Genomic DNA, 56566 nt, shown 5'->3' with positions numbered 1-56566 from the left:
AGGTCCGCTACGCGCGCATGCATGTGCAGAAGTACGCCGGCAAACCGATGCCGCCGATCAAGGTGATTTGCCCCGGCCGCACGTATCGCGTAGACAGCGACGCCACGCATTCGCCGATGTTCAACCAGGTGGAAGGCCTGTGGATTGGCGACAACGTGAGCTTTGCGGACCTGAAGGGCGTCTACACCGATTTCCTGCGCAAGTTCTTCGAGCGTGACGACATCCAGGTGCGCTTCCGTCCGTCGTACTTCCCGTTCACCGAGCCGTCGGCGGAAATCGACATGGCCTTCGGCAACGGCAAGTGGCTGGAGATTTCCGGCTCGGGCCAGGTGCACCCCAACGTGCTGCGCAACATGGGCCTCGATCCCGAGCGCTACATCGGCTTCGCGTTCGGCTCCGGCCTGGAGCGCCTGACGATGCTGCGCTACGGCATCAACGACCTGCGTCTGTTCTTCGAAGGCGACGTGCGCTTCCTGCGCCAGTTCGCCTGATCGCGACCAGACTGCCCATCTTCCCAGAAGACACAACAGAATACCTACCGGATCAGAAGCGCCATGCAATTCTCGGAATCCTGGCTTCGTACGTTCGCCAATCCTGACAAGATCTCCACCGACGTGCTGTCGCACCGCCTGACCATGGCCGGGCTGGAAGTGGAAGAGGTCGGCCCGGTTGCGCCGCCGTTCAACAAGATCGTGGTGGCACGCGTCATCGCCACCGAACGCCATCCCAACGCCGACCGCCTGAACGTATGTCAGGTGGACGCGGGCACGGGCGAGACGCTGCAGATCGTCTGTGGCGCGCCGAACGTTGCGCCGGGTATCCTGGTGCCGTGCGCGCTGGTGGGTGCCGTGTTGCCGCCCGCCGAAGACGGCGGCCAGCCGTTCGAAATCAAGGTGGGCAAGCTGCGCGGCGTGGACAGCTACGGCATGCTGTGCTCGGCTCGCGAGCTCAAGCTGTCCGAAGACCACGGCGGCCTGCTGATCCTGCCGGAAGACGCGCCGGTAGGGCAGGATATTCGCCAGTACCTGGACCTTGACGACCAGGTCTTCACGATCAAGCTCACGCCGAACAAGGCGGACTGTCTGTCGATCCACGGCGTCGCGCGTGAAGTCTCCGCGCTGACCGGCGCCGCGCTGACGCTGCCGGATATGTCGCCCGTGGCCGTGACGCTCCAGGAAAAGCTGCCGGTGAAGATTTCGGCACCGGACCTCTGCGGCCGTTTCTCGGGCCGGGTCATCCGCGGTGTGAACGCCCGCGCCGCCACGCCAGCCTGGATGGTGCAGCGCCTGGAGCGCTCGGGCCAGCGCAGCATCTCGGCGCTGGTGGACATTTCCAACTTCGTCATGCTGGAGCTGGGCCGTCCGTCCCACGTGTTCGATCTGGACAAGATCCACGGCGGGCTGGATGTGCGCTGGGGCCGCAAGGGCGAACAGCTCAAGCTGCTCAATGGCAATACAGTAGAGGTGGACGAGCAGGTTGGCGTGATCGCCGACGACAAGGAAATCGAGAGCCTGGCCGGCATCATGGGCGGTGACAGCACCGCCGTGTCGCTGGACACGACCAACATCTACCTGGAAGCCGCGTTCTGGTGGCCCAATGCCATCCAGGGCCGCGCCCGCCGCTATAACTTCTCGACCGATGCCGCGCACCGCTTCGAGCGCGGCGTGGACTACGCCACGACCGTCGAGCATATCGAGCGCATTACGGCGCTGATCCTCCAGATCTGCGGTGGCCAGGCTGGTCCCGTGGATGATCAGATCGTCAACCTGCCGCAACGGGCGCCGGTGAGCCTGCGCGTGGCGCGCGCCGAGCGCGTGCTGGGCATCGAGCTGTCATCGGTCGAGATCGCCGACGTGTTCCAGCGCCTGAACCTGCCGTTTACCCGTTCGGAGGGCGCGGAGGGCGAGGTGTTTGACGTCACGCCGCCGAGCTACCGTTTCGACATCGAGATCGAGGAAGACCTGATCGAAGAAGTTGCCCGGATCTACGGCTTCGAGCGGATTCCCGCGCGGCCCCCGATCGCCGAAAACGAAATGCGCCCGACCAACGAGGCGCGCCGCTCGACCCACGCGGTACGCCACGCGCTGGCTGCCCGCGACTACCAGGAGGTGATCAACTTCGCCTTCGTGGAAGAGCAGTGGGAGCGTGACTTCGCTGCGAACGACAACCCGATCCGCCTGCTGAACCCGATCGCCAGCCAGCTGGCCGTCATGCGTTCCACGCTGATCGGCGGCCTGGTGGAAAAGGTCCGCTACAACCTCAACCGCAAGGCTGCCCGCGTGCGCCTGTTTGAAGTGGGCCGCGTATTCCACCGTGATGCCAACGTGACCGACGGCGGCCTGACCGTGGCGGGCTACCATCAGCCGATGATGGCCGCCGGTATCGCCAACGGCCCGGCGTTCGAAGAGCAATGGGGTATCGATACGCGCCCGGTGGACTTCTTCGACGTCAAGGGAGACGTGGAAACGCTGTTTCATCCGCGTACCGCCCGCTTCGAGCCGGTGGGGCACCCCGCGCTGCACCCGGGCCGTGCTGCCCGCGTGATCGTCGACGGCAAGCCGGTAGGCGTGGTGGGCGAGCTGCATCCGCGCTGGCTGCAGGAATACGAGCTGACCCATGCGCCAGTCGTATTTGAACTCGAACTGGATCCGCTGCGCGAGGTCGGCTTGCCAACCTACGCGGAGATCTCCAAATTCCCGGCTGCCGTGCGCGATCTGGCGGTGGTGGTCAAGCAGTCCGTGCGCGTGCAGGACTTGATCGACGCCATGCGTGCCGCGCTGGACAAGGCAGGGCTTGGCCACTTCGTGCAAAGCCTGGTGTTGTTCGACGAGTTCCGTCCCAAGGCAGCTTCGGCTGCGATCGGGGCGGATGAGAAAAGCCTTGCGTTCCGTCTGACCTTGCAAGATACTGGGGCGACCCTCCAGGACGAGACAGTCGACGGTGCGGTACGCTGCATGATCGATGCGCTGGTGGCGGGATTTGATGCCCGCCTGCGCGGTTGAGCAGATCGCTGACATCTGGAGCGCCCGGGCACAGCTCCCGGGCGGATCGCCAGACAGACTCCCAAGAGCGATCAAGAATGAATGATCGAGACGCGAATTCCATGAATGCTGCAGACCTGGGCGAGGTGAGCGACCGGCACGCTGCCTCCCTCGACGATGCATCGCCGGAAGCCCGCGCGACCGAGGTGCCGACGCTGACCAAGGCCGAACTCGCAGAAATGCTGTTCGACCAGGTTGGCCTGAACAAGCGCGAATCGAAGGACATGGTCGAAGCATTTTTCGACGTGATTCGCGAAGCCCTGGAGCAGGGCGACAGCGTGAAGCTGTCCGGCTTTGGCAATTTCCAGTTGCGTGACAAGCCGCAACGGCCCGGGCGCAACCCCAAGACCGGTGAAATCATCCCCATTACCGCGCGCCGCGTGGTGACGTTCCACGCCAGCCAGAAACTCAAGGGCCTGGTCGAAGAGCGCGCAGGCCTGGCCGTACCTGGCTGATTGCCGATGCGATCCGGCGCGAGAAATTCGCGCCGTCGCTGCGCCCACACACCTGTTCCAGCTGACCCGTTTGGCGGATTGCCCGCGGCCCTTGCAGTCTGTATCCTGCAATGCCGCGTGCACGCCACGCCAACCGAGTCATGCCGTACGGCCTGACACCTGCCTTCCCATCGCATGACGGAAAAATCCAGCGAGCGCGTAGCGCTGCCGCCGATTCCCGCAAAACGCTACTTCACCATTGGTGAGGTCAGCGAGCTTTGCGCCGTCAAGCCGCACGTGCTGCGCTACTGGGAACAAGAGTTCACGCAACTGAAGCCGGTCAAGCGTCGCGGCAATCGTCGGTACTACCAGCACCACGAAGTCCTGCTGATCCGACGCATTCGCGAACTGCTGTACGAGCAGGGCTTCACGATCAACGGCGCGCGCAATCGACTCGACGAAGGACGCCACCACGCCATGGGTGCACTGCCCCAGGATGTGGCGGACGAACCGGTCGAAGCGATGACACAGGCGCCGGTTCTCTCGGTGGATCTGAACGCGCTGCGCAATGAAATTGTGGAAGTTCAACATCTGTTGGCGCAGTTGAAGGAGATCGCCCGGCACGGATAAATTGCCGGTGAATCACTAGCCATCGACGAAATGTCTCTGTTATAATCTTTTGCTTCGGGGCGTAGCGCAGCCTGGTAGCGTACCTGCATGGGGTGCAGGTGGTCGGAGGTTCAAATCCTCTCGCCCCGACCAAATAAAAGCCCGCGTAATCAATTGGTTACGCGGGCTTTGTCGTTTTCGGTCCCACTGGAATCCTCAGTTCACGCCGGACTTGTTGGGGTGGTCAGTTGCCGAGAATCTGTTTGGTCTGCTCCGATATTGCCGCTAGTCCCTTCTCCACGATCTCCCGCCAGTCTCCGGACGTTACGACTTGCTTGGATTCGCTGACGCGTGTCTTGATAGTCCGGGAGCCATGAAGTCCGCCGACATCGCCAGCTAGCTGGACCTCGGACTTTTGGTTGGTGGTGACGGACCAGAAGCCAGGTTGAATCCACGCCCAGAAATCAATGATCTCCGCATTCACCGAAGCGGCGCCGTCGAAATTCGGATCTCCCTTCATTACCACGATGTAGCCAGCTTGCTGGAAGCCCGTAGCCAAGGCACTCTCGACCAATCCAGACACCGTCTTTCCTTCGGGGAGGACCACGTCTCCAAGCGCTTTTCCAAACGTGTTCCGCTTGCGTCCGATCGCGCGTGCCTTGGACGCATCGCTCGTATCTTCATCAGGATCCAACGACGCCATGTCCGCACTGGGTGGCGCGACAGTAAAGGTGCGTTTGTCCAGGACCGGTTCGATGCGTACGTATTTGCCGGTTGAAGGGTTTGCAGCGTGCGGCGCCGTTAGATCGACTGTTCCGCGTCCAACCGCACATCCAGTCAGCACAGACGCAGCGATGCCGTAAGCAACGAGTCGCGTGAGAAACATGAGTGCGTCTCCTGTGAACTAAGCTGGCCGCCAGGCCAATTCCTTCACGATACCGCAGACGAAATGTAACTCCTTCACCATGACTCGGCCATCAAGCGATCTCACCAGACCATCGTGACGCTCTTGGAGCGCGGTGTCGGGTTCGGCGGCTACAAACTTGTTGTGCTCGATTCGAGGGCGCATGGATGGCTGCACCGTACCTTTGACGGACATTTAGTGACAGATGTGCTCTTTGCAACAGGTAGCTGGATGTCCGGCAGCTCACGAGGCTCGGTTCTGGGGCAGTTCGGCTCGACGGTGGTTTTCCTTCGCGGGGCTTGGCGATAGCAATAGTTCTCTGAACAAGGCGCTTATACCTGTCTCACTCGTTGACGCGGAACTGGTTCGAATCGTAATCGTGTTTTGTCCGCTCTTGAGCGGTAGCACTACCGCAATTCTGCTGAACTCATCAGCATTTGCCAGATGACCAGCATAGATTTCTCGATCATTTACGAGTATGTGCAACGGTTGTCCATTTGAAATGGGCGCGGCATCCAGTGTCAAAAGTCTCTGGTCGTCCCGATCCATGTCCACCTGCAAGCGCAGTTGTGGAGATCCCCATGCCACCGCATTCAATTGGCGTTCAGGGTATGGGCCCTCGAATGTTCTCAAGCCAGCAATTGGCATCCAACCATTAAAGTGGCGTAGCACTTCGTCGACGGGGCTATCAACCGATGTTTCTTGAAACTTGCCATCCGTCCGCATAGGTGGCAATTCGCCATCAAGCCAGTGAAGAAGTAGTTCCGTGTACTTACGCTTGCCCAGTTGATTGGCGTGATAGTTGGTATCGAAGAACAGATCGCGTTCCAACATCGCGTCGTATGGGTCGCCAATAAAAGGAACACCCCTGTCGCTGTACAGTCTCCGAACGGCTTCAATTCCCCTGCGAAATTTTGGGTCTTGGTAAACATCAAATTTCATTGTGGCTGGCGGAACAGCTATGATTTTGACGCCTTGAGTTTTGCACCACGCCACGAAATCGGCTAATAAGGACCAATTAATTTGTTTATCGGAAATGGTTGGGATTCGATGTTCGACTAGTGCGCCTGCGCGGCCGTTCCTCATGGTTTCATTGAGGAAAACCAGGTTGTTCGCGTGCGTGTCACCGAACGGCGAGTAAAAGAAATCGGTATAAACGTTGAAGGGATACGGGCTCCCGCGAGGTTGCCAGGATTCCTTCTTGGCAGTCAGCAGGCGTTTCAGCGAGACGTGACCAATTATTTCAACCTTTTCCCGGAGGCCTCGGCTGCGAAAATATTCGGGGTCCCGGGAGATGAGGTAATCGAGATACGCCTCACTGAGGCGTTCATCACTCGCGAAGTAAAGATACTCGAGTGCAAGTATTACTGTATCTCCGCGATGCAGTATTGGCCTTGCATGATCGAGCATGTACCCCAACGGCAGAATTGCGTGTGTACCAAGATTGACTGTTGATATTCCCAGTTTCCTGGAAATGAGTTCGGCATCGACGTTGAAATTCCCGCTGGATCCGGCAATGACTACAATCTTGTTGCCGCTCGCATTCCGGGCGGCAGCGAGCTTTTGAGTAACAAGTGCGCTGGTCCAATAGCTGTGAGTCGTGGGCAGCCCCAATTGGCTATAGAACAGAGCACACCATGCGGCCAACGCTATGAGGCACCCGCATAGCATGGCTGTCAGATAAGAACTGGCTTTGCGCATCAATCAATCAGAAGTTGAAGTACATGAACTCGGAGGGAGTGCCCGAGAACAGGCGCGATAGCGTGAACATGGCGACGATGCCGATGGCAAGACCTGCTTGTGGTGTCAGAGCGAATCCCCATCGCATCTTGACATTGCTTCTATCTAGTCCAAGAGCAGGCTCGTGTTCCCTGAAGACCTCGGAGGTGTTTGGGAGAAACCAGACCACGAGCAAGAGCGCGGCAAGAGTCGCAAGTGTCCCGACGGTGCCGAAGTCGATCTTTTGGGCGGACAGAGTAAAGCTAATGGCCTTCTGGAGCCAATTTAGATTCTGGATTTTTTCTATTTCAAGGGCGGCTTGTTTGAGTGCGCCACTGATTACCGCAAAATCAGCGGAAACTGGTGCGATAGAGAAGCCGTTTTTCCCAAGCATCGCGGACGCGATGGTTGTTGCGGAGTGCAATGTGTCTGCTCTAAAAAAAACCCAGGCAAACACGGTTGCTAGGAAGGTGAGCCCAACGGCCGACGCGGTAATTAGCGGCCGGATAAGCTTTGGTGGTTCGAGGTCGATTACGCCACGACATAGGGCGCGCCATGCATGGTTGCAGACGAGATAAGCCCCGTGAAGCCCACCCCAGACTATGAAATTAACGCTTGCTCCGTGCCATGCGCCTCCCAGCAGCATGGTCACCCAGAGGTTCAGGTAACGGCGAACGGGGCCTTTCCGATTGCCCCCAAGTGCTATGTACAGGTAGTCTCGCAGAAAGTTGGACAGGGTAATATGCCAGCGATGCCAGAATTCAATAATGCTGCGTGATTTATATGGCGAATTGAAGTTGATAGGGAGCTTCACGCCAAACAGCAGTGACAGGCCAATTGCCATGTCCGAATATCCGGAAAAATCGAAATATAATTGCAATGTATAGGATAGGGTGCTTATCCATGCATGGATGAAGTCTGGATTTGCTGCTCCCTCCACCCCGGTCGAGCCATAAACGTGAGAAACGCTCGAGCTAAGGCTGTCGGAAAGAATAATTTTCTTGAAGAGCCCAAAGATGAAGATGGTTATTCCGATCGCGAACTGCTCAGTGTTGAAGCGCAGTTTTTCATCCCGTAGGAATTGCGGCAAAAGCTCTTTATGGTGAACGATTGGCCCAGCAATCAGGTGTGTAAAGAAGGTGACAAACAGGCAGTAGTGCAGGAAATTGTACTCGTTTGCCTCGCCACGATACGAATCGACCAGGAAGGCGATTTGCGTAAACGTGAAAAATGAGATGGCAAGCGGGAGGACAATGTGCTGAAGATTGAAATCCGTGGCAAGGGCGGAATTCAGCGTGCCGATGAAGAAATCATAGTATTTGTAATACCCGAGCGCCGCCAGGTTGGTAATAATTCCAACCATCAATCCCGCTCGCCTGAATCTTCCCGGGCGACTGATTAGTCGTCCGGTTGCGTAATTAAACGCAATGGATATTGTGATTAGCCAGAGGTGTGCGGGGTTCCACCACCCGTAGAACGCCAGCGAACACAAGGTCAGCCAGGCGAGCGTGAGTTCCCTGTGTGAAAAATATAACAGTGCGTAATATCCAGCCAGGGTAATCGGAAGAAAGGCGAAAATGAATATCGCGGAATTGAAAAGCATTCTATGTTTTTTGGTGGCGCGGGTGCCGTTTTCGGCTGTCTGGCTGCCATTTATCGAGATGGCGTGGCTGCATATCAGGTGGCAAACGGAGCCCCTTGAATGCGTGCGGGCTGCAATCTACCATACCGGCGGTCGACAGTCCCTATCAGCACTTTACGAGTGTCTGTCGCTGTCTCGGAGCCTCAGTCACTCTGTCAACTAAATTGGATCTCCAGTTCGCTGGATAGCGCTGTATTCCCAATCGCGCTCAGACGTATTTGGGCCGAGGTTCGGCCCCGGCCTCTGATCAGCGTTGCTACTTGCCCGGCCAACGGGCGCCAATAGCCGATTCTCACATTCGCGTCAAATGCAGACCTCCCACGCTGCTTGATACAACCCTCGTCCGATGTCATTGGCATCCGTCAGGGCTCAATTTAGCCTCCCGCCTTCTCCATCGCCGCTTCATATTGCCCCAGGCAGGCCATGCCATTCAGCCGGGAGCGCTGCAGCAGCGCCCGTTGCGCTTGCGCCGTGTTGGCGGCCTCGCCGTGCCAGGCGTGCAGGGGAGGTTCCTGCAAGGCGCGGCCGTAGGAGAAGGACAGCCGCCAGGGCAGAGGGGCGAGCCGGTTCATGGCATCGAGGTTGGCGGTGGCCTCGGTCGGGGATTGGCCGCCGGACAGGAAGAATATGCCCGGCACAGCCGCCGGCACGGTGCGCTTGAGTATCTGCACGGTCTGCATGGCGACCTCGGCTGGTGCGGCGTGCCCGGCTTCCTTGCCGGGAAGCACCATGCTGGGTTTCAGCAGCATGTGTTCGAGCACCACTGCGTGCCGATGCAAAGCGTGAAAGACTTCGTGCAGCACGGCCTCGGTGACCTCGGCGCAACGTGCCATGGAGTGCGCGCCATCCATCAGCACCTCGGGCTCGACAATGGGTACTACGCCCGTCTCCTGGCAGATGGCGGCATAGCGAGCCAGCGCCTCGGCATTGGCCTGGATCGCAAGCCGTCCAGGCAGCGTGTCCGACACGTTGTACACCGCGCGCCACTTGGCAAAGCGCGCGCCCTGCTGGCGATAGCCGGCAAGCCGCCTGGCCAGCCCATCAAGACCCTCCGTGACCTCATCTCCCGGCGCGTGGGCGAGCGCGAGCTTGCCTTTGTCCACCTTGATGCCGGGCACGATGCCAAGGCGTGCAGCCAGTTCTGGCAACGGTGTGCCATCGTCGGCGCGCTGGCCCAGCGTTTCCTCGTAGAGAATCACGCCGCTGATGAATTCACCAAGACCCGGTGTGGACAGGAGCAGGTTGCGCCACACCCGGCGGTTTTCCTCACTCGATTCCACCCCGATGCGCTCGAACCGCTTGGCGATCGTCGGCCCGCTCTCATCCGCGGCCAGCAGGCCCTTGCCCGCTTGTACCAGGGCGTCCACGGTGGCTTGCAGTTCGCTTCCTGTGTCCATGATTGTTCCTCCGGCAAGGTGACATAGGAACAAGCATTGGCGCGCAAATGCAATCGCGCAAGTAAGCCGCGGGCACATGACCCGTGCTCATGGTGGTCGACCGAACGCTTCGCTTCGCTTGCACTTGCCTCGCTCGATCGTGGCGCAACGCTCCCCGGGGCAGATCGCGGACGCTGCGACCTGCTCGGAGTTATAGCGGACGGCCAAGCCGATACTTGTCCCAGAGGGCTTGCAGGAGGGATTTCGATGGCGGCGTGGAATCGATGCCCGCGACGTTTCCAAAGACGCGCAGAATTCGCTCGCTGAATGAAGCAAGATCTGTCGGCGCGTTCGGTGAGGCGAGCGCGATATCGACAATCGTATGCAGTTGCGCGCTGGATAGGTCTGCAATGGCAGACCACAGATCGTCAGGCGGGGAGTGGGACGGGATGGCTTGGCAGTACATCGCTCATAAGCAGCCTGAAGGCTGGCTGTCTTCACGGGTGGTCATGGTGACAACGCCGCCGGACGGCGCTATCGGCTCGCGGGGCCATAGCTACGCTGGTATGACGACGAGAACGTCGCCAGGGCAAGCAGTGCCGCTTCCGGGTCGTGCCCAGGCTTGATCGCAAAGCTGTTGAAGCCGCAACGCGCCAGGTAGTGCACGGTGTCGATCATCACATCGCCCACGGCGCGCAGTTCACCGGTCCAGCCTAACTGGTGCCGCAGAAGCTGCGCGATGGAATAGCCGCGGCCATCGGTGTACACCGGGAAGTCGATGGCAATCATCGCGATGCCAGTCGGATCGATGACCGTGGCACCGGGCGCGAGCAAGCACTGCGGCTCGGCATCCGGCGACAGGCAGATTGCAATCGGATGCCGCCGAACCCGGTACTGGTCGCGGCAGGCCACCCAGTTCTCCGGCGTTACCACGTAGCCGGGCGCATCGGGCGGGCACGCAGCGTCCGCGTCGCGTGCATCCCCGGTTGGCCAAAGCCAGCTATCCGCGATCAGGCACCCGTCACGGATCACATTGGGCCGGACTTGGCCCGCGGGATGGTCGTGCTCAGGCATTTTCCGTCTCCTGGCGCGACCGCCGCGCGCCGGTATTGGCGTCCGGGTACACGGCGCGTTGGAATGGCTCGATGCCGATGCGGCCGACCACGTCGACGAAGCGCTCGGCTTCGCTGTCGCGATGCGAGAGATAGGTTTCGATCAGGCGCTCGACCACATCCGGCACCTGTTCCTGGGCGAAGGAGGGCCCGATGATCCGACCGATGGCCGCTCCGCCTGCCGCTCCGCCATCCGGGCGGCCCTGGCCGTCGGCGCCGTTCTGCCGGCCGCCGATGGTGATCTGGTACCAGGCCTGCCCGGCCTTGTCGACGCCGAGGATGCCGATGTGGCCGACATGGTGATGCCCGCACGAGTTGATGCAGCCCGAGATGTTCAGGTCCAGTTCACCGATGTCGTGCACATGGTCGAGGTCGTCGAAGCGCTCCTGGATGGCCTGTGCGAGGGGAATCGAGACGGCATTGGCCAGCGAGCAGAAGTCGCCGCCGGGGCAGGCGATGATGTTGGTGATCATGCCCACGTTAGGCGTGGCCAGCCCGGCGGCGTCCAGTTCCCGCCACAAGGCGTGCAGGCCGCTGCGGCGGACATCAGCAAGGATCAGGTTCTGCTCGTGCGATACGCGCAGTTCGCCAAAGCCGTGACGCTCGGCGAGGTCGGCCATCGTCTCCATCTGTTCGGCCGTCATGTCGCCCGGCGCCTGGCCGGTGGCCTTGAGCGATGCCGTGACGGCGGCGTAGCCGGGCATCCGGTGTGGATGCACGTTGCTCTTCAGCCAGCGACGGAAGGCGGGGTCGGTCCTGGCCAGTTCGGCGGAGTCATCCGGCGCTTCCGCGGCAGCGGGGTCATAGGGCGGGATCGTGAAGCGCGCCGCGATGGAGGCGACGAAGGCTTCGCTGACGGTGTCCGGGCCGCCACGGATCCGTTGCCACTGCTCGTCCACCTGAGCGCGAAATACCTCCGGGGTCAGGTCTTTCACCAGGATCTTGATGCGCGCCTTGTACTTGTTGTCGCGACGGCCGTGCAGGTTGTAGACGCGCAGCGTCGCCTGCAGGTACGTCAGCAGGTCTTGCCACGGCACGAAGGGATGGATCAGCTTGCCCACCATCGGCGTGCGGCCCATGCCGCCACCGACCCAGACCTTGAAGCCGGTTTGCCCGTCCTGTTCCACGGCTTGCAGCCCGATGTCATGGACGCCGACCGCGGCCCGGTCCGTCACCGCGCCGCTGATGGCGATCTTGAACTTGCGCGGCAGGAACGCGAACTCGGGATGCAGCATCGACCATTGCCTGACGATCTCGCACCACACCAGCGGGTTCACCAGTTCATCGGGCGCGATGCCGGCAAAGTGGTCCGTGGTGGTATTGCGGATGCAGTTGCCGCTGGTCTGGATGGCGTGCATCTGCACCGTGGCCAGCTCCGCGAGGATGGCGGGAGCATCCTCCAGCCTTGGCCAGTTGAACTGCAGGTTCTGGCGCGTGCTGAAATGCCCGTAACCACGATCCCAGCGGCGCGCGATCTGCGCGAGCTTGCGCAACTGCCGGGACGCCAGCATACCGTAAGGAATCGCCACCCGCAGCATGGGCGCATGGCGCTGGATATACAGGCCGTTCTGCAGGCGCAGTACGCGAAACTCATCTTCAGAGAGCGCGCCGTCCAGAAAGCGGCGCGTCTGGTCCGCGAACTGCACGACGCGTTCGTCGATGAGGACCTGGTCGATGGCGTCATAGACGTACATGGTGGTAGCACTCCTTGCGCACGCGGCGCTAGTCTTTTGCCCGTGCCCGTTCGATGGACATGTCGGTCGGCATCATGTTGAGGTCGGCGTTGTGCATCACCCACAGGGATCCGGCCACGACGATGACGATCAGCAGGCCGGTGCAGGCAAAGATGGCGGTGTTGCCACGCTGGCCGGGGCCGGTGCCAAGATGCAGGAAGTACACCAGCTGCACCAGCAGTTGCGCGACGCAGAGGCCGACGACCAGCGCGATCGCGACGTGTGCCGACAGCGTTCCCGCCATCACGGTCGCGAAGGACGCGACGGTGAGCGCCACCGACAGCAGCAGGCCGATGGTGTAGCTGCGTACGCTGCCATGCGCGGCCGACTCGTTGGCGTGCACGGCGTGAAGATGGGATGGCTTCATGCGAACTCCCGCAGGTAGACAAAGGTGAAGACGCAGATCCAGACCAGGTCCAGGAAATGCCAGAACAGGCTCAGGCAGGCGAGGCGTCGGCGCACGATGTCGTCCAGCCCGAAATGCCGGATCTGGTGGATCATCACGGCGAGCCACAGCAGGCCCGACGTGACGTGGAGCCCGTGCGTGCCGACCAGTGTGAAGAAGGCCGACAGGTAGGCACTGACGCCAGGGCCCGCTCCTTCATGCAGCAGGTGGGCGAACTCGTAGACTTCCATGCCGATGAACAGCGCGCCAAGCCCGAACGTGACCAGCAGCCAGCGGATCATCCGCGGCGCGGCATCGGCGTCCTGCCGGAGCATGGCCAGGCCGAAGGTGTAGCTGCTGAGCAGCAGCACCATGGTCTCGGCGAACACGAACCGCAGCTCGAATAATTGTCGCCCGCCGGGGCCGCCCGCCGTGTTGCCGGACAGTACGCCGAAGGTGGCGAACAGCACCGCGAAGATCAGGCAGTCGCTCATCAGGTAGAGCCAGAATCCCAGCGGGGTGTGGGATCCGGCGTCGTGATGGTGGTGCGCGGCGTCGTGGGTCGTGTCGTGCGTGGAGTCGGCCCCGGCATGATGCAGGGCAGGGGAAAGCGTCGGATTCATGGTTTCAGGCAGCTTCCTGCAGTTGCGCGTAGCGCGCGCGTTCGATGCGTTCGACTTCGGCGGCGGGCACGTAGTAATCCACGTCGCGGTCATAGCTGCGCACGACGAAGGTCGCGATGGCGCCGATCAGCCCGGCAATGGCGACCAGCCACATGTGCCAGACCAGCGCGAAGCACAGCACCAGCCCGAACACGGAAATGAGGAAGCCTGCCGAGGTATTGCGCGGCATGTGGATGTCCTCGTAGTGAGCCGGCTGTCGCCATGCTCGTCCGGTTTCCTTGTCGTCCCAGTGCTGCTCGAGCGACGTGATGTGCGGCACATGGGCAAAGTTGTAGAACGGTGCGGGCGAGGCCGTCGACCACTCCAGGCTGCGGGCGTCCCACGGATCGCCAGTCAGATCCTGGTTCGTCTTGCGGTCGCGGATGCTGACCGCAAACTGCACCACCATGGCCAGGATGCCGGCCCCGATGACGAAGGCACCGACCAGCGCCACCACCAGGTACGGGTGCCAGTCGACATTGGCGTAATGATTCATCCGGCGCGTCATGCCCTTGAAGCCGAGCACGTAGAGCGGCATGAAGGCGAGGAAGAAGCCAACCAGCCAGCACCAGAACGACACCTTGCCCCAGAACTCGTTGAGCTTGAAGCCGAACACCTTGGGGAACCAGAAGCTGATGCCGGCCAGGCAGCCGAAGAGCACGCCGCCGATGATCACGTTATGGAAATGCGCGACCAGGAACAGGCTGTTGTGCAGGACGAAGTCGGCCCCCGGAATCGCCAGTAGCACGCCGGTCATGCCACCCACCGCGAACGTCACCATGAAGCCGATGGTCCACATGGTCGAGGTATGGAAGCGGATCCGGCCCCGGTACATCGTGAACAGCCAGTTGAACAGCTTCACGCCGGTGGGAACCGAGATGATCGAGGTCATGATGCCGAAGAAGGCATTGACGTTCGCCCCCGAGCCCATGGTGAAGAAGTGGTGCAGCCAGACGAAGAACGACAACACGCCAATCGAGGAGGTGGCGTACACCATCGACTTGTAGCCGAACAGCGGCTTGCGCGAGAACGTGGCGATGATCTCGGAGAAGGCGCCGAACGCCGGCAGGATCAGCACGTAGACCTCCGGATGCCCCCAGATCCAGATCAGGTTCACGTACATCATCGCGTTGCCGCCAAGCTCATTGGTGAAGAAGTGCATGCCGAGGTAGCGGTCGGCGGTGAGCAGGGCGAGCGTGGCGGTCAAGACCGGGAAGATCGCGACGATCAGGATGTTGGTGATCAGCGCGGTCCAGGTGAAGACCGGCATCTTCATCAGGTTCAGGCCCGGCGCGCGCATGCGCAGGATCGTCACGATGAAGTTGATGCCCGTCAGCGTGGTGCCGAGCCCGGATATCTGCAGTGACCAGATGTAGTAGTCGACGCCCGGTGTCGGGCTGTAACCCAGCTCGGACAGCGGCGGGTACGCGACCCAGCCGGTGGCCGCGAAGTCGCCGACGAACATCGACATCATGAGCAGCACCGCGCCCATCGCCGACATCCAGAAGCTCAGCGAATTGACGAACGGAAAGGCGACGTCGCGCGCGCCGATCTGCAGCGGCACGATCACGTTCATCAGCCCGAGCACCAGCGGGGTCGCCACGAAGAAGATCATGATCACGCCGTGCGCCGTGAAGATCTGGTCGTAGTGATGCGGCGGCAGGTAGCCCGCGGCATCGCCGTAGGCGAGCGCCTGCTGGGCGCGCATCATGATGGCGTCGGCAAAGCCGCGCAGCAGCATCACCAGCGCCAGGATGATGTACATCACGCCGACCTTCTTGTGGTCGACGGAGCAGATCCAGTCGTTCCACAGCGGCTTCCACTTGCCGAAGTAGGTAATGGCGCCCAGCATCGCCATGCCCAGCACGATCACGGCGGCCAGGGTCCCCATGATGATCGGCTCATGGAAGGGGATGGCGTCCAGGTTGAGTTTTCCAAGCATGTTATTGCTCCATGCGGCCCAGGGGCGCCGACGGGACGCGCTGGAAGGCCTGCAGAGATTCGAGGGTGTCTGCGCGGCAGATCTGGTCGTTGGCCATCATGTATTTGTCGGCGATCTGGTCGAACAGCTTCGGCGCGACCGAGCCGTAGAGCGTGACCGGGTCCTTGCTGCTGGGCTGTTCCAGCGCGCGGTAGGTTTTCAGGTCGAGCGCCTGGGACGAAGCACGAGCGGTGCGGATCCAGGCATCGAATTCCTCGCGCGAGGTGGCCAGCGTCTTGAAATGCATGTCCGAGAAGCCGGGACCGCTGTAGGCGGCCGACTGCCCGAGATAGACGCCCGGCGTGTCGGCGATCAGGTGCAGGCGCGTCTGCATCCCGGCCATGGTGTAGACCATGCTGCCCAGTTGCGGAATGAAGAACGAGTTCATCATCGATTCCGAGGTCAGCCTGAAGTTGATTGGCGTGCCGACAGGAATCGCGAGCTGGTTCAGCGATGCAACGCCGAACTCCGGATAGATGAACAACCATTTCCAGTTCAGCGCGACCACGTCGACCTCGATCGGCTTGACCTGCGACGCGAGCGGCCGATAGGGATCGAGCTTGTGCGTCGACTCCCAGATCAGCAGCGCCAGGCAGGCCACGATCACGCAGGGGATGCCCCAGACCACGACTTCGATCTTGGTGGAGTGCGACCACTTGGGGGCGTAGGTGGCGCGCGTATTGGTCTCGCGGTAGCGCCATGCGAACCACAGCGTCAGGACGATGACCGGGATGACGACCATCAGCATGATGAACAGGGCGACCAGGATCAGCCATTTCTCCTGTTCACCCACGCTGCCCTTTGGCGAGAGCAGCTCCAGGTTGCAGCCGCTCAGCAGCACGCTGCCGAGGGCGGCCACGAGCAGCGAGACGAGGCGCGGTGATTTTCCGGGGGACAAGCGGGGGAGCGGGCCATGTCGATTCTTGTCTGCCGGCCCGGCGGTTGGTTTGAGCATTTCGGACACCTTGGTTACGCATCACTGAGGTATCCGTCGATCCTTGCCGCCCGGCGCCTGCCACTGCCATTTGCCAGCTTCCACCTGCCGCGTTGGCGGGTTTGCCAAAGTGCGTCGGCCGGCATTCCGGCGTGAATCGTTGTATGGATTCCCGTGATGATGTCTGGCATGCTAATAGAAGACAAAACCCATACATCGAGGACTTTTTTCCCATGAAAGCCATGCAAGGCGGCGAGGTCAATGCGAAATGGGATTTGCAGATCACTCGTGGCGGTGCCCGCTATCTGCAGATTGTGGATTTCATCGAGCGGGCCATCGGCGAAGGGCGTCTCGTTGCCGGAGACCGCGTGCCGCCGCAGCGCAGTCTTGCCAGTGCGCTCGGCGTGGATCTCACGACCGTGACGCGCGCCTATACCGAGGCCAAGCGGCGTCAGCTGATCGAGGCCCGAGGCGCGCTCGGCACCTTTATCGCCGCGCCCCGGGCCGAGTTGGCCAGGGTGGTCGACATGAGCATGAACGTTCCGCCGCCGCCTGCGGGCCTGGACTTCCAGGACCTGCTGCGGCGCGGGTTGTCGCAGGTCTTGCTGCGCAGCGACCCGCACCTGCTGATGACCTACCAGCTAGGTGGCGGCAGCGCTTCCGACCGGGCTGCCGGCGCGCTCTGGCTGGAGCAGGTATTCGGGCACGTCGACACCTCGCGCCTTGTGGCCTGTCCGGGTGCGCAGGCGGCACTGGCTGCCGTGATCCTGATCCGGACCCGGCCCGGCGATGCCATCGTCACCGAGCCGCTGGCCTATCCCGGCATCCGCGCGGCGGCGGCCCGGCTCGGGCGGCGCGTCGTTGTCGCGGCGTGCGACGCGGACGGGATGCTGCCCGAGGCGCTCGAGGCCGCCAGCGCCGACGGCGCGACGCTGGCCTACCTGAATCCGACCGCGCAGAACCCGACCACGCATACCATGCCGGCGTCGCGCCGCGAGGAACTCGCGCGGGTTGCCGGGCAGCGCCATATCACTTTGCTGGAGGACGATCCTTACTGGCTGCTGACCCCATCGGCGCCGCCACCACTGGCTTGTTTCGCCCCGGCACGCACCTACTACGTATCGACGCTGTCAAAGACCCTCAGCCCCGGCCTTCGCACCGCCTATGTCGTGTTGCCCGAGGGCACGCGCGGCGACGATCTGCTTGCGGCGCTCCGCGCCTTTGCGCTGATGGCCGCGCCCATGACGGCGGCGCTGGCCACGCAATGGATTCAGGACGGCTCGGCGATGGCGCTGCTCGATGGCATCCGCACCGAGGCATTGGCGCGATGCGAGCTTGCCAACCGATGGCTGAGCGGGATCGGGCAGTTGCCGCCGAGCGCCATCCACGTATGGCACCGCCTGCCCGCGCACTGGACCACGCATCAGCTCACCCGGGCCGCGCTGGCGGAGGATCTGCGGGTCACGCCTTCCGATGCGTTCCATGACGGGCCCAATCCGCCGAACGCCATCCGCATCTCGCTCGGCGGCGTCGACGACCGCGCGCAGTTGTCGCTGGCACTGCGCAAGCTCGCGGCGCTGCTGGAGCGCAGGCCAACCCCGGATTCAGAACTGATTGTCTGAGGCTTGATGCTTCTGACCAATGGTTACAGTCACTCGCTCAGCCGCGCAGTATCCTCTCGTCACAAGATTCACCAATCAGGAGAAATCGTTGAAAGCCTTCCTTGCAATCGTCGCCGCATGCACCTTGCTAAGCGGCTGTGTTGTCGCCCCCTATCCCTACGACGAGCCGGCAGGCGGCCCGGGTTGCCCGCCCGGGCAGGCCAAGAAGGGCAACTGTCGTGTCGATCAATACGGCAACGAGTCTTTCTGCCCGCCGGGCAAGGCCAAGAAAGGGCAGTGCTAGATGGCGCCGCGCCAGGCCGTTGCCCGTCGCCATGTTCTGACCAGTCAGTGAGGACGGCCAGGTCGATTGGCGGGTGGCATCCCTGGCTTGCCATGGCGTCGATCAAAGGGCGATCTGCCGTGCTACGATGGCGCGACTCCATATCGAAGAGCCGCCATGTCGACAACCAATCCTGGCTTTGACGTGCAATCGCTGGCTGACATCTCGCAGGCGCCGCAGCCATCCGCGCGAGAGCGGACGATAAACGTCATCGGCGATACCGCCGATTCCATCGAAGCCGGTGTCGATATCCTGGAGCTGGCTTCAGGCGTAGCCGAGTTCTTCGGGATGCTCGGAGGCTGAACATGGCGAGGCAATATCGCTTTGACGATCTCCCCGACGCCGCGCGCGAAGGTTTCGAGGGCGCCTGTCTGCGGCACGGGTTCGTGCATGACGATTTCGAGGTCGACTGGGATGATCGGCCCGACAAGGCGGGCCGCAATCTGACCGTTACCCGCATCACCGGCGGCGATCTTCAGCACTACGCGCTGGACGGCAGCGACACCTGGCTACGCGATTTCGAACGTGATCTGCAGCAGGGCGTGTTCGGCGTTCCGCTCGCCGACTAACCGGCAGCGCTACATCGCCAGGCCGCCGCACCCCTCAACTGAGCTCCACAAACACCCGGCACAGCGCCTCCATGCCCCGCGCATCCTCCTCGTCAAACCTGCCGGGGACAGGGCTGTCCACATCCCATACGCCGATCAGCGATCCATTCGAGGCAAACAGCGGCACGACGATTTCCGAGCGCGACGCCGCGTCGCAGGCGATATGGCCCGGGAACGCATGCACGTCGGGCACCACCTGCGTCTCGCGCGTTTGCGCCGCCGTGCCGCACACACCCTTGCCAATCGGAATCCTCACGCAGGCTGGCTTGCCCTGGAAGGGTCCCACCACCAGCTCGGTGCCATCGTAGAAATAGAAGCCCGCCCAGTTCAGGTCGGATAGCGAGTGGTAGAGCAGTGCCGAGAAGTTGGCGGCGTTGGCGATGCGGTCGCGTTCATCGGCCAGCAGCGCACGCGCCTGTGTGACGAGTTCGGCGTAGTGATCGGCCTTGGAGCGGAACGACGCATCGTCGGAAAGCTGGAACATGATCAGGTCCGTGACAGAAATGGCGCGCCCCACGCGGGGCGCTGCGGGATTCTCGCATGGGGCGGAATCCCGCGTTGCCGTGTCAGGTACCGGATTTGGTCAGCAGTACGGGGTCGTTGCGATAGAGGTCGGGGAAGACCTGTTTCAGGTTGCCGATCTTGGGAAGATCGTTGATCACGATGTACGGATAGTTCGGATTCTTCGTCAGGAAGTCCTGGTGATAGGCCTCCGCCGGATAGAAGCCCTTGTAGTCTTCCACGCGCGTCACGATGGGTGCGCGGAACGACTTGGCCGCGCCAAGCTGGGCGATATAGGCCTCGGCGATCTTGCGCTGTGCCGGCGTGACGGGGAAGATCGCGGACCGGTACTGCGTGCCGTGGTCCGGGCCCTGATAGTTGAGCTGGGTGGGGTTATGCGCCACGGAGAAGAAGACTTGCAGCAACTTGCCGTAGCTGACCTGCGCTGGGTCGTAGCGGACCTCGACGGATTCCGCGTGGCCCGTGGTGCCCGAGCCGACTTTCTCGTACTGGGCCGTGCTGGCCGCGCCACCGGCATAGCCCGACGTGACACGCGTCACGCCGCGAATATGCTGGAAGACGCCCTGGACGCCCCAGAAGCAGCCTCCGGCGAATACGGCCGTGGCGGTGTGCGCGTCTCCGGATTTTTCGTCCTGCGTGGGAGCGGGGATGCGTACGGCTTCCTCGGCGGACAGCGCGGGGCGCTCCCACACGGCGGCAACGGCCACCAGCATGGCCAGGCCCATGAGCTTGAGCGTGGTGGGGCGCGTCCAGCGCTGCAGTGCTGCAATCGCGTTCATGATGAGCTTCCTTGATTGTCGAAGGGGTTAGCCGAACGTGAAGGCATAGGCCTCCACACCGGGATCGAGAAATTCAATCGCAAAGGTGCGGTCGCGGATGTCGCCGTCTTGCCGCACCAGCTGATAGAGCCGCTGGGCCGTGACCTTGCCGGCGCCATCCGGCGTGGTATCGGTGCCGTGGGACGCGCCCGGTGCCGCGCCGTCGATCGTCACGCGGAAGCGCACCGGCTTGCCGTCCTGGCCCGGGCCGAGCACGAGGTGCAGGTCGCGTGCGTGGAAGCGGTAGACGATGCGGCCGTTCGCGTGGCCCAGCGTGGCGTGTTCCGCGCCGACGTGCCAGTTGCCGGCAAGGCCCCATTCGTTCAGATCGGGCTTTGCGGGCGCCGCGTAGTCCTTCGGACGGTCGTGCGCCGCGCCGCCGGGCGAGCCGAAATTCTCCGCGCGCTCGTAGCCGATGTAAGTCTCCGGCGATTGCATCGCGTCGTTATCCGCCGCCATTTCCACCCCATTGCCGGCCTTGCCGTCCGGCGCGACCGTCGTGGTCGTGGCCACCCTGGCCACGTCGGCGTGACCGGCTTCGGCCAGCAGCTGGCGGATCACGGCTTCGGAGTGGGCGTATTCGCCTTCGCCGAAATGGTGAAAGCGGATGCGGCCCTGAGCATCGATGAAGTAGTGCGCGGGCCAGTACTGGTTGCCGAAGGCGCGCCAGATCGCAAAGTTGTTGTCGATGGCCACCGGATAGGTCACGCCGAGGTCGCGCGTCGCCTTCTTCACGTTGTCGATATTGCGCTCGAACGCGAATTCCGGCGCGTGCACGCCGATGACGACGAGCCCCTGATCCTTGTACTTGTCGGCCCACGCCTTCACGTAGGGCAGCGCGCGCAGGCAGTTGATGCAGGAGTAGGTCCAGAAGTCGATCAGCACGACCTTGCCGCGCAGGCCCTCGGCGGTGAGGGGCGGCGAGTTCAGCCATTCGACGGCGCCGTTGAGCCCCGGGAACTGGCCTTCGACCGGCAGTACCGCGGCTTGCCCTCCGGCGGCGCGCATCATCATCGCGCCACCATCGGCGGCAGGCGCTGTGCCTGACATTGCCACCGGATTCGTGCCTTGCGGATTGGCGCTCATCATCGCGCCGCCCTGGCTCCCGGCGGGTTTGTTATCGGCCAGCTTGTCGACGAGATGCTGTTCCAGTCCGCCCGTGGCAATCGTCGACACACGCGCCAGCACACCGGTATCGAGACCCAGGCCGATCGCCACCACGCCGACGAGCATGGCGGCGCCGATTCCGCGGCGAATCCATTCGCCGGCGTCGAGTGAACGCTTCATGGCCGCGAAAACGCGTCCGCCGATCAGCAGGGCCACCGCGAGCGACGTCGCCGCGCCGGCAGCGTAGGCAACCAGCAGCAGCGTGGTGTGCAGATTGGCGCCTTGCAGTGCCGCACCGGTCAGCACGAGGCCGAGAATCGGCCCCGCGCAGGGCGCCCAGAGCAGGCCGGTGGCGATGCCGAGCAGGAATGACGACCCCGGGCTGGCCGCGCGGCCATCGGATTGGGCAAAGTTGGAAAGGCGGCTACCGGCGTTGACCAGTGGACGCATCAGCCGCTCCGCAAACTTCGGCAACAGCAGGGTCAGTCCGAAGACGGCCAGTAGCGCGATGGCGAGCCAGCGGCCGTACTGGTTGGCCTGCGCCACCCAGCCGCCACCCACGGCCGCCAGCGTGGCCACCAGCGCGAAGGTGAGGCCCATGCCGGCCAGCAGCGGCAGGCCGCTGCGCGCGAACGGCTGGTCCGCGCGGGCGAAGACGAACGGGAGCACGGGGAGGATGCAGGGGCTCAGGATGGTGAGCGCGCCGCCGAGATAGGCGAGGACGAGAAGCAGCATGGTTCGGTGTGCGTCAGGAGTGGAGTCAGGCGGCGGTGGGGCGGAAAGTCATGGCCACGCCGTTCATGCAATAGCGCAGGCCGGTCGGCTTGGGGCCGTCGTCGAAGACGTGACCAAGATGGCCGCCGCAGCGCCGGCAATGGACCTCGGTGCGCAGCATGCCGAAAGTACGGTCCTCGGTGGTGCCCACGGCGTGCTCCAGCGGCGCCCAGAAGCTCGGCCAGCCGGTGCCGCTATCGAACTTGGTCTTCGAGGAAAACAGGTCAAGCTGGCAGCCGGCGCACGCAAAGACACCGGTGCGGTGCTCGTTGTTGAGCGGGCTGCTGAACGGACGCTCCGTGGCCTCGTTGCGCAGCACGGCGTACTGGGCGGGGGACAGCTTCTGGCGCCACGCTTCGTCGCTCAGGGTGACCTCGAAGCGTTCCACGGCCTTGCGGGACTCGCCGGCATTGGCGGCGCCACCGACCAACGCACGCCAGCCGCCCACGGCGGCGAGCGTGGCAGTCAAGGTGCCACCTGACAACAAAAAGCGTCTGCTGATGCGCATGATGGACTCCCAGGCGGGGGTTGAACCGATCGTGACGGCATCCTAGGCGCGGGGCCGTGTCGGAGTCCTCGCCAAACCTTAAACAATCCGTGATAACTCGCCAGGCCGGTTTTCTGCACAATAGGGCCGATGCCGGCGATTATCCGCTGTCGGCCACCGACCCACCCATCGCCCCCGCCCATGGAACATCTCAAGCGCATTCTGCTCGTCGAGGACGACATCGGCATTGCCACCGTGCTGGCCATGCATCTGCGCGACGAGCGCTACGAGGTCGTGCATAGCGCCGACGGTGCCGAAGGCTTGCGGCTGCTGGAGCAGGGCGGCTGGGATGCACTGGTGCTGGACCTGATGCTCCCCGGCGTGGATGGCCTGGAGATCTGCCGGCGTGCCCGGGCGATGACCCGCTACACGCCGATCATCATCACCAGCGCGCGTTCGAGCGAGGTGCATCGCATCCTCGGCCTGGAACTCGGGGCCGATGACTACCTGGCCAAGCCGTTCTCCGTGCTGGAACTGGTGGCGCGCGTCAAGGCGCTGCTGCGGCGCGTGGAGGCGATGGCCAGGGATGTGCGCGCCGATGCCGGCAGCCTCGAGCTCGGCGGGCTGACGATCGATCCCCTGGCGCGAGAAGCCACGGTCGACGGCAAGCGGCTCGATCTCACGCCCCGCGAGTTCGATCTGCTGTATTTTTTCGCGCGCCATCCCGGCAAGGTGTTTTCGCGGATGGACCTGCTTAACGCGGTTTGGGGCTATCAGCATGAAGGTTACGAGCATACGGTGAACACGCACATCAACCGCCTGCGGACCAAGATCGAGGCGGACCCGGCGCAGCCGCAGCGCATCCTGACGGTCTGGCGGCGCGGCTATCGGTTCGTGGCCGAACCCGAGGCGGGCGGCGCAGCCGGCGCGGGCGGAGCGGGAGAGCCATCGTGAATCTGTCGCTGACCCAGCGGCTGTCCGCCGTCTTCGTCGCGTTGCTGCTGGCCTGCTGCGGCGCGTCCGCCTGGCTGCAGGTGCGCGCCAATGCCATGCATGAGAAAGAGGTCGTCCAGGGTCTGTCGCGCGGGCTGGCGGCGTACATCGGCCGGAACGCGCTGGTGGCGGACCAGAGCGCGATCGAGCCCGAGGCACTGCGCCAGTTGTTCGGGCAGTTGATGGTGCTGAACCCGAGCGTGGAGGTCTATCTGCTCGACGATACGGGCCGCATTCGCGGGCACGACGCGCCGAGCGGCCATCTGATTCGTGACCACGTGGACCTGGCGCCAGTGAAGCGGCTGATCGATGGTGGCGCGCTGCCCATCCTCGGCGACGACCCACGCAGCGCATCGGCCCGCAAGGTCTTCAGCGCGGCGCCGCTGCGGCAGGGCGGCTATATCTATGTGGTGCTGATGGGGGAGACCCACGACAGGCTGGCCGCGCAGGCAACGGAGAGTTCCGTCATGCGGACCACGTTGTGGTCGATGGCGCTCGTCGCGGCGCTGGGTCTGGTGGCCGGCCTGGTCGCGTTTGCGCTGATTACGCGGCCGCTGCGGCGGCTGACGCAGGCGATGCGGCAGTTCAACTCCGGCGACGTCCCGCAGCCCGCGATGGTGCCTGCGGCGCCGGCTCCGCGCGACGAAATTGCCGCGCTGGAGGCTGCCTTCCGGCAGATGGCGGATCGCCTCGAGGCGCAGTGGCGCACATTGAAGCAGCAGGATCAGGAGCGCCGCGAGATGGTGGCCAATATCTCGCATGACTTGCGTACGCCGCTGGCGTCACTGCACGGGTACCTGGAGACGCTGTCGCTGAAGGCCGACAAGCTCGGGCCCGAGGAGCGCCAGCGCTACCTGGCCATCGCGCTGGCGCAAAGCGTCAAGGTGGGCGGGCTGGCGCAGTCGCTGTTCGAACTGGCGCGACTGGAGCACGGCATGGTGCAGGCGGCGCCGGAGGCCTTCTCGATCGTGGACCTGACGCAGGATGTGCTCGAGAAATTCGCGCTGCCGGCGCAGGCCAAGCACCTGCAATTGCGCGCGGGGTTGCCGCCGGCATTGCCGGCCGTAACGGCTGACCTCGGCATGATCGAGCGCGTGCTCACCAACCTGCTGGATAACGCGATCCGGCACACGCCCGCGGAGGGCGTCGTCGAAGTCGACCTGGCCTATCGCGACGGCAAGGTGGCGGTGACCGTTAGCGACAACGGGCCCGGCATTCCGCCGGCATTGCGCGAGTCGATCTTCCAGCGGCCGTTCCCGTCAGGCGGCGCCCATCGCGGGGGCGGACTGGGATTGCTGATCGTGCAGCGCATGCTGCAGCTCAACCATAGTCAGGTGCGGCTGGTGGAGGGCGGCAGTGGAACCACGCTGTGTTTCGAACTGCGGGTGGCAGGACTGCCGAAGTCGATGGGGTGAGTCGCGTCGAATCGCCGAATATATGGCGGCGTATGCACGCGACACGATGTGGAAGGTGATGCGCAACTGGATGCTCGGCATTCGGGCTGCGGACTTTCCATAACCCATTGCGTGGGGCACACTCTGACGCGTCGCATCCCAATCGCATCCAACAACGCAGACGGAGGAAACACCATGCAAACCAGCGCGCGCAACCAGTTTTCGGGGGAAGTCGCCGGCGTCACCGCAGGTGCGGTCAACGACGAGGTCGTCATCAAGCTGGCCGGCGGTCGGCAGATCGTGGCGACGGTCACCAGCGACAGCACGGCCCGCCTTGGCCTGAAAGCGGGCAAGAAGGCCGTGGCGATGGTCAAGGCGACTTCCGTCATCGTGATGATCGACGCGGATGCCAGCAAGGTGTCTGCCCGCAACTTCGTGCAAGGCAAGGTCACCGAGATCAAGAAGGGTGCTGTCAATACCGATGTGACGATTGCCGATGACGCCGGCCTGGCCGTGGCGGCCATCATCACCAACAGCAGCGCCGACCGGCTGGGGCTGGCGGTGGGCAAGGCCGCCGCCGCGTTGTTCAAGGCATCGAGCGTGCTCGTCGCGGTCGACGCCTGACGATCAGGCGCGCTGCCAGCGCGTCACCGAAATCCGGTTGAGCGCAATCGCCTGGCGCGGGCCCAGGCGGGTGTCGTGCAGCGAGATCAACTGCAGTCCGCCGGCGGCGAGGGGCAGGATCTCGCCGTCCTGTTCCACGAGGATGAGCACGCCCGCGCCGATCGGCGAGTTGTACAACTCGTGCCATGTGAACAGGCAGGCGTAGCCATCGCCCGCCTGGGCGGCAATCACGAACTGCTTGCACTGGGAGCGCGGAAGCGATTGCATGCCGGCCATGTCGAGCAGCCGTGTGAGCGGCACGCCGCGAAACTGGCCGACGTCGCGGATATGCCGCCCGGAAAAGCACTGAATCGTGGCCGGTCCCGCGCTGACGTCGGCCAGCTTCAGCAGGGCGTCACGGTCAAGCCGGCCACACGACGGCAGTGCGCCGTCGATGACGATACTGTCCGAGAAATTCACCGTGGTGTCCGGCGCGTCCATCCAATCCGTACGCTTCATGCCAGCCTCGCCGCCAGTTCCACGAAGCTCGCCACGCTGGCGGTCCGGACCGGGTGATAGCGCACGCCATGCTGTTCGCAGACGCGCTTGAGCGTGTGCATCGAGTCGTGATCGATGCAATCCACTGGAAATACGACCATATCGGCGCGCGCCACCATCGCTGCCAGCAGGCCCTTGCGGTCTTCGATGCCGCCGTCGTGCGCGTCGAAGGTGCCGCCGGCGGTTTCCACCAGGGTCTTGAGCCTGCGTGTGGGGCCGGGGCGGCCACCAACGTAGACGATGCGCTGGCCAGACAGGTGCAGTGCAGCCGGCTGCCGCATGGTGCTGTCATCCTCCCATTCGGAGGAGAGCGCGGCCTCCATGGCGGCCGTTTCGGCACGCAGGGCGGCCAGTTGCGCCAGCGCGGTTTCTAGCGTCTTGTCACGCTGCTCCGCAAGGGCCTGCGCCGTCTGGGCGCGCTGCTCGGCTGCGGACAGGCGGTCCGCTTGCAGCGCGAACGCCTCGTCGCGCTCCGCCAGCACGGCACGGAGCGCGGCGATGTCATGCGTCGTTTCGTCGCGGTGCGATGGCTCCAGCTGGGCCACGCGCTGCCGCAGTGCGGCGATGTCCCTGGCCGCATCGCGCAGGGACGCTGCCTTGTCCACACTGGCCTGTTGGAGCCGGAGTTGCTGCGCGTCGATCTTGTCACGCAACGCCGCGTTCTCCGCCTCGAGTGCCATCAGCCGCTGGATATCGGCCCGGTTGGCGGCGCCCACCAGATGCGACAGCATGTGCACGTCGCCAAACGCGGCCTGCCGCAAGGCGACGGTGGATGCCGGATGCGTCATCGTCGCCCAGTAGGCGCCAGGAATATCGGCCGATTCCTGTGCCTGCTGCCACATCGCCTGGACAGCTTCGGCGCTTTTGGCGGCGGCAAAGCGGCGGATCGCCAGCGCGTGGCGATCATCGAGCGCCTTCTGCAATGCCTTGCACCCGTCACCACCGGCAGTGGCGAGCGTGACCGCTTCGTGGTGAATATCGAGATCGCTGGCCTGTTGCCGATCTATCGCGACGAACTTTGACACCAGCTTGCGCAGTTCGCTGGTGGTCATGCAGGTGCCGATCAGCGAGCAGTGGTAGCGCGTGTCGAAGCCGGAAAGCGGCAGGCGGCGACGGGCCGGCACTGCGCGGGACGCGGCGTCGGGCGTGCAGCAGTCCGGGCCGGCAAACGTGGTGGTGGCGCCCGAGGCCCCCAGGAGACCGGGGTGCGCCAGGCGAAATGGCGGTTGGTGCATGCGTTCCTCACTGGAATGCGACACCGAAATATACCATCGGATATAACGCTTTGGCGTGATGCGCACCGCACGCGCGCAAGGTCATCAGGTAGACTCCCGCGCATGCCGACCACCAGAAAAACAAAACCTGCTTCCGCTACCGCAGACGCCGCGACCGGCGATCCGACGGTGGCCTTCCGCATGCGCGTAATGCTGGGAGACACCATCGCCATCGGCCCGGGCAAGGTGGCGCTGCTGGAAGCGATCCGCGACCACGGATCGATCTCGCGGGCCGCCAAAAGCCTGGAAATGTCCTATCGCCGAGCCTGGGTACTGCTGCAGGAGATCAACCAGTCCATGCGTGTGCCGGCCGTGTCTTCGGATCAGGGCGGGCAGCATGGCGGTGGCAGCGTGCTGACGCCTGAGGGTGAAGCCGTCATCCGCCTGTACCGCACGATCGAACAGCAGGCGAAGGATGGCAGCGCCGCGCAGATCAGGGATTTGCTGGCGCTGCTGGCAGGGCCGTCCCGCTAGGCATCGCGCCGGCCGCAATGGCTGGTCAGACCCGATGCCGGGCTGATGGAATCCCTTCTATTAGTCACCCCCTCGCTCACAACAACGCAAAGCGTGCCGCCTGTGGTCCGACCACGGCAGGGCGGCTGACCGGGTAGCGATGACGGTCGCCTCCGGCGTCGAAGGACAGATAGTCCGGTGTCCAGCGCAGCGCGCGCAGATGCCGGATTTCCACGCCATCCACGACGATTGCACCGCCTTGCACGGTGACGCTGGCGCAGGGCAGGCGCAGCATTTCGGCGTCATCGCCAAAGTAGTGGGCTTCCAGCAGGATCGAGGCGGGCAGGTAGGCGGTCATGGCGGCTAGGTGGCGGTGTTGTGGCGGCGTGGCGAACGGGATGGCGGCGGCGATTCTCGGCGTCAATTCGACGTCAATGCCGGGCAGCGGGCAGTTGTCTGGAGGCCTGTCGAGTACTGTATGAATATACAGTATAGCCGCGTCGCGCGGTCGATCCAGGTGCCGGTTTCTCATTTGCCCGCGCCCCCGGCAATGTCTTGGGAGGCAGGCATCCAGGCGCCGCCGGGCTGGCGTCCACGTCGCTTTGGTATAACCTGAACCAGGAACCTCCGATCATCCGGCGCGTCTTGTTATCGGAGAGCGTCGCTGCAAGGGGGATCGCGATGGGGCAACTTGACAGCCAACATGACAGTCAGTGGGAACGAACCGCGTGCTGGTTTGCCGTCGGGGTGCTGACGGGCGCCGTGGCGGCTTGCCTGTGCGCCGTGTTCGCTTGCGCGGGCCGCGCGCGACCGTCGGAACAGGATGGCGGCGAGGTCCAGCCCGGGCGCGATCACATTCCTGACCGAACGTCAGATGGAATATCCGAAAGAACGCCCGACCGGGCGTCGGCCGTGGCGCAGTCCGCGCCCCCGGCGTCGACGTTGCTGTCGGAGTCTGGGCCGGAATCCGGCGCGGATATGTTCGAGTACCGGGGCTTTGTCGTTCACCTGTTCTGGCAGGCCCTGGGTGCGGATCGGTACAAGGCATGGTGCGACATCTGGGAAGCCGGCACGGTGGTGCAGGAGGCCGGCGGGCCGCCCGCAACCTATCCCACGCCGGCCGAGGCGCGCATGGCCGCCGGTGCCTGGGCGCGGCACTGGGTGCAGAGCAATGGCTGACGAAGCCGGTCAATCGTGAAGGGCGATGACAGGAGACTGTGATGCAAGCCTGTGACCTTTGTCACCTGCTGGTGGGCGAGCCGGCGAGTGTGCCGCCTCATGAAGATCTTGCCGCGTCTGGCATCGGACTCAAGCCCAATCGCTGCAAGGTCGACAGCCGCTGGCGCTGCATGGGTTGCGGCGCGTGGATGTACCAGAGCACAGAGCTTGGCGAGCCGCCCAACATGTGGCGCATGGGGGCGCGGCCGAAGGACCTGGCCGAGGCCGGCACGTAGCGCTCGTCACGCGTCGGCGTGCGATGCAGTGGGGCGCGACGCGTGCCATCCCGCCAAGGTAGGGGCCGCCGGAAGGGCTCGTGCGACGCGGTGTCGCCGGCACGCGTGATACGATTCGCCGCGTCTTTCGGAGTCCACGATGTTTGTCTGCCAGAACCAATCCTGCGGTGCGCAATGGGCGCACGGCGAGGTAACGATCAAGAACGAAGGGCAAGGGCCCCTCTTTCGCTGTCCGCTGTGCGGTGCGCGCAACCGGCTGATGGCCAGTAACAAGAGCGACGGCACCGTCGATTACAAGCAGCCCCTTCGCGATCAACCCGGCGCGGATACCGAGCGCCCCACCAACGGCCGACGGCCCTGATCCCCACGCAAGGGGGGCGACGTGGATTGCGATACACACGTTGCCTCAAGCCAGCCGAGGCGGGACCGTTAAGACAATGATGGACATTAGCGATCTATCCCACGATTCCGCCTCCAATGCCGAAGTCATTGGATGGGCGGGTGCATCGCCGCAAGTCATCGCGCGCGTGCTCAACGCCGCGCTGGCGGCACAGGATCTCTCCGGCTTTGCGGCGTTGATGTCCGACATCGCACGTGACCGCGGCCTCAAGGGCGCGCGCGGGGCGCACCAGTCGATCTATGACATGCCGTACGCGAGCCTGTTGCCACGCCAGAAGCACTTGTTGTCCGACGCGTTCGATCTCTTCTTGCGGCTTGGCCTGGAATTCCGCGCACGCGGCGACGGCAGCGACGATTTCGGCAGCGCTACCGACGACATGGAGCCGCTGCGCGATATGGACGACGATGACGTCATCGACGAAGAGGACGGTGACGAAGCGGGCGGGGAAAATCGCGCCTGACGCGGCGCGATTTCCTCCGGCCCATCGTCTCTAGCCGCGTTCCAGCAGCCCGATTTCACGCACCGCGACCGACAGCATCGACAGCCCGGCAGCGCCCGAGGCGCCTGAAGCGCGCTGGTCCGTCAGCATCTGCGCGTAGCGGTCCAGGGCTACCTGACGGCTGCCGCGCCAGCCCTCGATCAACGCCTGGGCGTCGTCCATGTCGCGAGACTGCCCCAATACGCTCGTCGTCAACGCGCGTTTCAGGCGGCCCAGGTCTTCCAGCGTCGTGGTGCGCGCCAGCAGGTCCCAGTGCGTATCGGCTGGCAAGGAGAACGCGCGCTCGCGCAGCCACCCGAAGTTGAGTTCCGTGTCGAGGGCGAAGTAGACCCCGGCCACGGCAGCCATGCTGCGGTCGCATATGGCCGCCACTTCGGCGATGTCGAGCGCCGCCGCGGCGATATCGCTGGCGGCCACGCGCAGGGCCAGGTCCTCGTCGACGCCGGCCTCATTCAGGGTCATGGCGCGCTCGGCCATCGCTTGTGCGGCGTCGGGCGGGAGCAGCGTGGACAACTGCGGCGTGAGCCACTGCGCGGCCTCCACGAAGCGCGTCGCGCCCGGCTCCACCTTGCCGCCCCCGCGCAGGTAGCGCACGAACCAGAGGGTGGCCCGTTCCAGCAGGCGGCCCAGCGCGCCGAACATGCGCGCCTGCACCGCGTCCTCGACCCGGTTGTCGAGCGCATCGATGCGTTCCCACAGCGCGGTCAGTCCGAAGACATCGCGGGCCAGCAGGCACGCCCGCACGATATCCGCGGGGCGTCCGTCGGTCTCTTCCATGAGGTGATGGACGAACGTGGCGCCGATGCGGTTGACGAGCATGTTGGTCAGGTGCGTCGCCAGGATCTCGCGCCGCAGCGGGTGACGCTGCATCGTCTCCGCGTGGCGCTGGCGCAGCGGCTGCGGGAAGTAGTCGGCCAGCAAGCCGTTGACGAGCGGGTCTTCGGGCACGTCGGAGGCCAGCAGTTCGTCGTACAGCCACATCTTGCTGTAGGCCAGCAGCACGGCGCGCTCGGGCGACGTCAGCCCTGCGCCCAATGCCTTGCGCTCGGCAATGTCTTCCTCGGCCGGCAGGAACTCCAGCGGACGGTTGAGCCGGCCCGCGCGCTCGAGCCAGCGGATCAGGCGCGCCTCGGGATCCACCAGCGTCGGCGCCTCGCGCCCGGCCACGGATAGCGCCTGGGTCTGGTAGTAGTTGTCCTGCAGCACCAGCAACCCGACCTCGTCCGTCATCTCCGCAAGCAACTTGTTGCGTTGCTTCATGGTCATCTCGCCGTCGGCCACCACGATGCCCAGCAGGATCTTGATGTTGACCTCGTGGTCGGAGCAGTCCACTCCCGCCGAGTTGTCGATGGCGTCCGTGTAGATCCGTCCGCCATTGCGTGCGAATTCGATGCGTCCGAGTTGCGTGAAGCCCAGGTTGCCGCCTTCGCCCACCACCTTGCAACGCAGTTCGGAGCCGTTCACGCGCACGGCATCGTTGGCGCGGTCGCCAACCTGCTGGTGAGTTTCCGCGCTGGACTTGACGTAGGTGCCGATGCCGCCGTTGTAGAGCAGGTCCACGGGCGCCATCAGGATCGCGTGAATCAGCTCCGCGGGTGACAACGACGTCGCCGTGATGCCCAGTACCGCCTGCACCTGCGGCGTCAGCGCGATGGTCTTGGCCGTGCGCGGATAGATGCCGCCGCCTGCCGAGATCAGCGAGGTGTCGTAGTCGGCCCAGCTCGAACGGGGCAGGGCGAATATCCGCGTGCGCTCGGCGAGGCTCTTCGCGCAGTCGGGATCGGGGTCCAGGAAGACATGGCGATGGTCGAAAGCGGCCACCAGCCGGATATGGGGCGACAGCAGCATGCCGTTGCCGAACACGTCGCCAGACATGTCGCCGACGCCGACCACGCTGAATGGCGTGGTCTGGATGTCGATGCCCATCTCGCGGAAATGGCGCTTGACGCTTTCCCACGCGCCACGCGCGGTGATGCCCATTTTCTTGTGGTCGTATCCGACCGAGCCGCCGGAGGCGAAGGCATCGCCGAGCCAGAAGCGGTAGTCGGCCGAGATGGCGTTGGCGTAGTCGGAGAACGTGGCCGTGCCCTTGTCGGCCGCCACGACCAGGTAGGGGTCGGATTCGTCATGCCGGACGATCTCAGGTGGCGGTATCACTTCGCCCGCGACAAGGTTGTCGGTCAGGTCCAGCAGCCCGCACAGGAAGGTCTGGTAGCAGGCGATGCCCTCCGCCAGGAAGGCGTCGCGGTCGGTGGCGGGCGGCGGGCGCTTGACCACGAAGCCGCCCTTGGAGCCCACCGGCACGATGACCGTGTTCTTGACCATCTGCGCCTTCATCAGGCCCAGCACCTCGGTGCGGAAATCCTCGCGCCGGTCCGACCAGCGCAGGCCGCCCCGCGCCACGCGGCCGCCGCGCAGGTGCACGCCTTCCACGCGTGGCGAATAGACCCAGATCTCGAACATCGGCCGCGGCTCGGGCAAGCCCTGTACCAGCGCAGGGTTGAACTTGAACGAGACATAGGGCCGCGGCTGGCCCTCGGCGTCGCGGTAGAAATAGTTGGTCCGGACCGTGGCGTTGATGACGTTCAGGAACAGCCGCAGGATACGGTCCTCGTCGAGATTCGGGACCTGGTCCAGCGCGGCCTCGATGTCGGCCAGCACGCGCTGGCAGCGCGTGTCATCGGGCGCGCAGCCGGTGGTGCCGGGCGTGGCCGTGGCCGGGTCGAAGCGCGACACGAACAGCGACACCAGCATCGAGGCGATGGTCGGGTTGGCGGTCAGTGCGCGCTCGATATAGGCGTTGCTGAACGTCGAGCCGACCTGGCGCAGGTACTTGGCGTAGGCGCGCAGGATGGTCACGTCGCGCGCGGCCAGGCTGGCGCGCAGCACCAGGCGGTTGAAGTCGTCGTTCTCGATCTCGCCGTTCCAGGCGCGCGCAAAGGCGTCCTCGAACAGCGGCTTGATGCGTTCGATATCGACGTCGGGCCGCTGGCCGTCCTGGTCGGCGACGATCTCCAGCCCGAAGTCGTGGATCCAGACCGGCGCGCCGGCATCGGGTTCGATCAGATATGGACGCTCCTCGTCCACACGCACCCCAAGGTGTTCGAGCATCGGCAGGCTCAGCGACAGCGCGATGGGTTCTCCCGCGCGAAACACCTTGAAGCGGAATGCGCCCGATGCGGCCTCGATGGGCCGGTAGAGGTTCATCGCGAGGCCGCTCGGGTGCTGGCGAGCCAGCTCCATCAGTTCGATGTCGCGCACCGCCGTGCGGGCGGCATAGTCTTCAAGATACCCGGCCGGGAACGAATCGCCATAGCGGCGCAACAGGCGGTTGCCCTGTTCCTCGCCGCGCGTGTCGTGCAACGCCTCGGCCAGGTCGTCCTGCCAGCGGCGCGTGGCCTGCACGATGCGGGCTTCGAGTTCGCGCGTATCGACTTCCGGCATCGTGCCTGGCTCGCCGCGCACGGTGATCTGGATGCGGGCAAGTGGCGACTCCGACAGCAGTGGCGTGAACTCGCAGCCGGTGCCGTTGAAGGCTTGCATCATCAGTTTCTGGATGCGCTGGCGCAGGTCGGTGTTGTACTTGTCGCGCGGTACGAATACCAGGCACGAGATAAAGCGGTCGAAGCGGTCGCGCCGCACGAACAGGCGCGTACGCTGGTGTTCCTGCAGGCGCAGGATGCCGAGCGTGATGTCGAACAGTTCGTCTTCATCGGCCTGGAACAGGTCATCGCGAGGATACTGTTCGAGGATCGTCACGAGCGACTTGTACAGGTGGCCCTTGGTCAGGAACCCCGCGCGCGCCAGGATGTTGGCGCACTTGCGCCGCAGAAGCGGGATCTCGCTGGTGCTGACCATGTAGGCCGTCGAGGTATAGAGCCCCACGAATCGCCGCTCGCCGAACAGCTTGCCGTTGGCGTCCAGAAGCTTCACGCCGATGTAGTCGAGGTAGCCGGGCCGGTGCACGGTGGCACGCGAATTGGCCTTGGTCAGGAAGATGGGCGATGCGCCTTCGATGATGGCCTTGGCGGCAAGGGGGAGCGGCGTCAGGTCATCCTCGCCGGGTTCGCGCAGCGCTTCGCGCAGGATGCCCGACCCGGAGCCCGGCACGCCGCGCAGGAAATACTGGCCGTCGCGCGGGACCAGTTCGTAGTCGCGCTGGCCCAGGAAGGAGAAATGGTCGTCGAGCAGCCATTCCAGGAATGCGCGCGCCTCGACCGCATCCGGCGCGGATGCGTCCGGCGCCTGCGCCATGCTGGCGATGGTGTCGCGCGCGATCTGCTGCATGCGGGGCCAGTCTTCCACGGCGGCGCGCACATCGCCCAGGATGCGGGCGATGCCGGTGCGCAGCGCGTCAAGCCGCGCGGCCTCGCCGGTGCGGTCGACCTCGAAATGGATAAACGATTCCAGCCGGCATGTGGCCGTGCTGGTTTCGCTGCCGCCCAGGCCAATGCTGTCGATGCCGCCACTCGCATTGCGGCAGACGCGGAACACCGGATGGATGGCCGAATGAAGCGTCAGCCCGAGCCGGTTGATTTCCATCGTCACGGAATCGACCAGGAACGGCATGTCGTCGTTGACGATCTCGATGATCGTATGGTCCGAGTGCCAGCCGTGCTCTTCGAGGTTGGGGTTGTAGACGCGCAATCGCGCGGTGCCGGGAACGAACTTCTGCGCGGTCTGCCAGTGCGCCATCACGGCGCCGTAGAGGTCCGCGACGTTGCGCGCCAGCAGGTCTTCGGCATCCGCCAGATCGTAGTAATGCCGCAGGAACGGTTCGACCACATCGAATGTCGCGCCGGGCAGTCGCTCGCGGGCGAATGCAACCAGATCCTCCAGCATCTGCGCGACTTTTTCTTCGTTTTCCGGGGGCATGGTGTCTCCTCGGCGAGTGCCGGTGCATGCTCACACTGTAGGAAAGATTTGCCGGTCCCGGGTGACAAAACGACGACGCCCCGTGGTGCGGGGCGTCATGTCGGCGGAAGCGGGGAAGTCTACGCGGCGATGGCCTGCCGCGCGGCGCGGCTCACGTCGGGCGGGACGACTACGGATAACTCGGAACGCTCCCACGCCGCGTGGCGGCTGTGGCGTTCGGCGTGGTCTTGCAGCGTGCCAGTCATGCGATTGAGCAGGCTGGAGAGCGCGGAGCGCTCCCCGCTGCTCAGGTGGCCGACCGACACAGAGTGCAATGCCTTGACGGCCTGCGCGGCGCGTTCCATGCGCGATACCGCGGTAGCGGCAAGGCGCGGCGTGCCGTCGGCGGCAAATTCGAGCCAGCCGGCATCGCTCAATTCGCGCAGCAATCGCTCGGTATGCGGCACATCCAGGAAGATGGCTGTCTCGCAAGGCTTTCCGCGCCGGAATACATCCTGGCGGATTGCGCGCAACAACAGCCAATTCGGATAGGTCAGGCCCGATACGGACAGGGTCTGTTCAAGGGCGCCTTGCCACGCGGTAACGGCGTCGACAAGGGCGAGCACTACGGGTTCGTTGACTTCGTGTGCTGTGGACTGCATCGCTCAGGTCTCCCAAAAAAGGATTCTGCCGCCTGAGGTATTTCTCTTGCCGGTGCTTGGCCGGCCCGGGCGGCACAGGCGCCTGCCTCTCAACATGGGCGGGTCGCTTCTGATAAGGCGAGACACTAACAGTAATGTCAGGACATTTGCGTGACAGATCGGGTATGTCCTAATCATCCTTTTGAACTAGGCGCCGTCAGCGCCGCATCGCACGGCGTGCCGTGCAGTGCGAGCATCACATCGTGATGTTTTTTCGTGGGAAATGTATCGAGTACAAAACAAAACAGCCCGCGGGATACGCGGGCTGCGGTGTCGTCAGACGGGGCTGCTTACTGCTTCTTGGCGCCGTCGGTATAGGGATCGGCCTTGCCAGCCTTGGCACCGTCGGTGTACGTGTCGAACTTGCCGGACTTGGCGCCATCCGTATTCGGATCCACCTTGCCAACCTTTGCGCCGTCCGTGTACGGATCGACCTTCTTGCCGGGGGCCAGGTCCGAGCGCGTCGACTTCTTGGCGCCGTCGGTGTACGGATCGAATTTGCCGGACTTGGCTGCGTTGGAATGCGGGCTGGCTTTCTTGGTGTGGCTGCCACTGTAGAGGTCGCCGCCGTCCGTGTAGTTCTTCTGCGCGTGTGCCAGTTGCACGGTGCCCAAGGCTGCCAGCGCGGCAACGATCAGGGTCGGTACGGTCTTCTTCAGCATCTTCATCCTCGCAGGTAGTGTCCGCGTCGGCAGACGCGGACCATGGGAAAAATGACTTCCTCAGTACTGTACCGGGGTTCGCGGCGGCCCGCCTAGGGAAAGTTGTAGATACAAAATTCAGGCGGCGGGGCAGCCACAATCCATGCGAGGCTGGCGACGCTTACTCCAGCGTGATTTTCTGATCCGTGGCGATCTTCTTGCGCAGGTCGAGTTCGCGCTTGATCTGGGCGGCGTACTGCTGCGACGTGTTGCCGTCCGGGTACGCGCCGCTGTCATGCAGGCGCTTCTTCACGGCGGGGTCCTGCAGCGCCTTCACGGCGGCGTCGTGGACCTTGGCGACGATCGCGGGAGGCGTGCCGGCCGGGGCCACCAGGCCGTACCAGGCCATGTTGTTCATGTCCTTCATGCCTTCCTCGGCAAAGGTCGGCACGTCAGGCAGGCCTTCCACGCGCTTGGGCGCGGCGACGGCCAGTGCGCGCAGCTTGCCGGTCTGGATGAAGGGCATCGACGAGGGCAGGTTGTCGAACTGGGCATTGACCTGGCCAGCCAGTGTGTCGTTCAGCGCGGGGCCCGATCCACGATACGGAATGTGGACCATGTCGGCCTTGGTGATGTCCTTGAACAGTTCGCCATCCAGATGGGAGATGCTGCCCTTGCCGGCCGACGCGTAGCTGTATTTGCCAGGATTGGCCTTGAGCAGCGCGATGAATTCCTTGAGGTTCTTGGCCGGCACCTTCGGATTCACGGTCAGCACGTTCGGCACGTTCACCAGGTTGGTGATCGGCGCGAAGTCCTTGATCGGGTCGTACGGGTTCTTGGCGTTGGTGGCAGGGTTGGTGGCCATCGTGCTCACGGTGGCGATGCCCAGCGTATAGCCGTCCGGCGCGGACTTGGCGAGTGCATCGGCACCAATGGCGCCGCCGCCGCCGCCGCGGTTTTCCACCACGACGGGCTGACCCAGTTCACGGCCCAGCGCATCGGATACCGCGCGTCCGACGATATCCGTCGTGCCGCCTGCGGCAAACGGGACGATCAGGCGGATCGGCTTGTTGGGGTACGACTGCGCGTGGACGATGCCGGCTTGCGCCAGGCCGAGCATGGCGAGGGCGGCTGCCGCGCCCGCTTTCAGGACTGCTTTCAAGAGATGCCTCCGTGTTGTATTCGGTGATCGCCAAGGGGTGTCATGGCCGATCATCGACTCTTGGTTCCGCGATACGGAACGTCGTTCCGTGGTGTGCGTCGACAGGCATTCAACCGTGAAAGCTGGTGGGGCGGAATTGGGAAGAACCCGGGGAAACCCGGGTATCGAGGCGTGGAGGCTTCGATTCGTGCCCCGGCGCAGCGCGCGGGCGGCGGGCACGGCACAGGAATGCGCCGTTGGAAGCGCAGAAGCAAAATCGCGCGCAACCGGCATCCCGCGAGGCTACAAGATCGTTCGGGAAAACGTTCGGGAAAACGTTCGGAAAATTTCGGAAAACAAAAAGGCCGGAAACATTGCTGCTTCCGGCCTTTCCTGAATTCGCTGGTGGGGCGTGAGTGACTCGAACACTCGACCTACGGATTAAGAGTCCGCTGCTCTACCAACTGAGCTAACGCCCCAACGAAGAACGAAATTCTAGCAAGGTACCGAATGAGACGCAAGCCCCTGCGCGCACTTTTTCTCGCGACATTCGCATGCGGATTACAATGCGCCCACTTTCGATTCTGGCGTTGCCAGTTCTCCCATGCACGCTCGCGTTCTCCGCTATCTCGACGAGGTGGTACGTCGCGGATCCATCCGCCGTGCCGCGGAGCACCTGCATGTGGCGCCGACTGCCATCAACCGGCAGATCCTGGACCTCGAAGCCGAACTCGGCGCGCCCCTGTTCGACCGGATCCGCAAGCGATTGCACCTGACGCCGCTGGGCGAAATGGTGCTGGCTCATGTGCGGCAGACGCTGCGCGAGCATGACGCGCTATCCGCCCGCATCGCGGAGATCAAGGGCGCACGGCGCGGGATGGTGACGGTGGCGACGACCTCAGGCCTGGCGGGCTCGCTGATGCCGTCGCTGGTGCACGATTTCCGTCAGCATCATCCGGGTATTGTTGTGCGCGTGGCGGATCTGCCGGTCTCTGGCATCGTTGCGGCGGTGGAGCAGGGCGATGCCGACCTCGGGCTCGGTTATGACCTCCCGGAGGTGGCGGCCTTTCGTGTGGTCGCCCGCCGGGAGTGGTCGATCGGCGCGGTCGTGGCGCCGGGCCATCCGCTGGCGGCGCAGTCGTCGGCCTTGCTGGCCGAGTGCGCGGGCTACCCGCTGATCCTGCCCGCGCCATCGCTGTCGATCCGGGCGCTGGTGGACGATGCCTTCGCACGGCAGTCGATCGAGGTGGTGCCTGCGGTGGAATCGACGTCCGTGGTGTTGATCCAGCGGCTCGTCGCGGCCGGCGGCGGCATCGCGTTGCTCAACCCGCTGGATGTCATGGAAGAGCGCGCGCGTGGCGCGGTGGTGTTCGTGCCACTGCGCGATGGCGATCTGCAGCGGCAGACCCTGCGTCTGGTGGCGCGTGTGCGCAGCCCGCTGACTGCGGCCGGCGAGTTGATGGCGGACGCCGTTGCCGGCGCGCTGGCCGGCCTGTCCCGATAGCCGCGGACGAGGTTTGTCCACTATTTGTGGACACCCAGGGCGAAAATCTGTGCTTGGGCGCCGTCGTTTCCCACACGTAGACTCCGCGTGTTCACAACGACTGCACACGGCCCGCCATGCCCCTGATCCTCCAGCACGCTGATGTCCTGGTCACCATGGACGCCCACCGTCGCGAAATCGCGGACGGCGCGCTTGTCGCGGACGGCCCTGCCATCGAATGGGTCGGCCCGACTGCCGACCTGCCGGCCAGGTATCGCCAACTGGCGGACGATGGCCGCGCCCAGGTGATCGACATGCGTGGCCACGTGGTCATGCCGGGGCTCGTCAATACGCATCACCACATGTACCAGAGCCTGACGCGGGCCGTGCCTGCCGCCCAGGATGCCGAACTGTTCTCGTGGCTGACCAACCTGTACATGCTGTGGTCGCACCTGACGCCGGAGATGATTCGCGTCTCCACGCAGACGGCCATGGCCGAGCTGATGCTTTCCGGCTGCACAACGACCAGCGATCACCTGTACCTGTACCCGAACGGCTCGCGCCTGGACGATTCGATCGATGCCGCGCGGCAGATGGGCATGCGCTTTCACGCGGCGCGCGGGTCCATGAGCGTCGGCCGCAGTCAGGGTGGATTGCCGCCGGACGTGGTGGTCGAATCCGAGGCGGCGATCCTGCGCGACAGCCAGCGTCTGGTCGAGCAGTACCACGATGCCTCGCGTCATTCGATGCTGCGCATGGTGCTGGCGCCTTGCTCGCCGTTCTCCGTTTCGCGCGACCTGATGCGCGAATCGGCGACCATGGCGCGCCACTTTGGCGTGTCGCTTCATACGCACCTGGCGGAGAACGACAACGACATCGCTTACTCGCGCGAAAAGTTCGGCCTGACGCCGGCGCAGTATGCCGAGGAGCTCGGCTGGGTCGGCCACGATGTCTGGCATGCGCACTGCGTGAAGCTGGACGACGAAGGCGTGGCATTGTTCGCGCGCACCGGCACGGGCGTGGCGCACTGCCCGTGCTCGAACATGCGGCTGGCGTCGGGCATCGCACCAATCCGGAAGATGCGCGACGCGGGCGTGCCAGTGGGGCTGGGTGTGGATGGCAGCGCGTCGAACGACGGCGCGCACATGCTGGGCGAGGCACGCCAGGCCATGCTGCTGCAGCGGGTGGGTCACGGCCCGGCCGCGATGAGCGCGCGGGAGGCACTGGAGATCGCCACGCTGGGTGGCGCGCGCGTGCTGAATCGTGATGACATCGGCGCGCTGGTGCCGGGCATGTCGGCCGATGTCGTCGCCTTCGACATGTCCGGGGTCGGCTTCGCGGGCGCTGGCCACGACCTGGTGGCGGCGCTGGTGTTCTGCACGCCGGCCAATGTGTCGACCAGCATCATCAATGGCCGTGTTGTCGTACGCGATGGCCAGTTGCTGACGGCCGACCTGCCGCAAGTGCTGGGCGATCATCGTCGCCTGGCGTGCACGCTGTTCGAGCGCGCGCGCGATGCCGGGGTTTGATGCGTGCGGCACATGAATCGGGGTGGCGGAGGGGCACGCCCCGAAAGGCGAATCGCCCCGGAAAGCCCGGAATGCAAAAAGGCCGGAAACATTGCTGTTTCCGGCCTTTTCTGAATTCGCTGGTGGGGCGTGAGTGACTCGAACACTCGACCTACGGATTAAGAGTCCGCTGCTCTACCAACTGAGCTAACGCCCCAACGAAGAACGAGATTCTATCATCATTTTCGACTTTGTCAAACGCTTGGTGCAGTGTTTCGCAATGAGCGCGTGCGTGGCACCGCGTCGGTGCGCGAGCCGTTTCGAAGCGACGCTCACGACCCTGACATACATGCTTGCGACGATGCTCCGGAAGACCCATGTGGCGAGGAACTTGTGTCGTGTCCTGCGGGTCATTCAGACGAATCGCATTCGCATGGCGCCGTGCAGGGGAACGAAGACGATTTCCGCCGAGCCATGTTAGGATGCTTCTCCACTTGCATATGGAGGGCTGTGATGATGGAAATCAAATTCCAAGAGCAAGAGCGCTACGACATCAATAATGAGGGCCTGCTGTTCCACGCGATTGTCGATGGTGAACAAGTGACATGCGTGGTCACGCGTGAGGCGCTGTGGGAAGGCTTCAGTGCCGACCAGGTGCTGTCGCTCGAAGAAGCGTTTCGCGCAGGCCGCGAGACGATCGAACGCGCGGCGGTGGTACTGATCGAGCAGGGCGTACCCCAGCCGGTCGTCGTCAAGCGCGCCCACGTGGCGCCAGTCTGAGCGACGAGAACAACCCTCCGCCGCCGGCTTCGGTCCGGGCTCCCCGCGGATCGGCCGGCGCGTATCTGTCCTACCCGTTTTCTCTCTTTCGGCGTTTTGGTGTTCGACGGTTGCCGTAGTCAGGCAGCCCGAGTCGTGTCTGGCGTGTCCCGCGTCTCGGGTGTGTCCTGGGTCTCCGGCGCCTCTGGCATGGGCGCCTGTGCGCCCCCCGGCCGGTGTGCGCATTCCTCGAAGATGCGCACATGACACTGCGCGCAGATTTCGGGCGACAGCGTCGCGATGATCGTGTGCAGTGCTTGCCGCTTGGTCGGGAAGATGTGGTCGCGGCCGAGCTTCTCCATGAAACCGGTTTGCTCCCAGGTCTCCAGCACTTGCGTGCGCGGGCGGTGGAAGTAGAGGCCGCCGCCGGTTGCACGCCGCTCGACGAGTTCGGCTTCCCACATCTCGGCACCGGCCAGGTCGATGAAGTTCATGCTCTTGGTCATCGCCAGCAGATGTTTCTGGTTGGCGTTGACGGTGCGTAGCCAGTGCAGCCGGTCCGTCACGTACTGGACGGCGCCGAAGTAGATCGCGCCTTCCATGCGCAGCAGTTTCAGCTGCGGGCATTCCGGTTGCGGTCGACGCAGTTCGTCCAGCGGCGTGAATCGGCGGCCCGGATCGTCGGCGTCCGGGACCAGGCTGCGCACGGCCGGGCGAGAAGTGCGATAGAGATAGGCGACGAGGGACAGGATTGTGCCGAGCAGCACCGCCATCTCCAGCCGAATCGCCAGCGTGGCGATGAAAGTGCCCACGGCGATGGCGAACTCCGTGCGCGAAAGCCGCGCGATGCGGTGCAGGCGGGCGAAGTCAAACAATCCCCAGGCGACGAGCATGAGCATGGCGGCGATGGCCGCCATCGGAATCTGCGCCAGCAACGGCGCGCTGACCGTGACCAGCACGACCAGCAGCAGCGCGGAGAACACGCTCGCCAGCGGGGTTTGCGCGCCGGCCTCGAAGTTGGGCATCGAGCGATTCAGCGACCCGCACGAGATATAGCTCGAGAACAGGCCGCCGGCGATGTTCGACAGGCCCTGGCCGATGAACTCGCGATTGGCGTCGATATGCTGGCCGGAGCGCAGCGCCACCGCCTTGGCAATCGAGATCGATTGTCCCAGTGCAACGATCGTCAGTGCCGCGGCAATGCCGAGCAGGTCCGGGACGGTGCGCCAGTTGATGTCCGGCACGCCGAAAGGCGGGATGGCCGAGGGAATCGGGCCGACCACATTCACATGCTGCGCGCCCGCCCAGCCGGAAGTGTTCAGCACCAGTGCCACGCCATAGCCGGCCAGCAGGCCGATCAGCATGAACGGCAGCCGGCGCGAAAACCGGCGGGACACCAGCGTCACGGCCAGCGTGACCGCGCCGACGATCACTGCGCTCCCGTTGACGGTCTGGAAATTATCGAAGAGGAAGCGCACCACGCCGAACGCGCTGGTGCCGGTCGGCACGGCCAGCCCGAACAGATCCTTCAGTGCGTAGAGCCCGATCAGCGTCGCCGCGCCGCAAGTAAACCCCAGCAATACCGACGGTGAAATGAAGTTGGCCAGCGATCCCAGCCGCAGCGCACCCACGGCCAGTTGCAATACCCCCACCAGCATCGTCACGGCCAGCGCCAGCGCGATATAGGCCGGGCTACCTGCAAATGCGACCGGACTCAGCATCGCAAACAATGCCAGCGAGTTGGCATTGGTCGGCCCGGACATCACATGCCAGCTCGACCCGAAGAGGGCCGCTACGATGCAGGGAATGACCGCTGTATAGATGCCGTATTGCGGCGGCAGTCCGGCCAATGTGGCAAACGCCACGCCCTGCGGCAGTACCAGCACGGCACCGAGCAGGCCGGCAATCAGATCGGTGCGCAGCGTGGCCGGCGTGACCCGGCTGCGCCAGGGAAACAGGCGAGTCAGGCGATTGCGGGAATCCGGCGAGGTGGCGGTCGCGGTCATCGGCTCAGTCGAGCGCGAGCGTTGCCACCACAGGCGTATGGTCGGACGGCTGCTCCCAGCGGCGCGGCTCCTTGTCGATGCCGCAGGTGCTGCACCGCTTCGCCAGTTCGGCCGATAGCAGGATGTGGTCGATCCGCAGGCCGGCGTTGCGGCGGAATCCCATCATCCGGTAGTCCCACCACGAGAACATCTTCTCGGGCTGGTCGAACATGCGGAAGGAATCGATCAGGCCGAGATCGATCAGCGCCTTGAAGGCGTCGCGTTCCTGCGGCGACACCAGGTTCTGGCCGACCCACTTGGCCGGATCGTGGACATCGCGGTCCTCCGGGGCGATGTTGAAGTCGCCGAGCAGCGCCAGCTTCGGGTAGCGCGCCATTTCCTCGCGCAGCCATCTGGTCATGGCCTGCAGCCAGTCGAGCTTGTAGACGAACTTGTCCGAATCGAGCGATTGCCCGTTGGGGAAGTAGGCGCTGATCAGGCGCACATCGCCATAGGTGGCGGCGATCACGCGCTGCTGGGCGTCCTCGTAGCCGGGGATATTGCGGACCACATCGGCGGCAGCCGGCATGGCACCGTCCCGTGCGACGATCGCCACGCCGTTGTAGGTCTTCTGCCCGGTAAAGACGCTGTGGAAGCCGGCGGCCTCCAGTTCGGCCAGCGGGTATTTGTCGTCAGGAAGCTTCAGTTCCTGCAGGCACAAGGCGTCGACAGGCGTGCCCGCGGCGTCCTGCGCGGACAGCCATTGCAGCACTTGCGGCAGGCGGACTTTCAGGGAGTTGACGTTCCAGCTTGCGATTCTCATGTTCTACTCAGTCGCTGTTTGTCGGTCTTGTTCACGGGGGCGAGCCGCCCAGCAGATCCCGTTGGTCGAGGATCTCATACGCGATTTCCGGGTGGGATTCCATGCTGCGCCGGATCGCCGCCGGAATGGCCTGCCGGGTCTTGCGGCAAAGCCCCGGCTGGTCGGCCAGTTCGATGCGGAAGCCGCGCGTGGTGCGGACTTCGTTGGCACTGGGCGTAATCGTGATCACGATGCCCAGCAACGCCTGCATGCGATCCTCCATCCGCCTGAGTTCCGCCAGGGTCGATACCTGCTCCAGCCGGTCGATCAGCTTTTTCTCCTCCTGCTGGGTCAGCTGGAGGATGCGGAGGTCGGCGTTCGGATCTTCCAGCAGCGCCTCGCGATTGCAGACGCAGGCACCCGGCGGACACTCCTTGCGGATTGGGAAAGGAATGTTCATGAGCCGGGCGCCCGGGATGTTGGCTGACGGTGACTCTGCTTAGGCTGCCATGCCTCCGTGCCGCAGCAAGGCGTCGATCTGCGGCGCGCGGCCCCGGAAGGCCACGAACGATTCCATCGCCGGGCGGCTGCCACCCACCGACAGGATCTCGCGGCGATAGCGCTCGCCGGTTTCGCTGTCGAGGACGCTGCCGGAAAGCTGGCTGGCCTCCTCGAACGCGGCGTAGACATCGGCGGACAGCACCTCGGCCCACTTGTAGCTGTAGTAGCCGGCCGCGTAACCCCCCGCAAAGACGTGGCTGAACGTATTCGGCCAGCGCGACAGCGGCGACTGCGGCACGACGTGCTTGCGGTCGTTGATCTCGCGTGACAGCTCCAGCACGGACGTCTTGCCTTGCGGCTCGTAGTCGGTGTGCAGGTGCATGTCGAACGACGAGTACACGATCTGGCGCAGCGTCATCATGCCGTTCTGGAAATTCCTGGCGGCCAGCATGCGGTCGAACAGCGCGCGCGGCAGCGGCAGGCCGGTGTCCACGTGGGCGGTCATCTCGGCCAGCACCTCGTACTCCCAGCAGAAGTTCTCCATGAACTGCGATGGCAGCTCCACCGCATCCCATTCCACGCCGTTGATGCCGGACACGCCCAGGTCTCCCACCTGCGTCAGCATGTGATGCAGGCCGTGGCCAAACTCATGGAACAGCGTGATGACTTCGTCGTGCGTGAACAGCGCGGGCCTGCCACCCACAGGTGCAGTGAAATTGCAGGTCAGATAGGCCACCGGCGTTTGCACGGTGCCGTCGTCACGTTCCTTGCGGCCGCGGGCGTCGTCCATCCAGGCGCCGCCCCGCTTGCCTTCGCGCGCGTAGAGATCGAAGTAGAACTGCGCCAGCAGTGCGCCTTGCGGCGACACCACGCGATAGAAGCGCACGTCCTTGTGCCACGTCTGCGCTTCGTCCGGAAGGATGCGGACGGAAAACAGCTTTTCGACCACCCCGAACAGGCCTTCCAGGACCTTGGGCTCCTGCAGGTACTGCTTGACTTCGTCGTCCGAGAACGAATAACGCTGCTGGCGCAGCTTCTCGGAGGCATAGGCCACGTCCCACGGTTTCAGCTCGGACAGGCCGAGTTCGTCGGCGGCGAATTTGCGCAATTCAGCCCAGTCCTTTTCCGCGTAGGGCCGGGCGCGATCCGCCAGCTCGTCGAGGAATTTCAGGACTTCGGCGGGGGACTCGGCCATCTTCGGCACGAGCGAGACTTCGCCGAAGTTGTTGTAGCCCAGCATGCGGGCTTCCTCGCGGCGCAGCGTCAGCTGTTCGCGCATGTTGGCGGTGTTGTCCCAGTCGGCCTGGCCGTTGCCATACTGCTGGCCCAGCTCGGACGCGCGCGTGACGCTGGCCTCATACATGGTCTGGCGCAGCGCGCGGTCATCGGCGTACTGCAGCACGGGGAAGTACGACGGAAAATGCAGCGTGAACTTCCAGCCGGTCTTGCCGTCCTTCTGGGCGGCCAGCGCGGCGGCTTCTTTCGCATCCGCAGGAATGCCGGACAGGCGTGATTCGTCCTCGATGATCAGGCCGTAGGCGTTGGTGGCGTCCAGCACGTGATCGGAGAATGCCTTCGACAGTTGCGCCTGCTGCTCCTGGATCTCGGCGAAACGGGGCTTCTGGTCCTCTGGCAGCTCCGCGCCGCCCAGGCGGAAGCCGCGCAGCTCGTTTTCCAGCAGTTGCTTGCGCGCGGGCGACAGGCCGGCGAATTCCGGACCGGCGGCCACGGCCTTGTATTTCTCGTACAGCGCCAGGCTCTGACCCAGCGACGACCAGAACTCGGTCATGCGAGGCAGGTTGTCCGTATGGGCCTTGCGCAATTCCGGCGTATCGGCGACGGCGCTCAGATGGCCCACCACGCCCCAGGCACGGCCCAGCGGTTCGGTGGCGGTTTCCAGCGCTTCCACCGCGCTGGCCCAGGTGGCCGGCGTGGCGGGATCTTCGGTACGGTCGACGGCGGCCTGTGCATCGGCCAGCAGCACGTCCAGGGCCGGGGCGATGTGCTCGGGCCGAATCTCCGCAAAGCGCGGGAGGTCGGAAAAATCCAGCAGTGGATTGTTGGCGCGTTCGTTGGTCACGGTCATGGCGGTTCTCGGTTGGCTGGCCTCGATCTGGCTCGATGTCTGCAACATGAGGCCTCTGCGACGAAATATCCAGTACGGCTTTCCTATCGGCACCATTGGGCGCCGGGCATGCCCGTTCAGGCGGCGATGCCCGCCTCGCGCTCGGCGGCTTCCAGCGTGTTGATCAGCAACATCGTGATGGTCATCGGACCCACGCCGCCGGGCACCGGGGTGATATGGCCCGCCACTTCACGCACGCCGGCAAAGTCCACGTCGCCGCACAGCTTGCCGGCGTCGTCGCGGTTCATGCCGACGTCGATCACCACGGCGCCGGGCTTGACCATGTTGGCGGTGATGATGTTGCGGCGGCCCACCGCGGCCACGACCACGTCGGCCTCGCGCGTGTGGGCGGCCAGGTCGCGCGTCTTGCTGTTGCAGATGGTCACCGTGGCGCCGGCCTGCAGCAGCAGCATCGCCATCGGCTTGCCGACGATGTTCGACGCACCCACCACCACCGCGCGGGCGCCGCGCAGCGGGTACTGGATCGATTCCAGCATTTTCATGCAGCCATACGGCGTGCAGGGGCGGAACAGCGGGGCACCGGTCATCAGCGCGCCGGCATTGGCCACGTGGAACCCGTCCACGTCCTTTTCCGGGGCGATGGCTTCCAGCACCTTGTGGCTGTCGATATGCTTGGGCAGGGGCAGTTGCACCAGGATGCCGTGGATCCGGGCGTCCTTGTTCAGGGCGTCGATCCGGGCCAGCAGGTCGGCCTCGGAGAGGTCGGCCGGGTAGCGGTCCAGCGACGAATGGAAACCGTTGTCCTCGCAGGCCTTGACCTTGTTGCGCACGTAGACCTGGCTGGCGGGGTCCTCGCCCACCAGCACCACGGCCAGGCCGGGCTGGTGACCTTTCTCGGTCAGGCGGGCGGCGCGCAGGGCGGCTTCGGTACGGATTTGTTTGGCAAGGGCGTTGCCGTCGATCAGTTGAGCGGACATGGGGATACGGGCTGGAGAGGCTTTCTGGAACGGGGCGTGCGCCGGGGGCGGCGTCGCGTGCAAAGCCGGATTATAAAGGGTCGCAGCCGTTCGGCAGCGTCTTGATCGGCTGCAAGCGTGCCCGTTGGGCGGGCTGCTAGCATGCGCCGCATGCACACGGCCAATTCGTCTTTTCCGGATCTGTTGATGGCGTGGGGCCTGCCGGCCCTCTCGGCGTTGTCGCTCGCTTGGGCGCTGACGCGCCGGCCGTGGCAACTGTTACGCCGCGACGCCCTCCAGCATGCCTGGCTTGGCGGGCTCGTGCTGCTGGCGTTGCTCTGGACGGCCCGCGCCACACTGACCGGGGGACTGGTGATTCAGCTCATGGGTGCCACGCTGGCCGTGACGTTGTTCGGCTTGCCGCTGGCGCTGGTGTCGATGCTGATCGTCGATGGGATCTCGCTGCTTGGTCTGGCGTACCTTGCCGGGCAGGGTTGGGCGCAGGTCGAGTGGTCGACATTCTGGCCGCGCTTTGTCTGGCTGGGAATGCTGCCTGCGCTGCTCTCGGCCGGGCTGCAGGGCGCGATGCGACACCTGCTGCCACGGCATCCATTTATCTTCATCCTCGGACACGGGTACTTCGCCGCCGGCCTGGCCGCGCTGGGCGCGGGTGCCTTGCAGGCGCTGTGGCGATTTGAGATCGCGGGCGGTGGGGGCGGGGCGCTGAGCCTGGCAGATACGCTGACGGGTCTGCTGGTCATCGCGTTCGGTGAGGCCTTCCTGACGGGGATGCTCGTGGCGATTTTTGTGGCCTACAAGCCACAATGGATCGTGTCATTCCGCGACGACGAATATTTGACCGGCAAGTAGCGGGGAGGGGCGAGGCGGGGGCCGGGTTGCCATTGGCGAGAACGCCAATGGCAACGGTCAAGACAACCGCCATGACAGCGGCCCGGTGACGGACTTAGCTGTTGCGCGACAGCGCCAGGCGCAGCAGGTCGGCCACGGTGTTGACGTTGAGCTTTTCCATGATGTTGGCGCGGTGCGCCTCCACGGTCTTGATGGAAATGCCCAGGTCGTCGGCGATCTGCTTGTTCAGGCGGCCGGCCACGATACGTTCCAGCACCTGTTGTTCACGCGTGGTCAGCTTGCCCAGCAGGTCCTTGGCGGCGCGCTGTTCACGAGCGGCCGAATGGTCCGTGCGGGCCTTCTGCAGCATGCGTTCCACCAGCGCGCGCAGCTCCGATTCGTCGAACGGCTTTTCGATGAAGTCGATGGCGCCGAGCTTCATCGTCGACACCGCCATCGGCACGTCGCCATGGCCGGTGATGAAGACGATCGGGATATCGATGTTTTCCGCGATCATGCGCTCCTGCAGCTCGGGGCCGCTCATGCCCGGCATGCGCACATCAAGAATCAGGCACGATACCTGGCCGGCATCGTAGGCGCTGAGGAACTGTTCGGCGCTGCTGAAGCTGCGAACCTGGTAGCCATTGCCTTCCAGCAGCCAAGTCAGCGAGTCGCGCATCGCTTCATCGTCGTCGACGATGAAGACGGTCTCGCCACGATGAGGCGTGGGGCTGGGCGTTGCGGTCATGAAGTCTCCTGGGGCAAAGTCGTTTGCAACGAAGTGTAACCGTCTGCGGCGGTGCGCAACACCCCCCGGCGGATGATTCGGACGGCCTCCCGATGCCCCGCGGCAGAGGGTCGTCCGGTTCGCCGGGAGCTGTCCGCGTTACTGCTCGGAAAGCGCGGGCTGCAGCGGCAGGGTGATTTTAAACGTACAGCCGATCCCGTCCACATTGTTTTCGACCCACAGGCGGCCCTGGTGGGATTCGATGATGGACCGGCAGATATTCAGGCCCATGCCCATGCCGTCGGATTTCGTGCTGAAGAACGGCTCGAACAGGCGCTCCTTGGTGGCCTCGTCCACGCCCGGGCCCTGGTCGATGACGTCGATGCACACGCATTGGCCGAACTCGACCATTTCCACGCGCGCATGCAGTCGCACCACGCCGGCGGCGCGCATGGCCGGCAGGCCGGCCATCGCCTCGACGGCATTCTTGAGCAGGTTGACCAGTACCTGTTCGATCAGCACCGGATCCACATACAGCAGCATCGGCGGGGCTGGCAGGCGGGTGAGGATGGTGACGCGGCGGCGCGTGGCTTCCAGATCGGCCAGGCCAACGGCGTCGGCGACGATGTCATGCAGCGCGGCCTCGCGCCGCTGGGGCTGGCTGCGCTTCACGAAGCCGCGGATGCGGCTGATGATGGTGCCGGCGCGCACGGCCTGGGCCGAGGTTTTTTCCAGCACCGGGATCAGGTCCTCCGGCGTGCTGCGGCCGGAATGCAGGCGGGCCACGGCACCCATGCAGTAGTTGTTGATCGCGGCCAGCGGCTGGTTGAGTTCGTGCGCCAGCGACGACGCCATCTCGCCCATCGTCGTCAGGCGGCTGGTGAACTGCAGCCGTTCCTCGTGCTGGCGCGCCATTTCCTCGGCGGCCTTGCGGACCGTGATGTCCGTGGCGATCTGCATCTGGGCCAGGTGGCCATCCACCCACTGGATATAGCGGCGACGCACTTCAAACCATTTCTGCATGTCCGGCACGAAGACCTCGCGCGCGTCGGACGCGTACGGCATCAGTTCGGACGCGGGCAGGCCGGCGTAGGCATCGACATAGTCGGTGTTGTCGCTCGACATCTGCTCCTTGTCGAAGTCATCCCCGGCCAGCTTGAGGTGGCCTTCCGCCTCCCAGCCGAAGAGCTGGCGGTAGTAGCGGTTGGCGAACAGCAATTCCGCCTTGTCGGTGGCCAGCACGGACACGGCGGCGTCCAGGCTTTCCAGCACGGTGGTGAAGCGGTCGTGCGCGGCGGCCAGTTCTTCCCGGGCACGCTTGGGCTCGGTGATGTCCGTCATCGAGCTCATCCAGCCCGTATGGCGTCCACGGCTGTCCACCAGCGGCGAGACGTACATCCGCGCGAAAAAGCTGCTGCCGTCGCGCCGCATCACGCGCATCTCGTAGCCGGTGGCGGGGGACTTGCCCTGCAGCGTCAGGTCGATCTGCTTCTGCATCTCCTGCTGGTCGTTGGGCGGCCAGTAGGGGAAGGGCGGCACGCGGCCGACCAGGTCGCTCTCGGTCCAGCCCGTCATGCGGCAGAACGCCGGATTGACGTAGGTGATGCGGCCGTTCAGGTCCAGTGCCCGCAGGCCGATCAGCATCGAGTTTTCCATCGCCCGGCGGAACGATGTCTCGGCCAGCAGGGCGCGCTGCGCCTCGGAGCGGCGGCTGGTGTGCCGCCACATGCTCCACAGGCTCCAGAGCAGGAAGCAGGACAGGCCCACCACCAGCCACAGCAACATGTTATTGGGCAGGTTGGACGGCGGCGGGTACGCATCGGCGCGCAGTGACAGCGAGTGGCCCGGCGGATCCAGCAGCACCTCGTAGGACAGCGCGTTGCCCGGTACCGGCCGTACCGATGTGCTTGCGCGCGTCTGGTTGTTCTTGTCGATCAGCGAAAAGCGGTATCGCTCGGTCAGCTCCGGCGGCAACAGGTGCGTCAGGATGCCGTTGATCGAATAGAGGGCGCCCAGCGTGCCGAGGAACTCGTTGTCGCGCACGATCGGCACTTCCATCAGCATGAAGCTGTCGCCGCGGTCGTTCATCAGCGGGCGCGAGTAGACCACGCGCTGGGTCTCGCGGGCGGCGTCGAAGGTGTCCAGCACCTCGGGTTCCAGCGGCTGGTCTACCGTTTCGCGCAGGCGTCCTGCAAATTCGGAGGTGGACGGCAGGGACCAGCGGCCACGCCGGGTGGCATCGAGCCAGTTGACGAAGACGATCTCGGGATTCTCGCGCAAGATTTCCTGGGCGGCGGTGCGATAGGCGCCCTGGTCCATCTGGGCGGCGGCGATGTCGCGCGCCAGCGAGGCAAGCTGGTCCTGGTTGCTCAGCAAGGACAGCCGAACGCGCTGCTGCGCCCAGGCTGCGTCGCGATACAGCGCGTCGCGCTGCTGCTGGCGTTCGGTCTCGTGCAGCGACCACAGGATGACGCCCATCGCCACCGTGAACAGCACGATGGCCACGAGCGGGATGAACATGAACCAGCTGGTGGCCACCAGGTTGCGCCAGCGCAGCCACCACAGGCGGCGGGGCGGGGCGGCGAAGGGGCCGTCGGCTTCATGCGCGCCGTCGTGACCGTTGTCATGCGTCACGTCATGGGGGCCGTCGTGGGAGGCGCCTTGCGCGACGGCGTGCGCCCCATGGTGCGCGGCCTCGTTGGCGGGGTGGCTGTGCAGCGCCTCGAGCGGACCCACGGCATGCAGCGACCCACCCTTGCCGCCATGGGACGCGTCGGCGCCGGCCGGGCTGGCGGCCTCGGAAGCGTTGGGCGGGAGGACGGCCGTGCGCAGGCCAGAGAGGATTCGATTGAGAAACTGCATAGGGGATTGACGGCTGACTCGCCAGTGTATCGGGATTATTGCGGTGCGTCGCTTGGGGAAAGCGCCTACACAGAAAGGCACTTTCTTGCGCTCCTCCGGGTCATTAACGGCGTCGCGGATCGTTTTCTTGTGCGCTGCGACAATATTCCACATTATAAAAAACGACACCGTAATCTGAAAATTTCACTTGTCAGCCGCTGCTGTGCTTCCATAGAATCGCTTCGACCGAACAATGCGGGCGGGCTCCACATGCCTGCCGGACGCGAGGATCCGGGACAAGGATCCGGCTCTGGCCAGACCGATGCCAGGGCAAGGCACGGACCCGCCGCGACGTCATCATCGTCACACCGGCCGAATCGACCCGCTCATGCTGCGGGCGCCGGGCAGGAATTCACCAGGAGACAGTCATGTCAGCTGTACCAGAGCAGATCCTCGGCGCCAGCAGCGCCAACGACGCAGATCCCCAGGAAACGCATGAATGGCTGGATGCCCTGCAGGGCGTCCTGAACGCGGAAGGCGCGCAGCGCGCCGCGTTCCTGATCGAAAAGCAGATCGAATACGCACGCGTGAACGGCGTCACCCAGCCGTTCCACGCGGAGACGCAGTACATCAACACCATTCCGGTCGAGCAGCAGGCCCGCATTCCCGGCGACCAGGACATCGAGCACCGCATCCGCTCGTACACGCGCTGGAACGCCATGGCCATGGTGCTGCGCGCCAACAAGCACACCAACGTCGGCGGCCACATCTCCTCGTTTGCCTCGGCAGCCACGCTCTATGACGTGGGCTACAACCACTTCTGGCGCGCCCCGTCGGAAGCGAGCGGCGGCGATCTGGTCTTCGTGCAGGGCCACTCGGCACCCGGCGTGTATTCGCGCGCCTTCCTGCTCGGCCGCCTGACCACCGAACAGCTCGACAACTTCCGCCAGGAAGTGGACGGCAAGGGCATCTCGTCCTACCCGCACCCGTGGCTGATGCCGGATTTCTGGCAATTCCCGACGGTGTCGATGGGCCTGGGCCCGATCATGGCCATCTACCAGGCCCGCTTCATGAAGTACCTGGACAGCCGTGGCCTGGCCAAGGCCGGCGACCGCAAGGTGTGGGCATTCCTGGGCGACGGCGAGACCGACGAGCCGGAATCGCTGGGCGCGATCGGCATGGCCGGCCGCGAGAAGCTGGACAACCTGGTCTTCGTGATCAACTGCAACCTGCAACGCCTGGATGGTCCGGTGCGCGGCAACGGCAAGATCATCCAGGAACTGGAATCGGAATTCCGCGGTTCCGGCTGGAACGTGATCAAGGTCGTGTGGGGCAGCCGCTGGGATTCCCTGCTGGCGCGCGACACCAAGGGCCTGCTGATGAAGCGCATGATGGAATGCGTGGACGGCGAGTACCAGACCTTCAAGGCCAAGGACGGCGCCTATGTGCGCGAGTACTTCTTCAACACGCCGGAACTCAAGGCGATGGTGGCCGACTGGTCGGATGACGACATCTGGCGCCTGAACCGCGGCGGCCACGACCCGCACAAGATCTACGCCGCCTACAAGGCCGCCAGCGAGCACAAGGGCCAGCCGACGCTGATCCTGGCCAAGACCATCAAGGGCTATGGCATGGGCGATGCCGGCCAGGCCATGAACGTGGCGCACCAGCAGAAGAAGATGCCGGTGGAAGCCATCCGCGCCTTCCGTGACCAGTTCACGATCCCCGTGCCGGACGACAAGATCGAGGACGTGCCGTACCTCACGTTCGAGGAAGGCTCGAAGGAACTGGAATACATGCGCGCCCGCCGCATGGAGCTGGGTGGCTATCTGCCGGCCCGCCGCCTGAAGGCCGAGCCGCTGCCCGTGCCCGAGCTGACCGCGTTCGACGCGCTGCTCAAGGCCACCGGCGAAGGCCGGGAGGTCTCCACGACCATGGCGTTCGTGCGGATCCTGAACACGCTGCTCAAGGACAAGCAGATCGGCAAGCACGTGGTGCCCATCGTGCCGGATGAGTCGCGTACGTTCGGCATGGAAGGCCTGTTCCGCCAGGTCGGCATCTGGAACCAGGAAGGCCAGAAGTACGTGCCGCAGGATCACGACCAGCTGATGTTCTACAAGGAATCGCAGACTGGCCAGGTGCTGCAGGAAGGCATCAACGAAGCGGGCGCCATGTGTGACTGGATCGCCGCCGCCACGTCGTATTCGACGCACGGCGTGCAGATGATCCCGTTCTACATCTACTACTCGATGTTTGGCATCCAGCGTATCGGCGACCTCTGCTGGGCCGCTGCCGACATGCGCTCGCGCGGCTTCCTGCTGGGCGGCACCTCGGGCCGGACCACGCTGAACGGCGAAGGCCTGCAGCACGAAGACGGCCACTCGCACGTGTTCCACGCCGCGATCCCGAACTGCATTTCGTACGACCCGACGTTCCAGTACGAACTGGCCGTGGTCATGCAGGACGGCATGCGCCGCATGTATGCCGAACAGGAAGACGTGTACTACTACCTGACGGTGATGAACGAGAACTACGAGCATCCGGAAATGCCGGCTGGCGTGGAACGCGACATCGTCAAGGGCATGTATCAGTTCCGCAAGGGCGTGGAAAACAGCAATGCGCCGCGCGTGCAACTGCTGGGTTCGGGCACGATCTTCCGCGAGGTGATCGCCGCCGCCGAACTGCTCAAGAAGGACTGGGGCGTGGAATCGGACCTGTGGAGCTGCCCGAGCTTCACCGAACTGGCCCGCGAAGGCCAGGCCACCGAACGCTTCAACCTGCTGCATCCGACGGAGACGCCGCGTGAATCGTTCGTTGCCCAGAAGCTCAAGGGCGTGCGCGGTCCGGTCATCGCTTCCACCGACTACATCCGGGCATTCGCCGAACAGATCCGTCCGTTCGTGCCGCGCCGCTACGTGGTGCTGGGCACCGATGGTTTCGGCCGCTCGGATACCCGCGAGAAGCTGCGCCACTTCTTCGAAGTGGATCGCCACTGGGTGACGCTGGCGGCGCTGAAGGCGCTGGCCGACGAAGGCGCGATCGGTCGTGAAAAGGTGGCCGAAGCCATCAAGAAGTACAACCTCGACCCGAGCAAGCCGAACCCGATGTCGGTCTGATTCCGTACATACACGCCTGAACCCCCCGTAGTGCGGCACCCGCCGCGCCGCGGGCGCCCCCGGTTGCCGGTGGCGCCACGCGGCGCAGGTGATGCGCGGCAGCGTGACAGATGCGTGCGGCCAGAGTAACCTCGCCGCTTGCGTTCGTCGTGTGTTGACGTGTGTGCCGGCTGCCCAGGAGAGACACTTAATGAGTCAAGCGATTGAAATCAAGGTGCCGGATATCGGCGACTACGACGCCGTTCCCGTCATCGAAGTCCACGTCAAGCCGGGCGACGCCATCAATGCGGAAGACGCGCTGGTGACGCTGGAATCCGACAAGGCCACCATGGACGTGCCGTCGCCGCAGGCTGGCACGGTCAAGGAAGTCCGCATCAAGGTGGGCGACAACGTGGCTGAAGGCTCCGTGCTGGTGATGCTGGAACCGGCTGGCGCCGCTGCCGCCGCCCCGGCACCTGCCGCCGCTGCGCCGGCTCCCGCCCCGGCCCCGGCCGCCGCTGCACCGGCTCCGGCCCCCGCAGCCGCGCCGGCTCCGGCGCCTGCTGCCGCTGGTGGCGGCACGGTCGAAGTCAAGGTCCCGGACATCGGCGACTACGACGCCGTACCCGTGATCGAAGTCCACGTGAAGCCGGGTGACACCATCAGCGCGGAAGACGCGCTGGTAACGCTGGAATCCGACAAGGCCACCATGGACGTGCCGTCGCCGCAGGCCGGTACGGTCAAGGAAGTGAAGGTCAAGGTCGGTGACAACGTGGCTGAAGGCACGCTGATCCTGATTCTGGAAGCTGCGGGTGCCGCTGGTGCCGCCGCAGTCGCACCGGCCGCCGCGCCGGCCCCGGCTGCCGCTGCGCCGGCGCCAGCCCCGGCTGCGAAAGCTGCCGCCCCGGCTCCGGCGGCTCCCGCCCCGGCGCCGGCCGCACAGGGCGTCACCGGCAAGGCCGCCCACGCCAGTCCGTCGGTCCGCAAGTTCGCCCGCGAACTCGGCGTCGATGTGTCGCGCGTGCCGGGTACGGGTCCGAAGGGCCGGATCACTCAGGAAGACGTCCAGGGCTTCGTCAAGGGCGTGATGAGCGGCCAGACCGCCGCACCGGCAGCCGCCGCCTCGACGGGTGGCTCGGGCGTTGGCCTGGACCTGCTGCCGTGGCCGAAGGTTGACTTCACTCGCTTCGGCGAGGTGGAAAGCAAGCCGCTGTCGC

Annotated in this window: 50 protein-coding genes and 3 tRNA genes (2 of these 53 only partly in view); 23 read left to right on the top strand and 30 right to left on the bottom strand. The window is 64.5% G+C overall.

Going from position 1 to position 56566, the window contains the following annotated elements:
* The 5 genes from pheS to BLR29_RS17100 all read left to right on the top strand — a co-directional run.
* A protein-coding gene (gene pheS, locus BLR29_RS17120) for a phenylalanine--tRNA ligase subunit alpha (protein ID WP_176860982.1) crosses the window boundary here: on the top strand, nucleotides 1-491 show its end. It extends 535 nt beyond the left edge of the window; the window shows 491 of its 1026 coding nt (coding positions 536-1026); the start codon falls outside the window, past its left edge; it ends in the stop codon at nucleotides 489-491.
* Nucleotides 492-554: 63 nt separating this feature from the next.
* A complete protein-coding gene (gene pheT, locus BLR29_RS17115) occupies nucleotides 555-3002 on the top strand; it encodes a phenylalanine--tRNA ligase subunit beta (RefSeq protein WP_092138189.1) in 2448 nt (815 codons plus the stop codon).
* 77 nt (nucleotides 3003-3079) lie between these two features.
* Entirely contained in the window at nucleotides 3080-3496 is a 417-nt protein-coding gene (locus BLR29_RS17110) for an integration host factor subunit alpha (RefSeq protein ID WP_092138188.1), read from the top strand.
* A gap of 174 nt (nucleotides 3497-3670) precedes the next feature.
* Nucleotides 3671-4105 (top strand): MerR family transcriptional regulator, encoded by a 435-nt coding sequence (locus BLR29_RS17105; protein WP_092138187.1) that lies wholly within the window; start codon nucleotides 3671-3673, stop codon nucleotides 4103-4105.
* A gap of 55 nt (nucleotides 4106-4160) precedes the next feature.
* Nucleotides 4161-4237 (top strand) — tRNA-Pro (locus BLR29_RS17100).
* Nucleotides 4238-4328: 91 nt separating this feature from the next.
* Here the strand turns inward: BLR29_RS17100 and BLR29_RS17095 are convergent.
* From BLR29_RS17095 to cyoA, 10 genes are all read right to left on the bottom strand, one after another.
* Nucleotides 4329-4970 carry a flagellar biosynthesis protein gene (locus BLR29_RS17095; protein ID WP_092138186.1) on the bottom strand — a complete coding sequence of 214 codons (642 nt, stop codon included), beginning with the start codon at nucleotides 4968-4970 and terminating at the stop codon, nucleotides 4329-4331.
* A 261-nt stretch (nucleotides 4971-5231) separates the two neighbouring features.
* Nucleotides 5232-6689, bottom strand: a complete 1458-nt coding sequence (locus tag BLR29_RS32000; RefSeq protein ID WP_143018470.1) for a hypothetical protein — start codon at nucleotides 6687-6689, stop codon at nucleotides 5232-5234.
* Between the two features lie 7 nt (nucleotides 6690-6696).
* The gene (locus BLR29_RS17085) at nucleotides 6697-8310 is read right to left on the bottom strand and encodes an MBOAT family O-acyltransferase (RefSeq protein WP_092138184.1); all 1614 of its coding nucleotides are present in this window, start codon (nucleotides 8308-8310) and stop codon (nucleotides 6697-6699) included.
* A gap of 413 nt (nucleotides 8311-8723) precedes the next feature.
* Nucleotides 8724-9746, bottom strand: a complete 1023-nt coding sequence (locus BLR29_RS17080; RefSeq protein WP_092138183.1) for a class I fructose-bisphosphate aldolase — start codon at nucleotides 9744-9746, stop codon at nucleotides 8724-8726.
* Between the two features lie 513 nt (nucleotides 9747-10259).
* Nucleotides 10260-10799 (bottom strand): DUF934 domain-containing protein, encoded by a 540-nt coding sequence (locus BLR29_RS17075; protein WP_092138182.1) that lies wholly within the window; start codon nucleotides 10797-10799, stop codon nucleotides 10260-10262.
* Nucleotides 10792-12531 carry a nitrite/sulfite reductase gene (locus BLR29_RS17070; RefSeq protein ID WP_092138181.1) on the bottom strand — a complete coding sequence of 580 codons (1740 nt, stop codon included), beginning with the start codon at nucleotides 12529-12531 and terminating at the stop codon, nucleotides 10792-10794. Before BLR29_RS17070 ends, BLR29_RS17075 begins: the two co-directional genes overlap by 8 nt.
* A gap of 28 nt (nucleotides 12532-12559) precedes the next feature.
* Nucleotides 12560-12937, bottom strand: coding sequence for a cytochrome o ubiquinol oxidase subunit IV (gene cyoD / locus BLR29_RS17065; RefSeq protein ID WP_092138180.1), 378 nt, complete (start codon nucleotides 12935-12937; stop codon nucleotides 12560-12562).
* Complete coding sequence (cyoC, locus tag BLR29_RS17060) at nucleotides 12934-13578, bottom strand: cytochrome o ubiquinol oxidase subunit III (RefSeq protein ID WP_092138179.1); 645 nt, start codon at nucleotides 13576-13578, stop codon at nucleotides 12934-12936. Before cyoC ends, cyoD begins: the two co-directional genes overlap by 4 nt.
* A gap of 4 nt (nucleotides 13579-13582) precedes the next feature.
* Nucleotides 13583-15559, bottom strand: a complete 1977-nt coding sequence (gene cyoB, locus BLR29_RS17055) for a cytochrome o ubiquinol oxidase subunit I (RefSeq protein WP_092138178.1) — start codon at nucleotides 15557-15559, stop codon at nucleotides 13583-13585.
* Nucleotide 15560: 1 nt separating this feature from the next.
* Nucleotides 15561-16553, bottom strand: a complete 993-nt coding sequence (gene cyoA, locus BLR29_RS17050; protein ID WP_092138177.1) for a ubiquinol oxidase subunit II — start codon at nucleotides 16551-16553, stop codon at nucleotides 15561-15563.
* A gap of 221 nt (nucleotides 16554-16774) precedes the next feature.
* On the opposite strand from cyoA, the gene BLR29_RS17045 reads away from it, so the two are divergent.
* The 4 genes from BLR29_RS17045 (at nucleotide 16775) to BLR29_RS17030 (ending at nucleotide 19045) form a co-directional block, all read left to right on the top strand.
* The gene (locus BLR29_RS17045) at nucleotides 16775-18154 is read left to right on the top strand and encodes an aminotransferase-like domain-containing protein (RefSeq protein ID WP_092138176.1); all 1380 of its coding nucleotides are present in this window, start codon (nucleotides 16775-16777) and stop codon (nucleotides 18152-18154) included.
* 88 nt (nucleotides 18155-18242) lie between these two features.
* Nucleotides 18243-18437 (top strand): hypothetical protein, encoded by a 195-nt coding sequence (locus tag BLR29_RS17040; protein ID WP_092138175.1) that lies wholly within the window; start codon nucleotides 18243-18245, stop codon nucleotides 18435-18437.
* Between the two features lie 156 nt (nucleotides 18438-18593).
* Nucleotides 18594-18779, top strand: a complete 186-nt coding sequence (locus tag BLR29_RS17035) for a hypothetical protein (protein ID WP_092138174.1) — start codon at nucleotides 18594-18596, stop codon at nucleotides 18777-18779.
* A gap of 2 nt (nucleotides 18780-18781) precedes the next feature.
* Nucleotides 18782-19045 (top strand): hypothetical protein, encoded by a 264-nt coding sequence (locus tag BLR29_RS17030; RefSeq protein WP_092138173.1) that lies wholly within the window; start codon nucleotides 18782-18784, stop codon nucleotides 19043-19045.
* 34 nt (nucleotides 19046-19079) lie between these two features.
* Here BLR29_RS17030 and BLR29_RS17025 read toward each other — a convergent pair whose 3' ends face one another.
* The 4 genes from BLR29_RS17025 to msrB form a co-directional block, all read right to left on the bottom strand.
* Nucleotides 19080-19568, bottom strand: a complete 489-nt coding sequence (locus BLR29_RS17025) for a GAF domain-containing protein (RefSeq protein ID WP_092138277.1) — start codon at nucleotides 19566-19568, stop codon at nucleotides 19080-19082.
* An 82-nt stretch (nucleotides 19569-19650) separates the two neighbouring features.
* Complete coding sequence (gene msrA, locus BLR29_RS17020; protein ID WP_092138172.1) at nucleotides 19651-20385, bottom strand: peptide-methionine (S)-S-oxide reductase MsrA; 735 nt, start codon at nucleotides 20383-20385, stop codon at nucleotides 19651-19653.
* Nucleotides 20386-20412: 27 nt separating this feature from the next.
* Entirely contained in the window at nucleotides 20413-22266 is a 1854-nt protein-coding gene (locus tag BLR29_RS17015) for a cytochrome c biogenesis protein DipZ (RefSeq protein ID WP_092138171.1), read from the bottom strand.
* A gap of 25 nt (nucleotides 22267-22291) precedes the next feature.
* Nucleotides 22292-22813 carry a peptide-methionine (R)-S-oxide reductase MsrB gene (msrB, locus tag BLR29_RS17010; protein WP_092138170.1) on the bottom strand — a complete coding sequence of 174 codons (522 nt, stop codon included), beginning with the start codon at nucleotides 22811-22813 and terminating at the stop codon, nucleotides 22292-22294.
* 180 nt (nucleotides 22814-22993) lie between these two features.
* Between msrB and BLR29_RS17005 the strand changes: the two genes are divergently transcribed.
* From BLR29_RS17005 to BLR29_RS16995, 3 genes are all read left to right on the top strand, one after another.
* Nucleotides 22994-23746 carry a response regulator transcription factor gene (locus BLR29_RS17005; RefSeq protein ID WP_092138169.1) on the top strand — a complete coding sequence of 251 codons (753 nt, stop codon included), beginning with the start codon at nucleotides 22994-22996 and terminating at the stop codon, nucleotides 23744-23746.
* Complete coding sequence (locus tag BLR29_RS17000) at nucleotides 23743-25200, top strand: sensor histidine kinase (protein ID WP_092138168.1); 1458 nt, start codon at nucleotides 23743-23745, stop codon at nucleotides 25198-25200. Before BLR29_RS17005 ends, BLR29_RS17000 begins: the two co-directional genes overlap by 4 nt.
* Nucleotides 25201-25374: 174 nt before the next feature.
* On the top strand, nucleotides 25375-25803 hold the full coding sequence (locus tag BLR29_RS16995) for a TOBE domain-containing protein (RefSeq protein WP_092138167.1): 429 nt from the start codon (nucleotides 25375-25377) through the stop codon (nucleotides 25801-25803).
* A gap of 3 nt (nucleotides 25804-25806) precedes the next feature.
* Here the strand turns inward: BLR29_RS16995 and BLR29_RS16990 are convergent, their stop codons facing one another.
* On the bottom strand, nucleotides 25807-26301 hold the full coding sequence (locus BLR29_RS16990) for a hypothetical protein (protein WP_092138166.1): 495 nt from the start codon (nucleotides 26299-26301) through the stop codon (nucleotides 25807-25809).
* The gene (locus tag BLR29_RS16985; RefSeq protein WP_092138165.1) at nucleotides 26298-27575 is read right to left on the bottom strand and encodes a DUF2325 domain-containing protein; all 1278 of its coding nucleotides are present in this window, start codon (nucleotides 27573-27575) and stop codon (nucleotides 26298-26300) included. Before BLR29_RS16985 ends, BLR29_RS16990 begins: the two co-directional genes overlap by 4 nt.
* A gap of 102 nt (nucleotides 27576-27677) precedes the next feature.
* Between BLR29_RS16985 and BLR29_RS16980 the strand changes: the two genes are divergently transcribed.
* Entirely contained in the window at nucleotides 27678-28088 is a 411-nt protein-coding gene (locus tag BLR29_RS16980) for a winged helix-turn-helix domain-containing protein (RefSeq protein WP_092138164.1), read from the top strand.
* Nucleotides 28089-28164: 76 nt separating this feature from the next.
* Here the strand turns inward: BLR29_RS16980 and BLR29_RS16975 are convergent, their stop codons facing one another.
* Nucleotides 28165-28491: a hypothetical protein gene (locus BLR29_RS16975; protein WP_255371290.1), complete on the bottom strand. Its 327-nt coding sequence runs from the start codon at nucleotides 28489-28491 to the stop codon at nucleotides 28165-28167.
* A gap of 488 nt (nucleotides 28492-28979) precedes the next feature.
* On the opposite strand from BLR29_RS16975, the gene BLR29_RS32885 reads away from it, so the two are divergent.
* The 4 genes from BLR29_RS32885 to BLR29_RS16955 all read left to right on the top strand — a co-directional run bounded on the left by BLR29_RS32885 (nucleotide 28980) and on the right by BLR29_RS16955 (nucleotide 30381).
* Entirely contained in the window at nucleotides 28980-29246 is a 267-nt protein-coding gene (locus BLR29_RS32885; RefSeq protein WP_255371289.1) for a hypothetical protein, read from the top strand.
* Nucleotides 29247-29287: 41 nt separating this feature from the next.
* Nucleotides 29288-29521, top strand: a complete 234-nt coding sequence (locus BLR29_RS16965) for a hypothetical protein (RefSeq protein WP_092138162.1) — start codon at nucleotides 29288-29290, stop codon at nucleotides 29519-29521.
* 139 nt (nucleotides 29522-29660) lie between these two features.
* Nucleotides 29661-29882 carry a hypothetical protein gene (locus tag BLR29_RS16960; RefSeq protein ID WP_092138161.1) on the top strand — a complete coding sequence of 74 codons (222 nt, stop codon included), beginning with the start codon at nucleotides 29661-29663 and terminating at the stop codon, nucleotides 29880-29882.
* 79 nt (nucleotides 29883-29961) lie between these two features.
* Nucleotides 29962-30381: a hypothetical protein gene (locus BLR29_RS16955; RefSeq protein WP_092138275.1), complete on the top strand. Its 420-nt coding sequence runs from the start codon at nucleotides 29962-29964 to the stop codon at nucleotides 30379-30381.
* Nucleotides 30382-30411: 30 nt separating this feature from the next.
* On the opposite strand, the gene BLR29_RS16950 is transcribed toward BLR29_RS16955, so the two are convergent.
* The 5 genes from BLR29_RS16950 to BLR29_RS16930 all read right to left on the bottom strand — a co-directional run bounded on the left by BLR29_RS16950 (nucleotide 30412) and on the right by BLR29_RS16930 (nucleotide 38236).
* Nucleotides 30412-35295 carry an NAD-glutamate dehydrogenase gene (locus tag BLR29_RS16950; RefSeq protein WP_092138160.1) on the bottom strand — a complete coding sequence of 1628 codons (4884 nt, stop codon included), beginning with the start codon at nucleotides 35293-35295 and terminating at the stop codon, nucleotides 30412-30414.
* A gap of 119 nt (nucleotides 35296-35414) precedes the next feature.
* Nucleotides 35415-35936: a MarR family transcriptional regulator gene (locus BLR29_RS16945; RefSeq protein WP_092138159.1), complete on the bottom strand. Its 522-nt coding sequence runs from the start codon at nucleotides 35934-35936 to the stop codon at nucleotides 35415-35417.
* 329 nt (nucleotides 35937-36265) lie between these two features.
* On the bottom strand, nucleotides 36266-36637 hold the full coding sequence (locus BLR29_RS16940) for a hypothetical protein (protein ID WP_092138274.1): 372 nt from the start codon (nucleotides 36635-36637) through the stop codon (nucleotides 36266-36268).
* Between the two features lie 160 nt (nucleotides 36638-36797).
* Nucleotides 36798-37778 (bottom strand): tripartite tricarboxylate transporter substrate binding protein BugE, encoded by a 981-nt coding sequence (locus tag BLR29_RS16935; RefSeq protein WP_092138158.1) that lies wholly within the window; start codon nucleotides 37776-37778, stop codon nucleotides 36798-36800.
* A 382-nt stretch (nucleotides 37779-38160) separates the two neighbouring features.
* Nucleotides 38161-38236: transfer RNA gene (locus BLR29_RS16930), tRNA-Lys, on the bottom strand.
* A 125-nt stretch (nucleotides 38237-38361) separates the two neighbouring features.
* Between BLR29_RS16930 and BLR29_RS16925 the strand changes: the two genes are divergently transcribed.
* Together BLR29_RS16925 and BLR29_RS16920 are read left to right on the top strand one after the other, a co-directional pair.
* The gene (locus BLR29_RS16925) at nucleotides 38362-39261 is read left to right on the top strand and encodes a LysR family transcriptional regulator (RefSeq protein ID WP_092138157.1); all 900 of its coding nucleotides are present in this window, start codon (nucleotides 38362-38364) and stop codon (nucleotides 39259-39261) included.
* Nucleotides 39262-39377: 116 nt separating this feature from the next.
* Nucleotides 39378-40769, top strand: a complete 1392-nt coding sequence (locus tag BLR29_RS16920) for an 8-oxoguanine deaminase (protein ID WP_092138156.1) — start codon at nucleotides 39378-39380, stop codon at nucleotides 40767-40769.
* A gap of 120 nt (nucleotides 40770-40889) precedes the next feature.
* On the opposite strand, the gene BLR29_RS16915 is transcribed toward BLR29_RS16920, so the two are convergent.
* Nucleotides 40890-40965 (bottom strand) — tRNA-Lys (locus tag BLR29_RS16915).
* A 299-nt stretch (nucleotides 40966-41264) separates the two neighbouring features.
* Here BLR29_RS16915 and BLR29_RS16910 point away from each other — a divergent pair.
* Nucleotides 41265-41528, top strand: a complete 264-nt coding sequence (locus tag BLR29_RS16910; protein ID WP_092138273.1) for a DUF1488 family protein — start codon at nucleotides 41265-41267, stop codon at nucleotides 41526-41528.
* 119 nt (nucleotides 41529-41647) lie between these two features.
* On the opposite strand, the gene BLR29_RS16905 is transcribed toward BLR29_RS16910, so the two are convergent.
* From BLR29_RS16905 to folD, 5 genes are all read right to left on the bottom strand, one after another.
* Nucleotides 41648-43513 carry a SulP family inorganic anion transporter gene (locus BLR29_RS16905; protein WP_255371288.1) on the bottom strand — a complete coding sequence of 622 codons (1866 nt, stop codon included), beginning with the start codon at nucleotides 43511-43513 and terminating at the stop codon, nucleotides 41648-41650.
* 4 nt (nucleotides 43514-43517) lie between these two features.
* Nucleotides 43518-44315 (bottom strand): exodeoxyribonuclease III, encoded by a 798-nt coding sequence (gene xth / locus BLR29_RS16900; RefSeq protein ID WP_092138155.1) that lies wholly within the window; start codon nucleotides 44313-44315, stop codon nucleotides 43518-43520.
* Between the two features lie 31 nt (nucleotides 44316-44346).
* Nucleotides 44347-44754, bottom strand: a complete 408-nt coding sequence (locus BLR29_RS16895) for a hypothetical protein (RefSeq protein ID WP_092138154.1) — start codon at nucleotides 44752-44754, stop codon at nucleotides 44347-44349.
* 39 nt (nucleotides 44755-44793) lie between these two features.
* Nucleotides 44794-46881, bottom strand: coding sequence for a M3 family metallopeptidase (locus tag BLR29_RS16890; RefSeq protein WP_092138272.1), 2088 nt, complete (start codon nucleotides 46879-46881; stop codon nucleotides 44794-44796).
* A 116-nt stretch (nucleotides 46882-46997) separates the two neighbouring features.
* Nucleotides 46998-47858 carry a bifunctional methylenetetrahydrofolate dehydrogenase/methenyltetrahydrofolate cyclohydrolase FolD gene (folD, locus tag BLR29_RS16885; RefSeq protein WP_092138153.1) on the bottom strand — a complete coding sequence of 287 codons (861 nt, stop codon included), beginning with the start codon at nucleotides 47856-47858 and terminating at the stop codon, nucleotides 46998-47000.
* Between the two features lie 150 nt (nucleotides 47859-48008).
* On the opposite strand from folD, the gene BLR29_RS16880 reads away from it, so the two are divergent.
* Nucleotides 48009-48707, top strand: a complete 699-nt coding sequence (locus tag BLR29_RS16880) for a hypothetical protein (RefSeq protein ID WP_092138271.1) — start codon at nucleotides 48009-48011, stop codon at nucleotides 48705-48707.
* A gap of 94 nt (nucleotides 48708-48801) precedes the next feature.
* Here BLR29_RS16880 and BLR29_RS16875 read toward each other — a convergent pair whose 3' ends face one another.
* Both BLR29_RS16875 and BLR29_RS16870 read right to left on the bottom strand, forming a co-directional pair.
* Nucleotides 48802-49434, bottom strand: coding sequence for a response regulator transcription factor (locus BLR29_RS16875; RefSeq protein WP_092138152.1), 633 nt, complete (start codon nucleotides 49432-49434; stop codon nucleotides 48802-48804).
* Nucleotides 49435-49572: 138 nt separating this feature from the next.
* Nucleotides 49573-52275, bottom strand: coding sequence for a PAS domain S-box protein (locus BLR29_RS16870; RefSeq protein ID WP_092138151.1), 2703 nt, complete (start codon nucleotides 52273-52275; stop codon nucleotides 49573-49575).
* A gap of 407 nt (nucleotides 52276-52682) precedes the next feature.
* Between BLR29_RS16870 and aceE the strand changes: the two genes are divergently transcribed.
* Nucleotides 52683-55370 (top strand): pyruvate dehydrogenase (acetyl-transferring), homodimeric type, encoded by a 2688-nt coding sequence (gene aceE / locus BLR29_RS16865; protein ID WP_092138150.1) that lies wholly within the window; start codon nucleotides 52683-52685, stop codon nucleotides 55368-55370.
* A 190-nt stretch (nucleotides 55371-55560) separates the two neighbouring features.
* On the top strand, nucleotides 55561-56566 hold the 5' portion of the coding sequence (gene aceF, locus BLR29_RS16860) for a dihydrolipoyllysine-residue acetyltransferase (protein ID WP_092138149.1). 662 nt of this gene lie beyond the right edge of the window; 1006 of the gene's 1668 nt are visible here — the first part of the coding sequence; the start codon lies at nucleotides 55561-55563; its stop codon lies beyond the right edge, outside the window.

The sequence above is a fragment of the Cupriavidus sp. YR651 genome, from assembly GCF_900101625.1.
In the GTDB taxonomy this organism is placed as follows: domain Bacteria; phylum Pseudomonadota; class Gammaproteobacteria; order Burkholderiales; family Burkholderiaceae; genus Cupriavidus.
The sequence above is the reverse complement of the archived record's forward strand: the minus strand, read 5'-3'. Positions and strand labels throughout refer to the sequence as shown.

Coding starts and splice junctions, on each gene's coding strand:
- pheT (WP_092138189.1), top strand. CDS start 555: ATGCAATTCTCGGAATCCTGGCTTCGTACGTTCGCCAATCCTGACAAG.
- BLR29_RS17080 (WP_092138183.1), bottom strand. CDS start 9,746: ATGGACACAGGAAGCGAACTGCAAGCCACCGTGGACGCCCTGGTACAA.
- folD (WP_092138153.1), bottom strand. CDS start 47,858: ATGTCCGCTCAACTGATCGACGGCAACGCCCTTGCCAAACAAATCCGT.
- BLR29_RS16985 (WP_092138165.1), bottom strand. CDS start 27,575: ATGCACCAACCGCCATTTCGCCTGGCGCACCCCGGTCTCCTGGGGGCC.
- BLR29_RS16895 (WP_092138154.1), bottom strand. CDS start 44,754: ATGAACATTCCTTTCCCAATCCGCAAGGAGTGTCCGCCGGGTGCCTGC.
- BLR29_RS16950 (WP_092138160.1), bottom strand. CDS start 35,295: ATGCCCCCGGAAAACGAAGAAAAAGTCGCGCAGATGCTGGAGGATCTG.
- BLR29_RS16880 (WP_092138271.1), top strand. CDS start 48,009: ATGCACACGGCCAATTCGTCTTTTCCGGATCTGTTGATGGCGTGGGGC.
- aceE (WP_092138150.1), top strand. CDS start 52,683: ATGTCAGCTGTACCAGAGCAGATCCTCGGCGCCAGCAGCGCCAACGAC.
- cyoD (WP_092138180.1), bottom strand. CDS start 12,937: ATGAAGCCATCCCATCTTCACGCCGTGCACGCCAACGAGTCGGCCGCG.
- BLR29_RS16980 (WP_092138164.1), top strand. CDS start 27,678: ATGCCGACCACCAGAAAAACAAAACCTGCTTCCGCTACCGCAGACGCC.
- BLR29_RS16905 (WP_255371288.1), bottom strand. CDS start 43,513: ATGACCGCGACCGCCACCTCGCCGGATTCCCGCAATCGCCTGACTCGC.
- BLR29_RS16945 (WP_092138159.1), bottom strand. CDS start 35,936: ATGCAGTCCACAGCACACGAAGTCAACGAACCCGTAGTGCTCGCCCTT.
- BLR29_RS17095 (WP_092138186.1), bottom strand. CDS start 4,970: ATGTTTCTCACGCGACTCGTTGCTTACGGCATCGCTGCGTCTGTGCTG.
- xth (WP_092138155.1), bottom strand. CDS start 44,315: ATGAGAATCGCAAGCTGGAACGTCAACTCCCTGAAAGTCCGCCTGCCG.
- BLR29_RS16925 (WP_092138157.1), top strand. CDS start 38,362: ATGCACGCTCGCGTTCTCCGCTATCTCGACGAGGTGGTACGTCGCGGA.
- BLR29_RS17075 (WP_092138182.1), bottom strand. CDS start 10,799: ATGCCTGAGCACGACCATCCCGCGGGCCAAGTCCGGCCCAATGTGATC.
- BLR29_RS16955 (WP_092138275.1), top strand. CDS start 29,962: ATGGACATTAGCGATCTATCCCACGATTCCGCCTCCAATGCCGAAGTC.
- BLR29_RS16875 (WP_092138152.1), bottom strand. CDS start 49,434: ATGACCGCAACGCCCAGCCCCACGCCTCATCGTGGCGAGACCGTCTTC.
- BLR29_RS16890 (WP_092138272.1), bottom strand. CDS start 46,881: ATGACCGTGACCAACGAACGCGCCAACAATCCACTGCTGGATTTTTCC.
- BLR29_RS16870 (WP_092138151.1), bottom strand. CDS start 52,275: ATGCAGTTTCTCAATCGAATCCTCTCTGGCCTGCGCACGGCCGTCCTC.
- BLR29_RS17085 (WP_092138184.1), bottom strand. CDS start 8,310: ATGCTTTTCAATTCCGCGATATTCATTTTCGCCTTTCTTCCGATTACC.
- BLR29_RS17015 (WP_092138171.1), bottom strand. CDS start 22,266: ATGCTGCTTCTCGTCCTCGCCTATCTCGGCGGCGCGCTCACCATCCTG.
- cyoA (WP_092138177.1), bottom strand. CDS start 16,553: ATGCTCAAACCAACCGCCGGGCCGGCAGACAAGAATCGACATGGCCCG.
- BLR29_RS17025 (WP_092138277.1), bottom strand. CDS start 19,568: ATGTTCCAGCTTTCCGACGATGCGTCGTTCCGCTCCAAGGCCGATCAC.
- BLR29_RS16995 (WP_092138167.1), top strand. CDS start 25,375: ATGCAAACCAGCGCGCGCAACCAGTTTTCGGGGGAAGTCGCCGGCGTC.
- BLR29_RS17110 (WP_092138188.1), top strand. CDS start 3,080: ATGAATGATCGAGACGCGAATTCCATGAATGCTGCAGACCTGGGCGAG.
- BLR29_RS16910 (WP_092138273.1), top strand. CDS start 41,265: ATGGAAATCAAATTCCAAGAGCAAGAGCGCTACGACATCAATAATGAG.
- cyoB (WP_092138178.1), bottom strand. CDS start 15,559: ATGCTTGGAAAACTCAACCTGGACGCCATCCCCTTCCATGAGCCGATC.
- BLR29_RS17005 (WP_092138169.1), top strand. CDS start 22,994: ATGGAACATCTCAAGCGCATTCTGCTCGTCGAGGACGACATCGGCATT.
- BLR29_RS32000 (WP_143018470.1), bottom strand. CDS start 6,689: ATGCGCAAAGCCAGTTCTTATCTGACAGCCATGCTATGCGGGTGCCTC.
- msrA (WP_092138172.1), bottom strand. CDS start 20,385: ATGAACGCGATTGCAGCACTGCAGCGCTGGACGCGCCCCACCACGCTC.
- BLR29_RS16990 (WP_092138166.1), bottom strand. CDS start 26,301: ATGAAGCGTACGGATTGGATGGACGCGCCGGACACCACGGTGAATTTC.
- BLR29_RS17105 (WP_092138187.1), top strand. CDS start 3,671: ATGACGGAAAAATCCAGCGAGCGCGTAGCGCTGCCGCCGATTCCCGCA.
- BLR29_RS16940 (WP_092138274.1), bottom strand. CDS start 36,637: ATGCTGAAGAAGACCGTACCGACCCTGATCGTTGCCGCGCTGGCAGCC.
- BLR29_RS17045 (WP_092138176.1), top strand. CDS start 16,775: ATGCAAGGCGGCGAGGTCAATGCGAAATGGGATTTGCAGATCACTCGT.
- BLR29_RS16960 (WP_092138161.1), top strand. CDS start 29,661: ATGTTTGTCTGCCAGAACCAATCCTGCGGTGCGCAATGGGCGCACGGC.
- cyoC (WP_092138179.1), bottom strand. CDS start 13,578: ATGAATCCGACGCTTTCCCCTGCCCTGCATCATGCCGGGGCCGACTCC.
- BLR29_RS16965 (WP_092138162.1), top strand. CDS start 29,288: ATGCAAGCCTGTGACCTTTGTCACCTGCTGGTGGGCGAGCCGGCGAGT.
- BLR29_RS17030 (WP_092138173.1), top strand. CDS start 18,782: ATGGCGAGGCAATATCGCTTTGACGATCTCCCCGACGCCGCGCGCGAA.
- BLR29_RS17070 (WP_092138181.1), bottom strand. CDS start 12,531: ATGTACGTCTATGACGCCATCGACCAGGTCCTCATCGACGAACGCGTC.
- BLR29_RS16920 (WP_092138156.1), top strand. CDS start 39,378: ATGCCCCTGATCCTCCAGCACGCTGATGTCCTGGTCACCATGGACGCC.
- BLR29_RS17035 (WP_092138174.1), top strand. CDS start 18,594: ATGTCGACAACCAATCCTGGCTTTGACGTGCAATCGCTGGCTGACATC.
- msrB (WP_092138170.1), bottom strand. CDS start 22,813: ATGCGCATCAGCAGACGCTTTTTGTTGTCAGGTGGCACCTTGACTGCC.